We start from the raw sequence: 57,671 nt of genomic DNA on the forward strand, positions 1-57,671 counted from the left end.
GACATCGACGCCGAGGTCTTCGGGCTTCACGGTTTCCAGCGGCTTTTTCTTCGCCTTCATGATGTTCGGCAGCGTCACGTAGCGCGGCTCGTTCAGGCGCAGATCGGTCGTCACGACGGCCGGCAGCTTCAGCGACAGCGTTTCCGCGCCACCATCCACTTCGCGCGACACGGTGGCCTTGCCGTCTGCCACGACAACCTTCGAGGCGAACGTGGCCTGCGGCAGATTCGCGAGCGCAGCGAGCATCTGGCCGGTCTGGTTCGAATCGTCGTCGATGGCCTGCTTGCCGAGGATCACCAGTTGCGGCTGCTCCCTGTCGACCAGTGCCTTGAGCAGCTTCGCAACGGCCAGCGGCTGCAACTCCTCGTTCGATTCGATCAGGATCGCACGGTCAGCTCCAATCGCCAGCGCCGTGCGCAGCGTTTCCTGCGACTGCGCCACACCCGCCGACACGGCGATCACCTCGGTCGCCACGCCCGCTTCCTTCAGGCGCACCGCCTCTTCCACCGCGATTTCGTCGAACGGATTCATCGACATCTTCACGTTTGCGATGTCGACGCCCGTGCCGTCCGACTTGACCCGGACCTTCACGTTGTAGTCGACCACTCTTTTCACTGGCACCAGAATTTTCATGCACACGCTCCAAAGTTACGAATACGTCAACCCGACGAACATTATAGCGACTGCCCTCATGGCAGCCCTGTCGCGGGCGCATTAGCGGGAGGATATCGCTCCTCCGCGGCGCAACGGCAATATCGAACGATCGTTCTATTTTAATCTCTAAAAAACCCGGGAGACAACCCCGGGCTCCGACTCGCACCTCTAATTTCGCCTTGCCGTCGTCTTCTTCTTGCGAAGTTGGCGAGCGTCGGCTTACCAGGCTACCAGGCGGTAATGACCGAGCCGCCAAACTTGTTGTCGATGAACTGCTTGACTTCAGGCGAGTGATACGCGGCAACCAGCTTCGCGACCCACGGCTTGTTTCTGTCAGCCTCGCGGATCGCGATGATGTTCACGTACGGCCCCTTCGGGTCTTCGATCGCGATCGCGTCCTGCTTCGGCTTCAGGCCCGCTTCCATCGCGAAGTTGGTGTTGATCGCGGCGGCATCCACATCGCCCAGCGAACGCGGAATCTGCGCCGCGTCGAGTTCGACGATCTTCAGCTTCTTCGGATTCTCGACGATATCGAGCGGCGTCGCCTTCAGGCCCGCGTCGGCGCGCAGCTTGATGAGCCCCTGCTTCTGCAGCAGCAGAAGCGCACGGCCGCCGTTGGTCGGATCGTTCGGCACCGCGATCTTCGCGCCTGGCTGCAGTTCGGCGAGCGTCTTCAGCTTCTTCGAGTAGATGCCCATCGGGTAGGTGACGGTGTCCGCGATACGGATCAGCTTGTAGCCACGGTCCTTCACCTGCGCCTGCAGATACGGGTCGTGCTGATAGCTGTTCGCGTCGAGATCGCCGCTCGCGAGCGCCGCGTTCGGCTGCACGTAATCGGAGAATTCGACGATCTTGATGTTGAGACCGTTCTTCGCGGCGACCGTCTTCACGACGTCCATGATCTGCGCATGCGGACCGCCCGTGACACCGACCTTGATCGTGTCTTCGGCGTGCGCCGCGTTCATGGCGAACAGCGAGACCGCGCCGAGCGCGGCAGCCAGCTTGAGAATGAAGCGACGTTGCATGATGGACCCTCTCCGACTCTTCTAGCGGGTTATAACCCCGGTGGGTTTATTTGTGGCTCAGACGACGCACGAGCCAATCGCCAAACGACTGCACCAGTTGCACGAACACGATCAGGATCAGCACGACTGCGAGCATCACTTCGGGCAGGAAGCGCTGATAACCGTAGCGGATGCCGAGGTCGCCGAGACCGCCGCCGCCGATCGCACCGGCCATCGCCGAATAGCCGACCAGCGACACGAACGTGATCGTGAGCCCCGCGACCACGCCCGGCAGCGACTCGGGCAACAGCACCTTGAAGACGATCTGGCGGGTGGTCGCGCCCATCGCCTGGGCGGCCTCGATGAGCCCGCGGTCGACCTCGCGCAGCGCCGTCTCGACCAGCCGCGCGATGAACGGCACGGCGGAGATCGTCAGCGGCACGATGGCGGCCGCCGTGCCGATCGACGAACCGACGACGAGCCGCGTGAACGGAATCACCGCGACGAGCAGGATGATGAACGGTGTCGAGCGCACCGCATTGACGAGCACGCCCATCACGCGATTGAGGGCGACGTTTTCGAGCACGCCCTGACGGTCGGTCAGATACAGCAGCACGCCGAGCGGCACGCCGACCACGGCACCGATCAGTCCGGAAATGCCCACCATGACGAGCGTTTCCCAGAACGACTGGACGAACATATCGAACATTTCACTCAACATGCGAAAGCTCCTCGACCACCACACCCTGTTCGCGCAGATACGTGAGCGCCTGCGCCACCTTCGTTGGCTCGCCGCCCGCGAGCACCGCGAGCGAACCGAACGCCTGCCCCTGGATCTCGTCGATCTGGCCGTGCAGGATGTTGAAGTCGAGTTCGTAGCGGCGGATCGTCTCCGAGAGAATCGGCTGATCGACACCCGAGCCCGTGAACGCGAGGCGCAGCAGATGGCCGCTGCCGGTCTTCAGACGCTGCGCGACGCGCGCCTTCATGGCGGGCGGTAGTTCCTGCGCGATCACGTCGCCGATCAGCGCGCGCGTGACTTCGTGGCGCGGCTGCAGGAACACGTCGATCACCTTGCCCTCTTCGACGACACGGCCCGCGTCGAGCACCGCGACGCGGTCGCAGACCTGCTTGATTACGTCCATCTGGTGCGTGATCAGCACGATCGTGAGGTTCAGTTCGCGGTTGATACGCTTGAGCAGATCGAGAATCGCGCGCGTCGTTTCGGGGTCGAGCGCGGACGTCGCTTCGTCGGAAAGCAGCACCTTCGGCTTGCTCGCGAGCGCGCGCGCGATCCCGACGCGCTGCTTCTGGCCGCCGCTGATCTGCGCCGGATAGCGGTCCTTCTGCGCCGACAGGCCGACGAGGTCGAGCAGCGGCAGCACGTTGGCCTCGATTTCGTCGCGCTTCATGCCGGCCAGTTCGAGCGGCAGCGCGACGTTCTCGTACACCGTGCGCGAGGACAGCAGATTGAAGTGCTGGAAGATCATGCCGATCTCGCGGCGCGCCTCGCGCAACTGCGCGGCGGGCAGCGTCGTCAGATCGCGGCCGTTGACGACGATGTTGCCTTCCGACGGCCGCGTCAGCAGGTTGATCGTGCGCACGAGCGTGCTCTTGCCGGCGCCGCTGCGGCCGATAATGCCGAACACCTCGCCGGCCGGAATCGTCAGATTGACGTTGTGCAGCGCCTCGACCCAGCCCCGGGGCCCGGCAAACCGCTGCGAAATATTGCGTATTTCAATCATGGAAAACGAAACGGCGACGACTGCCGGCGAGCATGGTGCTCCCGGCAAGCGGCCGCCGTTGCTTTTATTGGGATTTGAGGCCGCCATTCTACCGCAGCGGCGACATACTCTTTAATAATCAATTCCGATCTTTTCATAACCTGAAAGCATTAGAGGGACGTACAGTGCGCGAAGCTCGCGTGCCCCGTGCCGCAGCGACTATGATCGGGCGACATCCAACCAGGACACGCCGCAGCCATGCCGACACCCCCGAGCCACACCGTGCGCGCCAGCGCGGGCAACCTCGCTGGCAACGCCAGCAGCGACGCGCCGCCGCGCGCGTCGGTGACGACCGCCGACGGCGTGCAGTTGCCGCTCTATCGCTGGCAGCCCGCCGGCCCCACGCGCGCGACGGTCGCGCTGCTGCATGGTCTCGCCGAGCACGCCGGCCGCTACGCCGCGCTGGCCGGCCGGCTCAACGGCGCGGGCATCGAGCTCGTCGCGATCGATCTGCGTGGCCACGGCCATGCGCCCGGCAAGCGCGCCTACGTGAAGCGCTTCGACGACTATCTGCTCGACGCGCAGGCGCTCGTCGACGCCGCCGCGCAAAGCTGCGCACCGCTGTTCCTGATGGGGCACAGCATGGGCGGCGCAATCGCCGCGCTCCATGCGATCGAACGGCTTGCCGCAAGCGGCCGTCGCTTGAGCGGCCTGATCCTGTCGAGTCCCGCGCTGGCGCCGGGCCGCGACGTGCCGCGCTGGATGCTCGCGGCGAGCCAGATAATCAGCCGCCTCTACCCGGGCTTCCCGGCGATGAAGATCGACCCCGCGCTGCTCTCGCGTCTACAGCCGGTGGTGAACGCCAATCGCAACGATCCGCTCGTGCATCACGACGCGATTCCGGCACGCACGGGTGCCGAGCTGCTGCTCGCGATGGCGCGCATCGAACGCGGCCGCGCGAATCTGTGCATGCCGCTGCTCGTCTATCACGGCACCGCGGACAAACTGACCGAGCCCGACGGCAGTCGCGCCTTCGGCGAGCACGCGGGCTCGCCGGATAAAACGCTTACGCTGTACGAAGGCAGCTATCACGAGACGATGAACGATCTCGACCGCGATCGGGTGATCGGCGCGTTGATCGAGTGGATCGAGATGCGGGCGGTGGGGCGAAGCTGAGCGATGCGGGGTGCGACGGTGACCTCTGGGCGACCTCGAATTGACGGCTGCGCCCAGCGACGGTTGATGAACAGAACCACAGCGCTTGCGACCGTCTACCGCTTCCAGTCCGGCGCGCGCTTGTCGATAAACGCCTGCACGCCTTCGAGCGCCGAGTCGTCCATCATGTTGCAGGCCATCGTCTGGCCGGCAAGTTGGTAGGCAGCCTCGATACCCATTTCGAGCTGCCGGTAGAACAGCCCCTTGCCCGCGCTGACCGCTTCGACCGGCTTCGCGCAGATGCTCGCGGCGAGCCGCGCGAGTTCGTCGTCGAGCATGTCGGCCGGGACCGCGCGATTGACGAGGCCCTGCTGCTGCGCCTGCGCGGCGTCGATGAAATCGCCGGTGAGCAGCATTTCGAGCGCCGCCTTGCGCGACAGGTTGCGCGACAGCGGCACCGACGGCGTCGCGCAGAACAGCCCGAGATTCACGCCCGAGACGGCGAAGCGCGCGGTATCGACGGCGACCGCGAGATCGCACATCGCGACGAGCTGGCAACCGGCCGCGGTCGCGATGCCGTGCACGCGCGCGATCACCGGCTGCGGCATGCGCTGGATCGTCATCATCAGCTTCGTGCAGCGCGCGAAAAGCCGCTGGTAATACTCAAGCGACGGCGCCGCGCGCATCTCCTTCAGATCGTGTCCCGCGCAAAACGCCCGCCCGGCCCCGGCGATCACGACAACGCGCGCGTCCGTCTTCGAGATCGCGCTCAAGCTCTGCTGCAGTTCGTCGAGCAATGCTTCGGATAGCGCATTGAACGCGGCGGGCCGGTTCATCGTCACGCGCACGACACCGCGCACGCGATACGCGTCGTGTTCGATCTCGACCAGTGAGACCTTGCCGCTGTCGGCGGGACTGGCGTTCATGGCTCGCTCCTCGCTGCCGGACGTTGTGGCGATATCAGATCCCGGCCAGCGCCCGCACGTGCGCGACCACGCTGCGCCCGAGCGCCGACAGGTTGTAGCCGCCCTCGAGACAGCTGACGATGCGCCCGCGCGCATAGCGCCGCGCGATCTCGCGCATCTGCTCGGTGATCCATGCGTAATCGTCCTCGACGAGCCCCATGTTGCCGAGGTCGTCTTCGCGATGCGCATCGAAGCCGGCCGAGATGAACAGCATCTCCGGCTTGAATTCGTGCAGGCGCGGCAGCCACAGCATGTCGACCGCCTCGCGCACGGCCATGCCGTTCGAGCGCGCCGGCATCGGCACGTTGCACATGTTGGACGCCTGGTTGTCGGCGCCCGTGAACGGATAGAACGGATGCTGGAAGATGCTGCACATCAGCACGCGCGGGTCGCCCGAGAACGCGGCCTCGGTGCCGTTGCCGTGGTGCACGTCGAAGTCGACGATCGCGACGCGCGCGAGGCCATGCACTTCGAGTGCATGACGCGCCGCGATCGCGACGTTGTTGAAGAAGCAGAAGCCCATCGCGCGCGCCGGCTCCGCGTGGTGGCCGGGTGGCCGCACGCTGCAGAACGCGTTGTCGTAACGGCCTTCGAGCACCGCGTCGGTGGCGGCGACCGCCGCGCCCGCGGCGCGCAACGCGGCTTGCCAGGTGTGCGGATTCATCGTCGTGTCGGGATCGATTTCGGCGATGCCCTCGGCCGGCGAGCGGCTGCGGATGTAGTCGACATGCGCCTGCGTATGCACGCGCAGCAGCGCGGTTTCGTCGGCGAGCGGCGCCGGCTCGCGCTCGATCAGCGTGTCGATGCGGCTCGCGATCAGTTGATCCTCGATCGCCTGCAGGCGCGCGGGACATTCGGGATGCCACCGCCCCATGTCGTGCAGCAGACAGTCGGCGTGGGAATAAAAGGCTGTTGCCATGGTTCTCTTGTGCGTCTCTTCTACGCGCGGCGCATGCGATGCGCGCGGCGTGTCTCCGTCGAGCGGCGCGCCCCGGCGCGCCAACATGCATCAAGTTACCACAGGCCGCCGCCGCGGCGTCGCCGCCTGACGGCTGTGGCACGATCGGCACGGTTTTGCGAAAGCCGTCGGGTATACTGCCCCGACCTGTTTCCCGGTGCCTCACTGTCTTCCACGCATTGCGCCCACTGCTCTCACTATGACCGTCAAGTCTGCCCTGTCCGCACGATCCACACGCAACCGGTTGCGCCTTGGCGCGCTGGCCGCCTCACTGTCCGCCGCATCGTGCATGCTCATGACAGCGAGTCCGGCGCACGCGCAAAGCGCCGCGCGCAAGGCGCCGGTGCTGGTCGCGCAGAGCCAGCCGCAGCAGCCGGTCCAGCAGGGGCAGACGTTCGAGGAAGAGATCATTCCGCAGCGTTACGCGAATAACGCGAATGTCGACGCGTTCATCAACGAGATGGTGGCGCGCTATGACTTCGACGCAGCCGCGCTGCACGCGCTCTTTGCCGGCGTCAGCTATTCGACGACCGCGGTGAAACTCGTGACGCCCTCGCCTTCGCCGTCGATCAAGAACTGGCGCGTGTATCAGGCGCGCTTCCTGGACCCGGTGCGCATCAATGCCGGCGTGCGCTTCTGGCGCGAGAACCAGGCCACCTTGCAGCGCGCCTATGAAGAGTTCGGCGTGCCGCCGGAAGTGATCGTCGGCATTATCGGCGTGGAGACGATCTACGGCCGCTACATGGGCAACTTCCGCGTGCTCGATGCCCTGACCACGCTGAGCTTCGATTACCCGAACACCGCCAATCGCGCGGATCGCCAGGCCACCTTCCGCAAGAATCTCGAAGACTATCTGGTGTGGACGCGCGACTCGCAGATCGACCCGACCACGGTGCTCGGCTCCTATACCGGCGCGATCGGCATTCCGCAATTCCTGCCGAGCAGCATCGTGCAATACGCGGTGAACTACGACGGCAACAAGGGGATCGATCTGCGTACGAGCCAGGCGGACGCGATCGGCAGCGTCGCGAATTATCTGCGGCAGAACGGCTGGGAAAGCGGCCGGCCGGTGGTGTGGCGCATCGCCTCGGATATCGGCAGCCTCGGCGTCGCGCAGGCGGCCGCCGACGGCCGGCCCGAACCGCACTGGCCGCTCGACCAGTTGCTGCGTGCCGGGCTCGTGCTGAACGAGCCGAACGTCGATATCGCCCAGGAAGCCGGCACGCCGGTGACGGTGGTCGATCTGCCGTCGCCGGGACGCGGCACCGAGTTCATGCTCGGCCTGAAGAACTTCTATGTGCTGACGCGTTACAACCGCAGTTTCTTCTATGCGCTCGCGGTGTATCAGCTGGGCCAGCGGGTCAAGGCACAGATGCAGGCGCTCGATGCGGTCAATGCAGCGAAAGCGGCCAATGCGGTTGATACGGTCAATGGCACGGCATCGCAAGGAGCACAGGGAGCGCAAGCGCCGGCCAGTTCGCCGAACCCCGCTTCGCAATAAATGCCGCGACGAGGCGCCATGTGCGCTTCGCTTCGAACGACATCAAAAAGCGCCGGCTCGACCGGCGCTTTTTCTTGACACCTACGACTCGCGAGACTCGCTCGGCTCGCGCACTCAGGCCGGAAACACGCCCGTGGACAGATAGCGGTCGCCGCGATCGCAGACGATGAACACGATCGTCGCGTTCTCGACCTGGCGCGCGACACGCAGCGCGACTTCACATGCACCGCCCGACGAAATGCCGGCGAAGATGCCTTCGACCGACGCCAGGCGGCGTGCCATCGCTTCGGCTGCGGACTGGCTCACGTTCTCGACGCGATCCACGCGGCTGCGGTCGAAAATTTTCGGCAGATAGGCTTCCGGCCATTTGCGGATGCCGGGAATACGCGAACCTTCCTCGGGCTGCGCCCCGATGATTTCAATCTGCTGATTCTGTGTTTTCAGATACGTCGACACGCCCATGATCGTGCCGGTCGTTCCCATCGACGACACGAAGTGCGTGATGCGCCCTTCGGTGTCGCGCCAGATTTCCGGGCCCGTGCCTTCGACGTGCGCCGCCGGATTGTCCGGGTTCGCGAACTGGTCGAGGATGATGCCCTTGCCTTCGCGCTGCATCTGCTCGGCGAGATCGCGCGCGTATTCCATGCCGCCCGTGACCGGCGTCAGAATGATCTGCGCGCCATACGCGGCCATGCTCTGACGGCGCTCGACCGACAGGTCTTCCGGCATGATCAGCACCATCTTGTAGCCGCGGATCGCCGCAGCCATCGCCAGCGCAATGCCGGTGTTGCCGCTTGTCGATTCGATCAGCGTGTCGCCCGGCTTGATGCGGCCGCGCGCTTCCGCCTTCTTGATCATCGACAACGCCGGACGGTCCTTCACCGATCCAGCCGGATTGTTGCCCTCGAGCTTGGCGAGAATCACGTTGTTGCGGCTGCGGATCTCGTCGTCGGGGAGCCGGACCAGTTGCACGAGCGGCGTGTTGCCGATCGTGTCTTCAATCGTTTTGTATGCCATATCGGGTTCTGAGGCGAGCGATGCGCGAAAGTTTGTATTCAGTCCGTTGATTTTAAACCACCCTCTGCGACGCTGCCGTGCGCCCCTTCTGCCCGCATGGATGCCCGCACCGGCAAGGCCCAAAGCCCGCGGCCGGGGAGCCGCGGGAGCCCGTCATGGAAATGACAGCTGAAGGCGTGTCCATTTACGCCACTCACGCCACTCGCGATGGAGCAACGACAGCAGAACAAACTGAAAGCGGCCGCGGACCGCGCGTGCGCACGAAGCAGGCGAGCCGGATGCCCGCGGTGGTACGAAACCACACGAAACTGCACGAGCTTGCACACACGCGGCCCGCGCGCTTACTTCTTCACCGCCACGGCAGTGCCGTCTTTAGCCGTGACGGCCGGAACGGCCGTGCCCTTGGCCGGAGCCGCCGCCGCAACCTGCGCGCCAGCAGCCGCGCCAGCCGGACCGACAGCGAGACCCTCCGCCTGCAGGCGCTCGATGGTATGCCCGCCCATGCCCTTGACGCGCTTGCCGAGATCGGCCGGGTCCTTGAACGGGCCATGAGCGGTACGCTCGTCGAGAATGGCTTTCGCCTTCGCGGGACCGATGCCCTTGATGCCGCGCAGCGCATCCTCGTTAGCCGTGTTGACGTCGACCGTCGCATACGCGTGGCCGAAAGCGGCGAGCATGGCCGCGGTAACCAGAACTTTTCGAAACATATTGGAATCTCCCTGTTGCCACTGACCGGCGACCATCACCGGTCAGGAGATTCCAGTTTAAAGAGGTATCCGAATTATTTACACCTGGCCGAATAGCCAACGTACGTAGCGATCGACACCTTCCTGCACGCTCAGAAACGGCGCGTCGTAGCCGGCCGCGCGCAGCTTCGACTGGTCGGCCTGGGTGAAGCACTGGTACTTGCCGCGCAGCGCGTCGGGGAACGGCACGTATTCGATAAGCCCGCGCTGTACCTGCTCCGCGAGCGACAGCGCCGGCTCGTTATTCAGCGCGCGCAGCGTGTTGACCACGGTGCTCGCGATGTCGTTGAACGGTTGCGCGCGGCCGGTGCCGAGATTGAAGATGCCCGATTTTTCGGGATGATCGAAGAAGAACAGGTTGACCTTCACGACGTCTTCGACCGAGATGAAATCGCGCGTCTGCTCGCCGGCAGCATAGCCGTTGTATTCGCCGAACAGCTTGACCTTGCCCTCGGCGCGAAACTGGTTGAAGTTGTGGAACGCGACCGACGCCATGCGCGCCTTGTGCGTTTCGCGCGGCCCGTACACGTTGAAGTAGCGGAAGCCGGCGATCTGGCTCTTCGCGGTGGGCAGCACGCGGCGGATCACCTGGTCGAACAGGAACTTCGAATAGCCGTACACGTTGAGCGGCTGCTCGACCTCGCGCTCCTCGACGAAGCGGCTCGAACCGCCATACGTCGCCGCCGACGAAGCGTACAGGAACTGGATGTTCTGCGCGAGGCAAACGTCGAGCACGTCGCGGCTATAACGATAGTTGTTGTCCATCATGTAGCGGCCGTCGGTTTCCATCGTGTCCGAGCAGGCGCCTTCGTGGAAGATCGCGCGCACCTTGCCGAAGTCGCCGCGCGCAAAGCGCTCGACGAATTCGGTCTTGTCGAGATAGTCGTCGATTTCGCAGTCGACCAGATTGCGGAACTTGTCCGCGCGCGTCAGATTGTCGACGGCGATGATGCGTTGTTCGCCGCGCTCGTTGAGCGCCTTCACGAGATTGCTGCCGATAAAACCGGCCGCGCCGGTGACGATGACGGTCATGATGATCCTGCGGTAGTTGAGCCTGCAGTAATGAGCCTGCGGTAATGAGCTTCGCTCGGTCGCCTGCGCGAGCCCTGCGCGTCCGCCTGGACGGCAGGGCCCGGCAAGCTGCGTCAGGAAAAGAGTTCGTCGTAGTCGACGGTGGCGGTGCCGAGTTTGCCGACCACGATGCCGGCCGCGCGATTCGCGAGCCCGACCGCTTCGACAAGCGAAAGCCCCGCGCCGAGCATCGCGGCGAGCGTCGCGATCACGGTGTCGCCCGCGCCCGACACATCATACACTTCGCGTGCAACGGCCGACGCATGCAGGATGCCGTCGTCGGCGAACAGCGTCATGCCCTCTTCCGAGCGCGTCAGCAACAGCGCCTTGAATTCGAGTTCGGCACGCAGCTTCGTCACGCGCGCGAGCAGATCCTCTTCGGACTTCCACTGACCGACCACCTCGCGCAACTCGGCGCGATTCGGCGTGATCAGCGTGGCACCGCGATAGCGTTCCCAGTCGTCGCCCTTCGGATCGACGAGCACCGGCTTGGCCGCCGCGTGCGCCTTCGCGATCATCTGCGTGACGTGCGTGAGACCGCCCTTCGCGTAATCGGACATCAGGATCACGTCGTGCGCCGGCAGCAGTTCGTCGAAGCGCGCGAGCCCCGCGAGCAGCACTTCGTGCGCCGGCGAATTTTCGAAGTCGACGCGCAGCAGTTGCTGCTGACGCGACAGCACGCGCAGCTTGATCGTCGTGAGCAAATCCGGATCGCGTTCGAGATGCGGCGTCACGCCGCTTTCGTCGAGCAGCTGCACGATGCGCTCGCCGGGCTCGTCATGGCCGACCACGCACAGGAGACCCGCCTGCGCGCCGAGCGCCACTGCGTTGCGCGCGACGTTCGCCGCGCCGCCAAGACGGTCTTCCTGACGCTGCACGTGCACGACCGGCACCGGCGCTTCCGGCGAAATGCGGTTCACGTCGCCGAACCAGTAGCGGTCGAGCATCACGTCGCCGACCACGAGCACGCGCGCCGCGCCCAGTTGCGCGCGCGGCACGACCGTCAACGGCATGGCCTGCCTGGACGCGGAAGCCGCGGGTAGGGTCTCAGGCATCGCCCGGAAGTTCAGAGGGTTGGGCATAGGGGCGTCCAATGGCGTGATAGTCGATGCCGAGTTCGGTCATCGCGTCCGGCTCGTAGAGATTGCGGCCATCGAAAATCAGCGGCGTCTTCAGTACCGATTTCAGATGCACGAAGTCCGGACTCTTAAACTCCTTCCATTCGGTCACGATCACGAGCGCGTCGGCGCCCGTCAGCGTTTCGTCCTGGGTGCTCGCGAAGCTCAGACGCGCGAGCTGCTCGGGTGCATCGTGCAGGTCCATGGCGAACACGCGGCGCGCTTCCGTGACCGCGACCGGATCGTACGCGCGCACCTGGGCGCCGCGCGCGAGCAACTCGCCGATCACGCGGCGGCTCGGCGCCTCGCGCATGTCGTCGGTATTCGGCTTGAATGCGAGCCCCCATACCGCGAACGTGCGGCCGCTCAGATCGTCGCCGAGCTTCGCCGCGATCTTGTTCACGAGCACGTCCTTCTGCTGGTAGTTCACTTCCTCGACCGCTTCGAGAATGCGCAGGTTGTGGCCGCTTTCGCTTGCGGTGCGGATCAGTGCCTGCACGTCCTTCGGGAAGCACGAGCCGCCGTAGCCGCAGCCCGCATACAGGAAGTGATAGCCGATGCGCGGATCGGAGCCGATGCCGCGGCGTACCGACTCGATGTCGGCGCCGACTTTATCCGCGAGATTCGACATCTCGTTCATGAACGAGATGCGCGTCGCGAGCATCGCATTGGCCGCGTACTTAGTGAATTCGGCCGAGCGCACGTCCATGTACAGCGTGCGTTCGTGGTTGCGATTGAACGGCGCGTAAAGGCGCTTCATCATTTCGCGCGCGCGCTGGCCGGCTTCGTCTTCGTCGATGCCGATCACGATGCGATCGGGGCGCATGAAATCGTCGACGGCAGCGCCTTCCTTCAGGAACTCGGGATTCGACACCACCGAGAAACGATGCTGCCTGCTATCCGCGAGGCCGCGTTTCGCGAGCTCTTCCTCGATCACTGCGCGCACGCGCTGCGCCGTGCCGACCGGCACCGTCGATTTGTCGACGATCACCTTGAAGCCGTTCATCGTGCGGCCGATATTGCGCGCCGCCTCGAGCACGTATTGCAGATCGGCCGAGCCGTCCTCGTCGGGCGGCGTGCCGACCGCGATGAACTGCACGTCGCCGTGCGCGACGCTCGCCGCGACGTCGGTCGAAAACGTGATGCGTCCGGCCGCGCGCGTACGGGCAATCATCTCCTGCAGGCCCGGCTCGTGAATCGGCACGCCACCTTTGTTGAGGATGCCGATCTTGCGCGGATCGACGTCGAGACAGAAGACGTCGTTGCCGATCTCGGCGAGACACGCTCCGGTGACGAGGCCCACATAGCCAGTGCCGATAATGGTGATTTTCATACGTTTTCCGGTAGAGGGGTCCGGTGATGAGTGCCGGTCATGAGGCCGGCGGCGATGAATTCGTGGTGAAGCCCGCGCCGCTCGAACGGCGGCGGCTGGCATACGCGCAACGCGGTGGCCGCCGCGCCTGCCGGTCCGAGCGGCGCGGCGTCAGTTCGGCGCGGCAATCGGCTCGACACGGCGTGGCGCATAGGTTTCCCAACCGCTGCAGCCCGGGCATTGCCAATAGAAAAGCCGCGCCCTGAAACCGCAATTCTGGCACGTATAACGTGGCAGATTTTTGGTGCGCTGGCGGATCAGCGTGCGCATCAGCTCCAGTTCGCTGCGACGCGGTTCTTCCGCGACCGCCTGCTGCGCCTCGAGCAAACGCGTCATGCCGGCCAGATTCGGCGACTTCTGCATTTGCGAGCGCGCGAGCGCATGCGCCGCCTCGGCGCCGCGCAGCGACGCGACGTGCTGATAGGCGACGTCGAGCAGATCGTTGTTCGGATGCTGGTCCACCCAGCTCGTGAGCAGATCGGCGCCTTCCTGCGCACGGCCGAGCGCTTCGTAGGCCTTCATGATTTTTTCGGCGACGAGCGGCAAATATGCGGAGTTCTGCTCCTCGACGCGCCGCCATTGCCGGACCGCCGCTTCGGGCTCGCCGCCGGCCGCGTCGACGTCGCCGAACAGGATCGTCGCGCGCACGTTGGTCGGGTTCGCCTTCAGCGCAAAGCCAAGCTGGCGGCGCGCTTCGTCCGGCTTCTTCTGCTGCAAGGCTTCCTGCGCGAGCTCGCAATGGAACTGCGCGATTTCCTTATCGAGCGACGGCGCGCCCATCGTTTCGAGATGGCGCGCGGTGTCGATCGACTTGATCCAGTCCTTCTCGATTTCGTAGATCGTGAGCAGCGCGCGTTGCGCGCCCAAAGCGTAATCGCCGGCCTGCAGCGAGCGGAAGGTTTCTTCCGCACGATCGAGCAGGCCCGCTTTCAGGAAGTCCTGACCCAGTTCGTAGAGCGCGTGATCGCGTTCGCTGACGGGCAGGTCCGCGCGGCTCAACAGGTTCTGATGCACGCGAATCGCGCGATCCGTTTCGCCGCGGCGGCGAAACAGGTTACCGAGCGCGAAATGCAGTTCGACCGTTTCGGGGTCGAGCTTGACGACCTCGATGAACGCGTCGATTGCCTGGTCAGGCTGCTCGTTGAGCAGGAAGTTCAGGCCGCGAAAATACGAGCGCGGCAGGTTCGCGCTTTCGGACAGCAGCGTCTTGAGGTCGTAGCGCGCCGCCACCCAGCCGAATGCGAATGCGACGGGTATGACAAGCAGCCACCAGAAGTCTAGATCCATGCGATTGATGCAAATGTGCGGGCAAGCGGAAACGAAAAGCCGCGCTCAACGCGCGCGGCACGGGGAAATTCAGATCAACGGCGGCAGCGGCGGCTGTTCGACGACCGGCGGCGTTTCGCGCGCCACACGCAGCTCGCGCTTGAGACGGCCATTTTCCATGCGCAAGCGCACGACGGCCGGCATCGCCGACACAAGCCCCGCGAGCAAACCGACCACGAAAAACGCGAGGCCAATCAGGATCAGGGGCGCCGACCAGGCATAGCCGGCGAGGAAATTCAGCGTAGCGGGTTGCGTATTGGACAGTGCCAGCACCAGCAGCAGCACGAACACCAGCACGCGGATCAGCCAGACGATAAATTTCATGAGTAAGTCTCTTGACGGCAGTTGCGGGGTGACGCCGGCTTGATGACGCGTCGCGCCACGGTGTTGCCCGCGCCGAAGTGACCCGTATTGTAATTGAAGCCCTCGCGGCTGGGCAGCAGGTGGTGGCGCAGAGGCTTGCCGGGGGCTGGTCTCTGGTTGCCGCGAGCGGAAATGCGGGCGCACATAGGAACGGCAAGCGCCGCCTGGTTTGTGACCTGCGCCTGCGTAGGTATCACCGCACCAGCCACACAGTACAGACGAAAAAAAAGCGCCCGAAGGCGCTTTTCCTGGTCTTTTGCCGACTGGCTTTGGCCGCTGACGCTAGCTATGCCACGCTGCACGACGCACAGCGAAGCATTTACAGGTCGTCATCCGGCTCTTCGGCCTTCAACGGCTCGCCCGCGCGGCGATCCACCCGCTCGCGCAACTCCTTGCCCGGCTTGAAGTGCGGTACGTACTTCTCAGGTACCAGCACCTTCTCGCCCGACTTCGGATTGCGTCCGACGCGGGAAGGACGGCGGTTGAGGCCGAAGCTGCCGAAGCCGCGAATTTCGATGCGATGGCCGTTGGCAAGCGCCTCCGACATCGCATCGAGCATCGTCTTCACCGCGAAATCCGCATCTTTGAGAACAAGCTGCGGAAATCGCGTAGCCAGCTGGGCGACCAATTCCGATTTGGTCATACTGCAGCAGACCTCTCAGGCTTACTGGTTCTGGCCGTCGAGCTTGGCCTTCAGCAGCGCGCCGAGGTTCGTCGTGCCGGTAGCGGCTGCGCTCGAATCCGAAGCAGCGAGACCACGGATGGCTTCCTGTTGCTCGGCCGAATCCTTCGCCTTGATCGACAGGTTGATGCCACGCGACTTGCGATCGATGTTGATGATCATCGCGTTGACCTTGTCGCCTTCCTTCAGCACGTTGCGAGCGTCTTCCACGCGGTCTTGCGCGATTTCCGAAGCGCGCAGGTAGCCTTCGACTTCACCCGAGAGCTGAACCACGGCACCCTTCGCGTCCACGGTCTTGACCGTGCCATCGACGATCGAACCCTTGTCGTTCATTGCAACGTAGTTGCTGAACGGGTCGCCTTCGAGCTGCTTGATGCCCAGCGAAATGCGTTCCTTCTCGACGTCGATGCCGAGAACGATCGCTTCCACTTCGTCGCCCTTCTTGTACTTGCGGACGGCTTCTTCGCCGGTTTCGCTCCACGACAGGTCCGACAGGTGAACCAGACCGTCGATACCGCCCGGCAGACCGATGAAGACGCCGAAGTCGGTAATCGACTTGATCGCGCCTTGCAGCTTGTCGCCCTTCTTGAAGTTGCGGCTGAAGTCGTCCCACGGGTTCGGCTTGCACTGCTTCATGCCGAGGCTGATACGGCGGCGGTCTTCGTCGATTTCGAGAACCATGACTTCGACTTCGTCGCCCAGCTGGACAACCTTCGACGGCGCAACGTTCTTGTTGGTCCAGTCCATTTCCGACACGTGGACGAGGCCTTCGATGCCCGATTCCACTTCGACGAATGCGCCGTAGTCGGTGATGTTGGTGACCTTGCCGAACAGGCGCGTACCCGACGGGTAACGGCGCGAGATGCCTTCCCACGGATCGTCGCCCAGTTGCTTGATACCGAGCGAAACGCGGTTCTTTTCCTGATCGAACTTGAGGATCTTCGCGGTGACTTCCTGGCCAACCGACAGCACTTCGCTCGGGTGACGCACGCGACGCCATGCGATGTCGGTGATGTGCAGCAGGCCGTCGATACCGCCGAGGTCGACGAACGCACCGTAGTCGGTGATGTTCTTGACCACGCCTTCGACGATCGCGCCTTCCTTCAGCGTTTCGAGCAGCTTCGCGCGCTCTTCGCCTTGCGTTGCCTCGATGACAGCGCGGCGCGACAGCACGACGTTGTTACGCTTGCGGTCGAGCTTGATGACGCGGAATTCGAGGGTCTTGCCTTCGTACGGGGTCGTGTCCTTGACCGGACGTGTATCGACCAGCGAACCCGGCAGGAACGCGCGGATGCCGTTGACCATGACAGTCATGCCGCCCTTGACCTTGCCCGTGATCGTGCCGGTCACGAGCTCGTTGTTGTCGAGCGCTTTTTCCAGCGACAGCCACGAAGCGAGACGCTTCGCCTTGTCGCGCGACAGGATCGTGTCGCCATAGCCGTTTTCCAGCGCGTCGATCGCGACGGAAACGAAGTCGCCCGCCTGCACTTCTACCTCGCCCGCGTCGTTCAGAAACTCTTCGAGCGGGATGTAGGCTTCGGACTTCAGACCAGCATTCACGACCACGAAGTTGTGGTCGACACGCACGACTTCGGCGGAGATCACTTCGCCAGCGCGCATGTCCTGCTTGGTCAGCGACTCTTCGAACAGAGCCGCAAAAGATTCGGTATTCGGGGTAGAGGTTTGCAGGTCGGACATAAAAATCAGAATTTGCATGGTTTTCGCAGCGCCTGACTCACCGGACGGTCAGCAACTTCGGCAAAAACGCGAATACCACGCGGGGTTAAAGGGTTAAAAACAACGCTTCGCGACCATCGCGAAGCACCTACCAACAACGGAACTGTTGCGCCGCCGCTGCGTTACTGTTTCGAGTCACGCATGCGGGACTAGCGCTTCATACCATTGCACCACCTGCTCGACCGCCTGGTCGACCGACAATGCGGAGGTATCAAGCAGCTTTGCATCCGCCGCGGGCTTGAGCGGCGCGGCTGCGCGCTGACTGTCACGCTCGTCGCGCTCACGCAAATCCCGGAGCAAGTCATCTATATTAGCAGAAAATCCTTTTTGGATCAATTGCTTATGCCGGCGCGCCGCGCGCGCTTCCACGCTCGCGGTCATGAACACTTTCAGCACCGCATCCTGGAAGATCACGGTGCCCATGTCGCGACCGTCGGCAACAAGCCCCGGCTCCTTGCGAAACGCCCGCTGACGCGCCACCAGCGCGGCTCGCACGGGCACGTGCACGGCGATCGCCGAGGCCCGGCTGCCCACGTCCTCGGCGCGGATTTCGTTCGACACGTCGACGCCGTCGAGCTGCGCGAGCCCCTCGCGAAACGTGATGTGAAGGTCGTCGATCAGCGTCACGAGCGCGTCGACGTCGTTTTCGGCAACGCCGTAGCGCAGGCTCGCGAGCGCCGCGAGCCGGTAGAGCGCGCCGCTGTCGAGCAGGTGAAAGCCGAGGTTCGCGGCGACCAGCGCGGCCACGGTGCCTTTGCCGGAGGCACTCGGGCCGTCGATCGTAATGACGGGCGTCTGGTGAAAGGGACGGGTCGGTTTCATCGAAAAAGTCGCACGTCAGTCGGTTCGCAAGCGAATCCGGGTTGAATCAGGGTTGGGCGAGCGCGGCGAAGCGCTCGAAATAATCGGGGAACGTCTTGCCGACGCACTTCGGGTCGTTGATGCGGACCGGCACGCCGCCCAGGCTCACGAGCGAGAAGCACATCGCCATGCGATGGTCGTCGTAGGTGTCGATCGCGGCGTTCGGAATCAGCTTTTCGGGCGGCGTGACGACAAGGAAATCCTCGCCCTCCTGCACCTTCGCGCCGACCTTGCGCAGTTCGGTCGCCATCGCGGCGATGCGGTCGGTCTCCTTCACGCGCCAGCTCGCGATGTTGCGCAGCGTGGTCGTGCCGTCCGCGAACAGCGCGGCGACGGCGATCGTCATCGCGGCATCGGGAATCAGGTTGAAGTCCATGTCGATCGGGTCGAGCTTGCCGTGGTCATTGCCGACGCCGCGCACTTCGATCCAGTCCTCGCCCATCTGCAGGTTCGCACCCATCCGGATCAGCGCATCGGCAAAGCCGACATCGCCCTGGATGCTCGCGCGGCCGACGCCCTCCACTTTCAGCGGGCCGCCGCCGAGCGCGCCCGCCGCAAGGAAATACGACGCCGACGACGCATCGCCCTCCACCATGATCCGGCCCGGCGACTGATAGCGCTGCCCCGCCGGCACGACGAACTGGTGCCAGCCGTGCCGCTCGACCTTGATGCCGAAGCGCTCCATCAGCTTGATCGTGATCTCGATGTACGGCTTCGAGATCAGTTCGCCCTCCACCTGCACGGTGGTGACGCCGCTCGCGGTACGCAGGAGCGGCAGCGTCAGCAGCAGCGAGGTCAGGAACTGGCTCGACACGTCGCCGCGCACGCGGATCGGCGCCTCGGCGGAAATCTGCGCGGGACGAATCCGCAGCGGCGGATAGCCTTCGTTCTGCTCGTAGTCGATCTGCGCGCCGATCTGCCGCAAGCCGTCGACGAGATCGCCGATCGGCCGCTCGTGCATGCGCGGCACGCCGTGGATCCGGTAGTCGCCGCCGTTCACGGCGAGCGCCGCGGTCAGCGGACGCACCGCCGTGCCCGCGTTGCCGAGGAACAGGTCGGCCGTGCGCGCGGTGAACGCGCCGCGCGTGCCGGTGACGACGCAGGTGTCGCCGTCGCGCTTCAGACGCACGCCGAGCTTTTCGAGCGCGTCGAGCATCACGCGGGTGTCGTCGGAATCGAGCAGGTTCGTGATCGTCGTGTCGCCCTCGGCGAGCGCCGCGAGCAGTAGCACACGGTTCGAGATGCTCTTCGAGCCGGGCAGACGAACCGTGCCGGACGCACGGGAAAAAGGTCCGAGATCGAGGAATTCCATGATGAGTCCAGTTTCCGGTTATTTCGACGCGTCGCTGCCGGCCACGCCGGTTGCGCGCTGTTCCTGCCATTGACTGCGCGCGACGCGCGAGCGCGCGAACACGGCTTCGAGCGCGGCGCCGTCGCCGGCTTCGATCGCCGTGCGCAGGCGCGCGAGCACCGCGGTGTAAGCGTCGAGTTCGTCGAGCAACGCGGCCCGATTGGCGACGCACACGTCGCGCCACATTTCCGGGCTCGACGCGGCGATGCGTGTGAAGTCGCGAAAGCCGCCCGCCGCGAACGAGAACTTCAACGCGGCATCGGGCGAATTGAGAATCTGCTCGACGAGCGCGAACGACAGCACGTGCGGCAGATGGCTGACCGACGCGAACACGCGGTCATGCTGCTCGGGCAGCATGTCCCGCACGAGCGCGCCGGTTGCGCGCCACATCGCCGCGACCCGCTCGACCGCCTGCGGCGCATTCTCCGGCAGCGGACACAGCACGACGTTGCGATTCACGTACAGATCGGGCAAGGCGGCGTCGACGCCGCTCGACTCGCGCCCGGCAATCGGATGGCCCGGCACGAACTGGCCGATCCGCGCGCCGAGCGCCGCGCGCGCCGCGGCCACCACGTCGGACTTGGTGCTGCCCGCGTCGGTAACGATCGTGTTTGCATCGAGATACGGCGCGATGCGCTCGAGCAACGGCTGCGTCTGGGCGACCGGCGCCGCGAGCAGCACGAAATCCGCGCCGGCGAGCGCGGCGCGCAACGCGGCATCGTCGTCGAGCGACGCGGCGTCATCGATCACACCGAGCGCCAAGGCGCGCTCGCTCGACGCGGACGTCCGTCCCACGCCGATCACCGTGCGCGCCCCATCGGCCTCGCCGCGTTCGCGCAAAGCGCGCGCGAGCGATCCGCCGATCAGGCCGACACCGAAAATCACCAGCTTGTCAAAAGAAAACGCGGCCACGTCGGTCACACAGTCGGTTACACAATAAGCACGCCAGCCTCGCTGGGCGGGCGCGCGGTTCAAGAAGGATCAGCGCTGATTCACGCCAAAGGCGCGGCAAGCTCCGCAAGCGCCTTTTCGAGCGCCGCGACAAACGCGTCGTTTTCCTCGGGCAGCCCGATCGTAATACGCAGCCATTGCGGCAAACCGTAGTTGGCGACCGGCCGCACGATCACGGCCTGTTTCAGCAGCGAGAGGTTCACACGGGCGCCCGCCGAATCGTCGTTGCCGACGCGCACGAGCACGAAATTGCCCGCGGACGGCACGTATTCGAGGCCGAGCCGGTCGAACGCCTCGGTCAAACGACGATAGCCTTGCGCATTCAGCGCCGCGCTCTTTTCGAGAAACTCGCTGTCGTTCAGTGCGGCGATGGCCGCGGCCTGCGCGAGCGTATTCACGTTGAACGGCTGACGCAGACGGTTCAGCAGATCGGTCAATTCAGGCTGCGCGATCGCAAAGCCGATGCGCAAACCGGCGAGCCCGAACGCCTTCGAGAACGTGCGCGACACGAGCAGGTTCGGGTAGCGGCGCACCCAGTCGATCGAATCGTAGCGCTTGTCCGCCGGCAGATATTCGGTGTACGCCTCGTCGAGCACGACGACCACATGGCGCGGCACCTTGTCGAGAAACGCCGCGAGCGTCGGGCCGTCGACGAACGTGCCGGTCGGATTGTTCGGATTGGCGACGAAGACAAGCCGGGTGTCGTCGTCGATCGCGGCGAGCATCGCGTCGAGATCGTGACCATGACGCACCGCCGGCACAGCGATCGCGCGCGCGCCGACGCCCTGCGCCGCAAGCGCATAGACCATGAACGAATACTGCGAGAACACGACCGCCTGGCCTTTCTCGACGAACGCATGAGCGGCGAGTTCGAGAATGTCGTTGCTGCCGTTGCCGAGCGTGATCCACTCGGCCGGCACGCCGTAGCGCGCGGCGAGTGCCGCCTTCAGCTCGAAGCCGTTCGAATCCGGATAACGGCCAAGATCGGCGATCGCCTGCGCCATCGCGCGCTGCGCCGAGGCAGGCATGCCGAGCGGATTTTCATTCGACGCCAGCTTCACGATGCTCGCCTCTTCAAGATCGAACTCGCGGGCCACTTCCGAAATCGGCTTGCCGGCGATGTACGGCGCGATCGCGCGCACGTAGGAAGGGCCGAAAGACGCTGTCATGAAAAATCTCCGAACGACGATGATGGGTGAAACACGCGTAAATCTGCCGTCCGAACACCCGGAGCAGGCCGCCGTGCAACGCACTGCGCGTCGCACGGATTCCGCTGCCCGCCCTAGCGGGCGCGCGGATACGAGCCGAGTATCTTCAGGAACGCGGCCTTCTCGCCGAGTCCGGCCAGCGCGGCGGCCACGGCCGCATCGTCGCGATGACCCTCGATGTCGATGTAGAAGTAATACTCCCACGTGCCGACGCGCGCCGGACGCGACTCGAAACGCGTCATCGACACGCCGTGGCGCGAGAGCGGCTCGAGCAGCTTGACCATCGCGCCCGGCTCGTTGGGAACCGACACGATCAGCGAGGTCTGGTCGTGGCCGCTCGGGCCGGTCGGCTGCTTGCCGATCATGACGAAGCGCGTGCGGTTGTGCGGGTCGTCCTGAATCAGCGCGTTGGTGACCTGCAGGCCGTAGTGGATCGCGGCGCGGTCGCCGGCGACGGCGGCAACGCTCGAATCTTCGGCCGCCATGCGCGCGGCTTCCGCATTGCTCGACACCGCCTCGCGCTTCAGATGCGGCGCGTTCGTCGATAGCCAGCGCTGGCACTGCGCGAGCGCCTGCGCATGCGCGCATACGCGCGTCACACCGGCGAGACCGTTTTGCGTGAGCAGGTTGTGATGGATCGGCAACGCGAGTTCGCCGCCGATAATCAACTGCGTCTGCAGCAACAGATCGAGCGTGCGCGACACCGCGCCTTCGGTCGAATTCTCGACCGGCACGACGCCGAAGTCGGCGGCGTCCGCCTCGACCGCGCGGAACACTTCGTCGATCGACGGACACGGCAGCCCTTCGATCGATTGACCGAAGTACTCGTGCATCGCCTGTTCGCTATAGGTGCCGACCGGCCCGAGGTAGGCCGCCTTGAGCGTCTTTTCGAGCGCGCGGCTCGCCGCCATGATCTCGCGCCAGATCGCGCCGATATGCTCGTCCTTGAGCGGTCCCGCGCTCATCTCCTGCAAGCGCGCGATCACCTGCAATTCGCGCTCGGGGCGGAACACCGGCGCGTTGAAATGCTTCTTGACCTCGCCCACCTCGAGCGCGACCGACGCGCGCTGGTTCAGGAGCGCGATCAGTTGCGCGTCGAGCGCGTCGATACGATCGCGCAGAGGTTTGAGTCGTGTATTGAGTTCGTCGTCCATGCGTGAAAAATGGCTCTGCCGGGTAACTGCTGGAAAAGATGCGCGCGCCTGCCGGTCAATACGGCTCAGGTGCTGCGCTGTTCGAATTCCTTCATGTATTCGACAAGCGACTTGACGCCTTCGAGCGGGACGGCGTTATAAATCGACGCCCGCATGCCGCCGACGGACTTGTGGCCCTTTAGCTGCACCAATCCCCGCGCTTTCGCGCCGGTCAGGAAATCTTCGTTGCGCGACTCGTCGACGAGGAAGAACGGTACGTTCATCCGCGAACGCGAGCCACGTTCGACCTTGTTCAGATAGAAGCGGCTCGAATCGATCGCGTCGTACAGCAGCTTCGACTTTTCGAGATTACGCGCTTCCATCGCCGCCAGGCCGCCCTGCTTTTTCAACCACTTGAACACGAGCCCGGCGATATAGATCGCGTAGGTGGGCGGCGTGTTGTACATCGAATTGTTTTCGGCAACGGTCTTCCATTCGAACGCCGACGGACAGATCGGCATCGCGCGATCGAGCATGTCCTCGCGTACGATCACGACCGTGACACCGGCCATGCCGATATTCTTCTGCGCGCCGCCGAACAGTACGCCGTATTTGGCGATGTCCATCGGGCGCGACAGGATATGCGACGACGCGTCCGCAACGAGCGGAATCTCGCCTAGATCGGGAATCTCAAACGTCTCGACGCCGTGAATCGTCTCGTTCGTGCACAGATGCACGTAGGCCGGATCGTCCGACAATTGCCATTCCGAGTGCGCCGGCGCGCGCGTAAAGCCGCTCGCGGTCTGACCGGTCGCGGCCAGATGCACGGTGCCGTATTTCTGCGCTTCCTTGAACGACTTCTGCGACCACGAGCCAGTCACGACGAAGTCGGCGCGCGGCTTCGTGCCGAGCAGATTCATCGGCACGATGGCGTTTTCGCCGAGCCCGCCGCCCTGCAGGAACAGGATGCGATGACTGGCCGGCACCTGCAGCAATTCGCGCAGATCGGTCAACGCTTCCTCGTGGATCGACATGAACTCCTTGCCGCGATGGCTCATTTCCATCACGCTCATGCCGCTGCCGTGCCAGTTGAGCATCTCGTCGGCTGCCTGGCGCAGCACTTCTTCGGGCATGGCCGCCGGGCCGGCGGAGAAATTAAAGACGCGCATGTGGAGTCCTAGAAGCGGGCGCGAAAAAACGGAATCGCGCGGGAAATCGGCGAAAAGACCTGCGAAATGGTTCGCCGAAAAAGAAAATGGCCGTCTGCGCCAGTGCGCAAACGGCCATTATCGCATTGTCGCCGCCAACCCGCCACGCCGCGTGGCCCGGCGGCTGCGCCCTCCCGGGCATTGACCCGACGGACGCGGCGGCAGGCTGCGCACTCAGCGCAGCCGTGCGAGCGGAATTTACTTGGCGGCCGGCTTGACCGAAGCGACTTCCTTGTCGGCTTGAGCGCGCGTTGCCTTGATCGATTCCGGCATGTACTTCTGCATCAGACCGTTCACGACGTCGCGACCAACCTGATCCTGCACCTGGATGAACTTGCGGCCAGTCGGGCTCTTGTAGAACGTGGTCAGGTCCTTGATTTCCGACGTGCTGTAGTACTTCGCGTACGCGTCGTACTGAGCCTGCATTGCGTCCTGACGGAAGGCGTCCGTTGCGAACACCTGACCTGCGCCGTCGACCAGCTTCGGCACTGCGTTCTGCTGCAGCGACGGAACGGCAGCCTGCTTCTGCTTGTCCGTCAGCGTCTTGTTTTCGCTCAGCGCGTCCGACAGGATGGCCGGCACGAGCTGCTTGGCCTGCATCTGCGCGCTGTTGCCGATTGCACCGACCAGCTTCTGCGCGTCGATGGCGTCGAGCAGGTCCTTGATGGCAGCCTGCTTGGCCGGATCAACCGGTGCTGCGGCAGCAGCCGGTGCCGCCGGCGCCTGGTTCTGCAGCGCTTGAGCCATGGCGAAGGTCGGTACGAGGGCAGCCAGCAACATCAGTTGTTTGAATCGTTTTTGCATCATTACTCCCTAAGAGAAATTAACTTGAACCGCGCGCCTCGCTGGAAGCGCGTATCGGCCCGATACGCGAGGATTCGCAGCGTAGCTTCAACTTATTAACCGGGGCTGAAACCACCGGCACGGATCAGACCGCGCCGCCTTCGTCGTTGTCGCCTTCAGCGGGGCTTTCGGAATCGCTCTCCGCCTCGCCTTCAGCCTCAGCCACCTGTTGCAGACCGGACAGCTTGGTCCCTTCGTCAAGGCTGATGAGTGTAACACCTTGGGTTGCGCGCCCCATTTCGCGGATTTCCGAGACACGCGTGCGGATCAGCACGCCCGTCGTCGTGATCAGCATGATCTGCGCCTCCGGGTCCACCAGCGTCGCGGCGACGACCTTGCCGTTACGCTCCGACGTCTGGATCGCGATCATGCCCTTCGTGCCGCGGCCGTGACGCGTGTACTCGGTGATCGAAGTGCGCTTGCCAAAACCGTTTTCGGTCGCGGTCAGCACCGACTGCTGCTCGTCGCCGGCCACCAGCAGCGCGATCACGCTCTGCCCGTCTTCGAGCTGCATGCCGCGCACGCCGCGCGCTTCACGGCCCATCGGACGCACGTCGTTTTCGTCGAAGCGCACCGCCTTGCCCGAATCCGAGAACAGCATCACGTCGTGCTGGCCGTCCGTAATGGCCGCGCCGATCAGGTAGTCGCCCTCATCGAGACCGACCGCAATAATACCCTTGCGCAGCGGGCGGCTGAATGCTTCGAGCGGAGTCTTTTTTACCGTTCCTAACGCGGTGGCCATGAACACGAATTTGTCGGCCGAAAACTCCTTGACCGGCAGCACGACCGTGATCTTTTCACCTTCCTGCAACGGGAACATGTTGACGATCGGGCGGCCGCGCGAATTGCGCGAGCCCTGCGGCACTTCGTAGACCTTGACCCAGTACACGCGGCCGCGGTTCGAGAAGCACAGAATGTGGTCGTGCGTATTGGCGATGAAGAGCGTGTCGATCCAGTCGTCTTCCTTCATCGAGGTGGCCTGTTTGCCGCGACCACCGCGCTTCTGGGCCCGATATTCGGACAACGGCTGCGATTTCACGTAACCCGCGTGCGACATGGTCACGACCATTTCCTGCGGCGTGATCAGGTCTTCGGTATTCAGTTCGGTCGCGTTCAGCTCGATCTTCGAGCGGCGCGCATCGCCGAATTCGGCCTTGATCGACGTGAGTTCCTCGACGATGATCGCCGAAATGCGCTCCGGGCGCGCCAGGATGTCGAGCAGGTCGGCGATCTGCGCCATGACGTCGCGGTACTCGCCGATGATCTTGTCCTGCTCGAGACCGGTCAGGCGCTGCAGACGCATCTGCAGGATTTCCTGCGCCTGGGTGTCGGACAGACGGTAGAGACCGTCGGCCTGCATGCCGAACGACGGGTTCAGCCCTTCCGGACGGTAAGCCTCGCGGCCACCCGCCGTGGCGTTGTCAGCCTCGGCGCGCGACAGCATGTCGCGCACGAGCGACGAATCCCACGCGCGCGACATCAGTTCCTGCTTGGCGATAGGCGGCGTGGGCGCGGCCTTGATGAGCGCGATGAATTCGTCGATGTTCGCGAGCGCAACCGCGAGACCTTCGAGCACGTGGCCGCGTTCGCGCGCCTTGCGCAGTTCGAAGACCGTGCGCCGCGTCAGCACTTCCCGGCGATGCGACAGGAAGCACGTCAGCATTTCCTTCAGATTCAGCAGCTTAGGCTGGCCGTCGACGAGCGCGACCATGTTCATGCCGAAGGTGTCCTGAAGTTGGGTCGCCTTGTACAGATTGTTCAGCACGACCTCGGGCACTTCGCCGCGCTTCAACTCGATCACGACGCGCATGCCGCTCTTGTCGGATTCGTCGCGGATGTCGGAAATGCCTTCGAGCTTCTTCTCGTTGACGAGCTCGGCGATACGCTCGAGCAGCGAACGCTTGTTCACCTGATACGGCAGCTCGTCGACGATGATCGCCATGCGCTGGCCGCGGTCGATTTCCTCGAAGTGCGTGAGCGCGCGCATGACCACGCGGCCGCGCCCCGTGCGATAGCCGTCGCGCACGCCTGCCACGCCATAGATGATGCCGGCGGTCGGGAAGTCGGGCGCGGGGATGATCTCGATCAGCTCGTCGATCGTCGCTTCGGGGTTTTTCAGCAGATGCTGACAGGCGTCGACGACCTCGTTGAGGTTGTGCGGCGGGATGTTGGTTGCCATGCCGACCGCGATGCCCGACGAACCGTTGATCAGCAGGTTCGGGATGCGCGCGGGCAGGATGGCCGGTTCGTTTTCGCTGCCGTCGTAGTTCGGCACGAAGTCGACCGTTTCCTTGTCGATGTCGGCCAGCAGTTCGTGGCCGATCTTCGCCATGCGGATTTCGGTGTAGCGCATGGCCGCAGCGTTGTCGCCGTCGACCGAACCGAAGTTGCCCTGGCCGTCGACCAGCATGTAGCGCAGCGAGAAGTCCTGCGCCATGCGAACGATGGTGTCGTAGACAGCCGTGTCGCCGTGCGGATGGTATTTACCGATGACATCGCCGACGATACGCGCCGACTTCTTGTACGCCCGGTTCCAGTCGTTGTTCAGTTCGTGCATCGCGTACAGCACGCGCCGGTGCACCGGCTTCAGGCCATCGCGGACATCGGGAAGCGCTCGCCCTACGATCACGCTCATCGCGTAATCGAGATACGAACGGCGCATTTCCTCCTCTAGGGAGATTGGCAGAGTCTCTTTGGCGAATTGATCCATTATCCGTATCTTTTACGTGCGAAGGCGACGGGTTCGCAGCACCTTCGCGTAAGCATTGCAGGCGCAACGCATCACGCGATTCTAACATGCCGGGCATCCGCCTCCGGCGATGGTACGTATACATATTAGAGGGCATGCGAAAACACCATTCCGGCCTGCCACTTTCTGTCACGATCAGGCTCGATTCCTGCATGAGGCGATTCGCCGCTGAGCCAGGCCTGGCGTACCCGCGCGGCGAATATCTTTGTTGCGCATGCACCACAATTGAAGAGGGATTTGATGGGGGGCGGATTTTTTTTTCGTAGGAGGGGAACGATATGGCAAAATGCCAACGCACAAAGAGTCAGACGCTGCTCGAAGTCTACACAGACGTTTTTTGTTCTGCACCAATGTTATACTTCGAGCAATGTATGACTTGTCTTCGTCAACAGGCTCGCAGTAAACCTGCGGTAATCTCAATTTCGAGAGGAGAAATATGAATAAACTTTCAAAGCTCGCGTTCATTGCAGCTACCGCGGTTATGGCTGCATCCGCCATGGCACAGTCGGTGCCGGCGTCGCGACAAGCCACGAACGACAACTGGGTGAATGGCACCGGCGAATACGTGTGGATGAACGGCACGAACGAGCTTTGCTGGCGCGATGCATTCTGGACGCCGGCAACGGCTAACGCCAAGTGCGACGGCGCTCTGGTTGCTCAAGCTCCGACCCCGCCGGCACCGGTCGCTCCGGTCGCTCCGATCACCAGCCAGAAGATTACGTACCAAGCCGACGCTCTGTTCGACTTCGACAAGGCAATCCTGAAGCCGGCTGGCAAGGAACGTCTGAGCGAACTGGCAGCGAAGATTCAAGGCATCAACCTCGAAGTCGTGGTCGCTACGGGTCACACCGACCGTATCGGTTCGGACGCATACAACGACCGTCTGTCGATGCGCCGTGCTCAAGCTGTGAAGGCATTCCTGGTCAGCAAGGGCATCGAATCCAACCGTATCTACACGGAAGGCAAGGGTCGCCGCAACCCGGTCACGACCGGCTGCAACCAGAAGAACCGCAAGCAACTCATCGCCTGCCTCGCACCGGACCGTCGCGTGGAAGTCGAAGTTGTCGGTACGCCGAAGCAGTAAGCTGCGACTTACCGCAGTATCGAAAGCCCCGCTCTGGCGGGGCTTTTTTTATGCCCGCGCGCCTCATCGAGCCGGCACTTTTGCCGCCCCGTCTCTCGCCCTATATACTCGGGGTTTATCCTCGAGCGCTCGCTCACCGCTCTCATCGAGGCAGCTTTCGCCATGACCAACGCCGATCCCCACGAACTACAGAAATTCAGCGACCTCGCGCATCGGTGGTGGGACCCGAATGCCGAATTCAAGCCGTTGCACGAACTCAACCCGATTCGCCTCGGCTGGATCGACGCTCACGCGCATCTGGCTGGCAAAAAAGTGCTGGATATCGGTTGCGGCGGCGGCATTCTGTCGGAATCGATGGCGAGTCTCGGCGCTCATGTGAAGGGCATCGACCTGTCGACGCAGGCACTCGGCGTCGCAGATCTGCATAGCCTTGAAAGCGGTGTAACAGTCGATTACGAAGAAATCGCCGCCGAAGCACTCGCTGCCCGCGAACCGGCCACCTACGACGTGGTCACCTGCATGGAAATGCTCGAACACGTGCCCGAGCCGGCCGCAATCGTCGACGCCTGCAAGAAACTCGTGAAGCCGGGCGGCTGGGTGTTCTTCTCCACCTTGAACCGCAACGTGAAGTCGTACCTGTTCGCGGTGATCGGCGCCGAATACATCGCGCGGATGCTGCCCAAGGGCACGCACGACTACGCGCGCTTCATCCGTCCATCGGAACTCGCGGGCTTCGTGCGCGCCGCCGGCCTGCACACGACCGACATCAAGGGCATCGTCTATAACCCGCTCAGCAAGCATTTCGTGCTGTCGGCCGACACGAGCGTCAACTACATGCTCGCCTGCCGCCTCGACACCTGAACGCCCGAGCGTCCCGACCCGCTTTGACCCGCCGCCTCCGATCGAACAATGAGCGACCCGACTCCCCTACCCCAGCGCGAAGACAATGACGACGCACTCGGTCTTTGCCAGGCCGTGCTTTTCGACCTCGACGGCACGCTAGCCGACACGGCACCCGATCTCGCGGCGGCCGTCAACAAGATGCGCCACGATCGCGGACTCGACATGGTCCCGCTCGAAAAGCTGCGTCCACTCGCGTCCGCGGGTGCGCGTGGGCTGATCGGCGGCGCGTTCGGTATTGGACCGGACCATCACGAATTCACCTCGATGCGCGAGGAATTCCTCGCCAACTACGAAGCGGATCTGTGCATCGAGACCACGCTCTTTCCGGGCATCGCCGAAGTGCTCGACGAACTCGACGCACGCGGCGTGCGCTGGGGCATCGTCACGAACAAGGTCGCGCGGCTCACCGAGCCGCTGGTCGCGCAACTCGGCCTCGAGGAACGGGCGGGCTGCGTGGTGAGCGGCGACACCACCCCGCATCCGAAGCCGCACCCCGCGCCCTTGCTGCATGCCGCGCGCGAACTGGACATGGCGCCGGAGCGCATCGTCTATGTCGGCGACGACCTTCGCGACGTGCAGGCGGGCTTTGCCGCCGGCATGAAAACCGTCGCCGCGGCATACGGCTATTGCGGCAACGATATCCCGCCGACGCAATGGCACGCGCAGCACGTGGTCAGATCGCCGGCCGAGTTGCAGAAGCTGCTGCGCGAAATCAGCTGATTACGTGACGCCAATTCGCCAGCATCGCAGCCGTATCACGCCGATCCGACACACTTGCTGACACTGTTGCGCTGCATCCGCATTGGCGCGCCGTCAACCGGAAGTACGCGGAAACACGACGCGGCCGTCGATCTATTGTAAAATCTCCACTTGGCTCATAGATTCAGAGCAACGAACCGCGGGGGCGACCTGGTTTCGACAGGGGTTGCGAAGCGGCTAGGGCATGTCGAGGACCCGTCACCTCGTTAATCAATGGGAAAAACGTAACTGCAAACGACGATACGTTCGCACTGGCAGCCTAAGGGCCGCCGTCCTCTGCCTAGTTCACTGACGGGCTAGTGTCGCAAGACCGGTAGCAATACCGACAGAGGTCATATACGTCAGTTAAGCCTTGGCGGCGTCACGACGTCCGGGTCGAAAATCTAGTGAATCGCCGTAGCGCAGCGTGTTCGTCCGCGTCGCTCCGGTTAAATCAAAAGACAGAACTAAACATGTAGAACTGGTCGTAGAGGACTTCTGGACGCGGGTTCGATTCCCGCCGCCTCCACCAAACATTGATTGAACACAAAACCCCGTAAGCCGCAAAAGCTTACGGGGTTTTTGTCTTTTCCGGCTCAACCATCGAGCCCGTCACCCGGGCGACAACTGCCCCCGAGCGAATTGGCACCACGCCTACTCCGCTCCCAAAGTCTACGCACCACCATACATGCGCTCACAGAGCCCAATGCTCGCCCCGAGCTTGCGCGAAAGATCGAACGCTGCGCGTAGCTGCACACCCTTGAACTCTCCCAACTCATGGGCCGCCTCGAGCCTCGATGCCGGCCCGGACAGCGTAAGCGCGGCCACGCACTTGTCTTCCGCACCGAAAACCGGTGTGGCGAAGGCGGCCGTATGCTGGTCGCGCGCGCCGGAAGTGAAAAGCGGAATGTCCGGCGTGGCATCGAAAATCGGCTCGCCCAATGCCCAGAACCGCAGGACGCATCCAATCGCCGTATCGTCGAGCGGCAGAGAGGTTCCGGGAAGCCGCGTCTCGCGCAAACCCTCCGCCGGCTCCGCCCTGAACAGGCAAAGACGCTGGGAATTCCCGAGAACGTAGTACGATGCGCTTTCCTTCGTTGCGGCGGCCAGTGCGTGCAGAATCGGCTCGACCACCGACGACAGATGGAAGGATTGCTCGTAGAGCTTCCCGAGATACAGCACCCTCGGACCCAACGAATACATCCCCGCCTCCGAGCGTATGACGTAGTTCGTCCGCTCCAGCGAATTCATCAGGCGATACACCGTCGTCTTGTGCATGCCCGACGCCTGCGCGAGCGCGGCGAGCGACAGCGATTCCGCGCCAGGCTTGAAGCAATCGAGCAGCGCCAGCGCCTTTTCAACTGACTGAACCCCTTCGTTTCCCATCGCAATCCTCGAATTGGTCGATCGGAGAATTGTACATCGTACAACATCGTTTTATACCGTAAAAGGGTAAACACCAGTGGATACCGATTAATCGCGCGGCTAAAGTAGTTTCATTAAGTACAACACAGTTGTACATTGTACAACTCAATACATGAGGCTACTCCCATGAGCGCAATTTCCAACGCAACTCCCGCCATCGTTCGCGACTTCGAACGCGTTTCACCTGAACTCGTCGAGGCCGCGTCCCGTTTTCAGTCTGCCATCCTTGCCGACGTCGCCGGCCGCCGCGGCACCCTGCACGGCCGCGTCAAGCCCCTGTCGCCGAACATGAAGGTCGCGGGCCCGGCCGTGACCGTCGAAGTCCGCCAGGGCGACAACCTCGCCATCCATGCCGCGCTCGCCATCGCCAAACCCGGCGACGTGATCGTCGTCGATGGCAAGGGCGATCAGAGCTGCGCGCTCATCGGCGAAATCATGGCGACCCAGGCGCACGCAAGCGGCTTCGCCGGCTTCGTGATCGATGCGGCGGTGCGCGACTCGCACGAACTCGCGAACGGCGCGTTCCCGGTCTTCTCGGCCGGCCTGAATCCGTGCGGCCCGACCAAGGGCGTCGCGGGCCGCGTGAATCATCCGATCGCCGTTGCCGGTGCCGCCGTCAAACCGGGCGACCTCATCGTGGGCGACGCCGACGGCGTCGTCGTGATTGCGCGCGAAGAAGTCGAGCAGATTCTCGTGCTCGCGCAGAAGAAGCTCGACGCGGAAACGGCGCGTATCGCCGCGATCCGCAACGGCGAGGCGCTGCGGCCGGCCTGGGTGGAAAAGGAATTGCGCGCGGCCGGCATGCTGGCCGAAGGCGAGGCGCTGTAATGCAAACGGCCAACCAGAAACCTGTCGTGCTCGTCACGGCGGCGGATCTCGCGCCGCAAGCGCTCGCGTTGCTCGACCGCTTCGAGGTGGTCTTCGCGGGCAAGCAGCCGACCGAGGACGACATCGTCACGCTGTGCGCACAGTACAAGCCGGTCGCGATCATCGTCCGGTATGGCAAGGTCAACGCGCGCATCATGGATGCCAGCGAAAACCTGCGGGTCATTTCCAAGCACGGCAGCGGCATCGACGTGATCGATCAGGACGCCGCGGCGCAACGCGGCATCGCCGTTCGCGCTGCCGCCGGCGCAAACGCGGCCGCGGTGGCCGAGCATGCCTGGGCGCTGATTCTCGCGTGCGCCAAGTCCGTGACCCAGCTCGATGGGCGCATGCGTGCCGGACATTGGGACAAAGCGACGCATAAGTCGGTCGAGCTCAACGGCCGAACCCTCGGTCTCGTGGGTCTCGGCGCGATCGGCCGGCGGGTCGCCGCTGCGGCCCAGGCCTTCGACATGCAGGTGATCGCGTTCGATCCCTATACGAAGGAAGCCCCCGCCGGCGTAAAGCTCGTCACGCTCGACGAGCTTTACGCATCGGCCGACGTGGTCTCGCTGCACTGTCCGCTGACGGCCGAAAACCGCCAGATGATCGATCGCGAAACGCTCGTCAGGCTCAAGCCGGGCGTCATTCTCGTCAATACCGCACGCGGCGGACTCATCGACGAGCCCGCACTCGTCGACGCCCTCGCCAGCGGCCAGGTGCGCGCGGCAGGTCTCGACAGCTTCGACGTCGAACCGATGGCGCATCCCCACCCGCTCCAGCGCGTGACCAACGTGATCCTGTCGCCGCATATCGGCGGCGTGAGCGACGCGGCCTACGTGAACATGGGCAAGGGTGCGGCGGCGAATGTGCTCGCAGCGATCGAAGAGCACGCCCAACGCCTCGTGTGATCGGCGCCAGAGTCAGAGGTTGATATGTATTTGCTCAAGTCCCCGGAAGTCCGCGAAGCGGAAGTCTTCACCCGCATGCCGGAGCGTTTTCGCAAGCCCGGCGTGCAGACCGAATGGGCGCGCGCCAATCGCGGCGGTCAGTCGACCGATTCGTTTCTCGAAGGCCCGGTCTGGAGTCCTACGGGTCATCTCTACGTGACCGACATTCCGCATGGCCGCATCTTCCGCATTGCCGGCGACGGCGAGTGGGAACTGATCGCCGAATACGACGGCGAGCCCAACGGCATGAAGCGGCTCGACGACGCCCACCTGCTCATCACCGACTATCGCAACGGGCTGATGCGGCTGGACATCGAGCGCGGCACAGTGTCGCCTTATCTCGAGCGCCGCAATACCGAGCGCTTCCGGGGCGTCAACGATCTGACCTTCGACTCGGCCGGCAATCTGTACTTCACGGATCAGGGGCAGACAGGTCTGCACGATCCGACCGGGCGCGTCTACCGTCTTTCGCCGCAGGGCAAGCTCGATATGCTGCTCGGCAATTGCCCGAGCCCCAACGGCCTCGTGCTCTCGCCCGACGAAAAGGTGCTCTACGTCGCGATGACACGCGGCAATTGCGTGTGGCGCGTCCCGCTTCAGGCGGACGGATCGGTCAGCAAGGTCGGGCAGTTCTTTACCTCGTATGGCCCGAGCGGCCCGGACGGACTCACCATCGATACGGCGGGACGCCTGTTCGTCGCCAATCCCGGTCTTGGCCGTGCGTGGGTCCTCAATCACCTGGCGGAACCCGAAGTTGTCCTGACCAGTCCGGCAGGCGCATCGCTCACCAATCTTTGCTTTGGCGGGCCCGACATGAAGACGCTCTTCATGACTGAATCCGTCTCGGGAACCGTCCTGCGAGCCGACATGGATATCGCCGGCCCGCTTCCTCAGCAGGCCAGGCACACTCACTAGCCGGCATCCAGGCGGATCGCTGCCGCGACCCGCCCGTCCGATCAGAACACGTTGCGCCCGGCGAGGCGCAATGGAGGAGCGCACATGCAAGTTTCCCGAACCTTGAGCGCGAACAGCGCGCCGCCCGACAACCCCATGCCCGGGCATCCGGCAATGCACCCGGAGCACTATGCCGCCAGCGAGCGCACGCTGGCCAAGGCCTATCGCCGGATATTGCCGTTCATTTTCGCGTGCTACGTGGTCAGTTATCTCGACCGCACCAACGTCGGATTCGCAGCACTGACGATGAACCGCGAGCTCGGCCTCACCGCCCAGGAATTCGGCCTGGGCGCCGGGCTCTTTTTCATCGGCTATTTCCTGTTCGAAATCCCGAGCAATCTGATCATGCAGAAGGTCGGCGCGCGCGTCTGGATCGCCCGGATCATGATTACGTGGGGCCTGATTTCGATGGCGACGGCTTTCGTCACGGGGCCGAAGAGCTTTGCCGCCGCCCGCTTCCTGCTCGGTCTCGCGGAAGCCGGCTTCACGCCCGGCATCTATCTGTATTTCACGCACTGGTTCCCCGGCAGATGGCGCGCGAAGATCACGGCGGCCTTCCTCGTCGGCATTCCGGTCGCGAACATGATCGGCTCGCCGATCTCCGGGGCGTTGCTGCAACTGGGCGGCCTGCACGGGCTGCGCAGCTGGCAATGGCTTCTGCTCGCGGAAGGCTTGCCGGCCATCCTGCTCGGCATCGTGTGTCTCTTCGTGCTGGCCGACCGTCCGGAGAAAGCGCGCTGGCTGAGCGAGGAAGACAAGCAGCTCCTCGCGCAACGCCTCGCGCTCGAACAGCAGGGCATCGCCAGAAAACATGGCGCCAGGCTGCGCGACGCCATGACGAACTGGCGAGTCTTCGTGCTGGCGTTCGTCAACTTCTGCGGGATTGTCGGCTCGATCGGCGTCGGCTTGTGGATGCCGCAAATCATCAAGCAATTCGGTGTCAGCCATGCGGTCGTCGGCTGGCTCGCGGCGATTCCCTACGCGCTCGGCGCCGTGCTCATGCTGGTGTGGGCGAGAGTCGCCAACCGCGCGTCGAACCGCGTGCCCTACGTGGCGGGCGCGCTGCTCCTCGCCGCGGCGTCGCTCGCCGTCAGCACGGTGCTCGACGTCCCGACGCTCAAGCTGATGGCGCTGTGCCTGACGGTCAGCGGCATCCTCGCCTTCCAGGCAACCTACTGGGCGATCCCTTCCGGATTTCTCACGGGCCGCGCCGCGGCAGGCGGCCTCGCGCTGATCGTCTCGGTCGGCAACCTCGGCGGCTTTGTCGGGCCGTCGATGATCGGCGGCATCAAGGAGTTCTCCGGCAGCTTCACCGCGCCTTTGCTCGCGGTGGCGTGCGTGATGCTGGTCGGCGCCCTGACGATCGCGTGGCTGGGAGACCCCGGCGCGGACGCCGGCGAAGCCTCGCGCACCTGACACCGTTGCCTCACCCATAACTTCAATAAACCTAAACGACTTTCCGGAGACATCATGCCGTACAAAAAGGCCGTCACGACCTTCGCCACCCAGCCTCCCGTTCCGTTGCGCGCCGCCGCTGCACTGGCCGCGCTCGCGCTCACTCCTCTCGCGGCGCATGCGCAAAGCAGCGTGACGCTTTATGGCATCGTCGATGTCGGTGTGGAGCACATCAACAACACGCCGACGGGCGGCGCAGTGACCCGCGAGGTCTCGGGCAATCTCTCGGGTTCGCGCTGGGGTTTGAAGGGCGTCGAGGATCTCGGCGGCGGGATGCAGGCGATCTTCACCCTCGAAAACGGCTTCAACCTCAACGACGGCACGCTCGCGCAATCGACCAAGGGGCTGGGCGCCAATGCGGCCACCACCTCGCGCCTTTTCGGCCGCCAGGCCTGGGTCGGCCTCGCGTACGGCAATCAGAAGCTGACCTTCGGCCGGCAGAACTCGGTCTTCTACGATCAGGCGGTCGTGTTCGATCCGATGGGCGCGTCGTCGCGCTATTCGACCTTGCCGGTCGACTACGCAGCCGCGGGGCGCATCGACAACGCCGCGAAATACGTCGGCGCGTTCGGGCCCGTAACCGTTGCGGCCATGTACAGCACGCGCTATGACACGGGATACGGCAGCGAAGTGCCGGGCGCCCAACTGACCGGCCGCTACTTCGGCGGCTCGCTTACTTACGCGCGCGGCCCGCTCGCGGCGAGCGTGTCCTACGAACAGCGCAACAGCAACACCGTCGCCACGAACACCGCCACGGAGCGCCGCGCGGTCGCGGCGGCAACGTATGCCATCGGCAGCCTGAAGGCATTCGCCGGCTATCGCTATCTGCAGGCGTCGAACGCGTTCCTGCCTGCCAATCCGATCGCGCTCGCGAACGGTGCGCAGTCGAGCGCCGCCAATCTGTACTGGGCCGGCGCGCTCTATAACTTCACGCCGGTTTTCTCCGTCACCGCGTCGGCCTACTACCAGGACGTCCATTCGACGAGCGCCGATCCCTGGATGGCGGTGCTCAGCGCCGACTACCTGCTCTCGAAAAGCACCGACCTCTACGCGACCGCCGGCTTCGCACGCAACAAGGGCAACTCCGCGCTCGGCGTGAACGGCTACGGCACCGTCGCGGCGGGCTACGACCAGACCGGCTTCGTGGTCGGCATGCGCAAGAAGTTCTAGGCGGCGAGGCCATGCAGATCGTCCACGCCCCTCACCTGCCCATCCGGGAAAACTGGCTCGCGCGGCGGCGCGAGGAAGTGTTGCAGCCGGATCTCGCCATCGTCGACGCGCACCATCACCTGTGGGACCGGCAGACGGGCCGCTACCTCGCCGACGAATTGCGGCAGGACACGGGCGGCGGCCATCGCATCGTCTCGACGGTCTACGTGCAGTGCCGCTCCATGATGCGAAGCCACGGCCCCGACGCCATGAAGCCCGTCGGCGAAGTCGAATTCGCCAACGGCGTCGCCGCGATGTTCGCCAGCGGTGCCTATGGCGCTTCGCGTTGCTGCGAGGCCATTGTCGGCGGCGCGGACCTCGCGCTCGGTCACGCCGTCGCACCGGTGCTCGAAAAGATGCTCGACGTCTCGGGCGGGCGGCTGCGCGGCATTCGCAATCCGCTCGCATGGCATGACAGCGAGGCGGTGCGGTCGAGCCCGGTCGTGCCGCCGCCCGATCTCATGCAGCGCCGGTCGTTTATCGACGGTGTGCAAACGCTCGCGACATACGGCCTCAGTCTCGACGCCTGGGTCTATCACACCCAGCTCGATGCGCTCTACGACCTCGCCGTGCAAGCGCCGAACGTGACGATCGTGATCGATCACTTCGGCGGTCCGCTCGGCATCGGGCCTTACATCGGCGAGCAGGCGGAAGTGCGACGCGCCTGGACGGCCGCACTGCGGCGCCTCGCGCATCTGCCGAACACGCGCATGAAACTCGGCGGCGCCGGCCTGACCGTATTCGGTTTCGACTTCGCGGCGGCCGAACTCCCGCCGTCGTCCACCGACCTCGCGGCCGCGTGGGCGCCGATGTTCGAGACCTGCGTCGAGCTTTTCGGCGCGCAACGCTGCATGTTCGAAAGCAATTTCCCGGTCGACAAGGGGATGTTCGGCTACACAGTGCTCTGGAACGCCTTCAAGCGCCTGGCAGGCAGTGCGTCGCCTGACGAGCGTGCCGCGCTGTTCAGCGGAACCGCCGCGTCGACCTACGGGTTGGACCTATCAGGAGACAAGACATGAAACCGGAAACGGCGACGGTAGCGACCGCGGCAAGCGGCGCCAGCACGCACGCGAAGGGGTACCGCGACATCTCGCGCGCGGAATGGCGCTCGCTGTCACTGGCGGGTCTGGGCTGGACCTTCGAGAGCTACGACTCCTTTCTCCTGTCGCTGCTGTTGCCCACGCTGGCCTTGCAGTTCGGCCTGAGCAAAGCGCAGCTCGGCCTCTTCACGAGCATCACCGCCGCCGGGCAGATCGTCGGCGGCATTCTCTTCGGCTATGTGTCGGATCGCCTCGGCCGCGTGCGTACGGCCTTGCTGTGCATCGGCATTTATTCACTGTTCTCAGGACTGCTTGCGTTTGCGCCGAACGAGCACTGGTTCGCCGTCTCGCGATTCTGCGGCGCGTTGGGCATGGGCGGCATGTGGACGGCCGGCGCCGCGCTCGTCGCCGAAACCTGGCATGCGAGCCGGCGCGGCAAAGGCGGCGCGCTCATGCAGATGGGGCTGCCCGTGGGCGCGATCATCGCCATCAGCGTGGCGGGCATCGTGAGCATGGCTAACGGCGGACTCGCCGGCAACGGCTGGCGCCTGCTGTTTCTGATCGGCGCGCTGCCGTTCTTCATTCTCTTCTGGGTCGCGCGCAAGACGCCCGAATCGCCGATCTGGCTCGAACGCAAACAGGCCGCGCGGCACGACAAGGCGCATCCGTCCGCCGCTGCCACGCAGCTCAACGTGCGGGGCTTGCTGACCGCGTTCACGTTCATCTTCTTCCTGCAATACCTGTACTGGGGCGTTTTCACGTGGACACCCACGTTCCTCGTGACGGTGAAGCACCTCGACTTCGTGCACAGCCTCAAGTTCGTTCTCGCGTTGCAGTTCGGCGCCATCTCGGGCTTCCTGCTGTTCTCGGCCTTCGTCGACAGGATCGGCCGGCGGCCCATGTTCATCGCTTATCTGCTCGTGGGCGCGGCAGCCGTGGGCGTCTATATCTTCTCCGCGAATCCGTTGCTGCTGATGGCCGCGATCTTTCTTACCGGATTCGGCGTGAACGGCATCTTCGCGGGCGCGGGCCCCTTTCTCGCCGAGATCATCGGCGACACGGCCTCGCGCGGCTTTCTCATGGGCCTCGCCTATAACGGCGGACGGCTCGGCGGCTTTATCGCGCCACTCGTCATCGGTGCGCTGGCTTCGAGCGCCGGCGGCTTCGTGCTGGGTCTCGCGACCACGATCGTCGCGTTCGTCGCGGCGGCGATCGTCGTGTTCTTCGCGCCGGAAACGCGCGGCAAGGCGCTCGCATGAACACGACCACACGGCAGCCCAGCTTCTACGACCGGCTGTTTCCGGCGCTCGCCGAACCGGCTTTGCGCCGCTACGCGTGCGGCCAGGTCGTTTCGGTGCTCGGCAGCTGGACCCAGAACATCACGCTGAACCTGCTCGTGTACCACCTGTCGGGCATGGCATCGGTGCTGGCGCTGCTGAATTTTCTGCTGTACGGGCCGCAACTCGTGGTCGCGCCGCTGGCGGGATCGCGCATTCACTCGGCCAACGCGCGGCGCACGACGCTCTGCGTGCTCGGCACGTCGATGCTGCTCACGATGAGCCTGCTCACGCTCTGGCTGCTGGGGCTGCTCGGCGTCAAGCTGATCCTGCTGCATGCGCTTGCCATCGGTATGTCGAGCGCCGTGGAAACGCCCTCCCGCCAGATGCTGCTGGTGACGAGCCTGCTCGATCAGCGACTCACGTCCAATGCGGTTGCCATGAACACGATGGTCTACAACGTGGGGCGCATGGTCGGCCCGAGCATCGCCGGCTTCGTCTATCCGGCGTTCGGGCCCGGCGCCGCATTTGGCGTGTATGCGTGCGCGCTGGCCGTGATGGCACTGTGCGTGCGTTCGATGAAAACCACCGGCGCGCCGCGCGCGGCACGCGCGGATAGCGGCCTGAGAGACGCGGTGGGCTACGTGATGTCGGACGCGTTTTCGGCGCGCTACCTGCCGATCCTCGCCTGCATCGGACTCTTCGCCGCAAGCTACCAGACGCTGGTTCCGCTGCTGGCCGACCGCGCCTATCACAACGCCGCGCACTATACGGGCCTCTTCTTCGCCGCGGCCGGCAGCGGATCGCTCAGCGCGGCGATGCTGCTTTCGTCGGCCTGGGGGCCGCGCGCCTCGGCACGGCTGCTCGCGCTCGCGCCGTGGAGCGCCATCGCGGCACTGCTCGTGCTCGCCTCGACGAACGACATCGGCCTGTCGATCCCGGCGTTCTACGCGCTCGGATTCAGCCTGACCTTTTCGGCGACCTCGACCAACGCGACGATCCAGCAGCGCTGCCCGGAGCAGGTGCGCGGCGGCCTCGTGGGCATGTATGGCATGGCCTACAACGGCACGATGCCGTTCGGCTATCTGCTCGCGGGAACGGCCGCCGAAGCGCTCGGCGTGCGCAATACGTTCAGCGTCATGGCGTTCGTCCTCGCAAGCTGCGTCGTCGCGATCCACGTTTTACATCACATCCGACTGCGCCGCTCCGGCGCACAATAACGCCAGGAGACTCACTCATGCAATTCAACGGCAGCGCCGCTGCATCCGCGCTCGAGCAGCAGACCCTTCGCAAGGTCGTCTGGCGGCTCGTGCCCTTCCTCATGCTCTGCTACCTGCTCGCGTTCATCGACCGCGGCAACGTCGGCATGGCGTCCCTGCAGATGAATCACGACCTCGGACTTTCACCGCGCGTTTTCGGGTTCGGCAGCAGTCTCTTCTTCGTCTCGTACTTCTTCTTCGAAGTGCCGAGCAACATGGCGCTGCAACGCTACGGCGCGCGTATCTGGATTGCCCGCATCATGATTACGTGGGGACTCGTTTCAGCGGCCACCGCGCTGGTGCGCACGCCGACCGGTTTCTACGTGCTGCGCTTTCTGCTCGGCGCGGCCGAGGCCGGTTTCTTCCCCGGCGTGCTGCTTTACCTGTCCTACTGGGTTCCTGCGAAGTATCGCGCCCGCATCGTCGCCACCTTCATGGTGGCGATTCCCGCCGCGAGCTTCATCGGCTCGCCGATCTCGGCGGCCCTGCTGCAACTCGACGGCTTCGCGGGGCTGCGCGGCTGGCAATGGCTCTTCATCCTCGAAGGCATTCCGACCGTGCTGCTCGGCCTGGTCTGCCTCGTGCTGCTGACCAACAAGCCGGACGAAGCGCGCTGGCTGTCGGCCGGCGAGCGCGAGTGGCTGACCGGCGCCATCGCGAGCGAAGCGCGCGCTCCCAGCAAAGTCCCGCCGATGCCGCTCGCGAAACTGTTTCGCAATCGCTATGTGCTGTGTCTCGCGCTCGTCGATGTGTGCGCCTCCGGCGCGGGCAGCACGCTTTCCGTGTGGCAGCCTCAATTGCTGAAGTCGTATGGCTTGACGGTCATGCAGACCGGTCTGCTCAACTCGGTGCCCTACGCGCTGTCGTCCGTTCTCATGGTGTACTGGGGACGACGCTCGGACCGGCTGCAGGAACGGCGCTGGCATACGGTGATTCCGATGCTGCTCATCGGCCTCGGCCTGTTCGGCACGTCGCTGAGCGGTTCGCTTTTGCCCACCCTGACGATGCTGTGCGCGGTGCTGGTCGGCGCCTATGCCTTCAAGGGGCCGTTCTGGGCGCTCGCCTCCAGCATGCTGTCCAACAGCACGGCCGCGGCGGGACTCGCGACCATCAACGCGATCGCCAATCTGCTCGGCGGCGGCCTGATGGTGAACGTCTACGGCTGGGTCAAGGAAGCCACGGGCAGCTACGCGCTCGCGCTGATGCCGCTTGGCCTGCTGACGCTCGTGAGTGTGGCGACGCTCCTGCTGCTGAGCCGCCCGGGCCCCGATCAACGCGTGCCGAATAAAGTCGAGGTGGTTTGACATGCCCGATATCAAACGCCGCCAATTCCTCGGCATGCTCGGTGCGGGCAGCCTCGCCGCCGCACTGCCCCGTCTCGGCGAGTGCGCCGGGATCTGGTCCAGCGGCACCGAGCGGCCATCGTTCAAGCTTCCTGAAGGTACGGTGGACTGCCATATGCACATCTACGACGACCGCTTTCCGAGCGCGCCGGGCACCACGCTGCGGCCGCCCAATGCGACCGTCGGGCAATACCGGCAGATCCAGCAGCGCCTCGGCATGCGCCGCAATGTCGTGGTGACGCCGTCGACCTACGGCACCGACAACCGCTGCCTGCTGGACGCGCTGAAGCAGTTCGGCGCCGACGCGCGCGGCGTGGCGGTCGTGGATACGTCCGTCACCGACGCCGGGCTTGCGCAGATGAACGAGGCGGGCGTTCGCGCCATACGCTTCAATCTCAGCTATCCGGGCGCCACGACCGTCGAGATGCTCGCGCCGCTTGCGGCCCGTATCGCGCCACTCGGCTGGCACATCCAGCTGGTCGTGCAGGGCGCGAAGCTGCCGGCGCTGGAGAAGCACCTGCTCGCGTTGCCGTGCCCTCTCGTGCTCGATCACATCGCGCATGTTCCGCAGCCGGACGGCCTCGGCTCGGATGCCATGAAGAGCGCGCGCAAACTGGTCGAGCGCGGCAATACCTGGGTGACGCTCTCGGGCCCGTACGTCGATACGAAAAGCGGCGCGCCCGAGTATGCCGACGTCGCGCCGGTGGCGAAGGCGTTCATCGCGATGGCGCCCGAGCGCATGCTGTGGGGCACCGACTGGCCGCATCCCACGGAAAAAACCACCAAGCCCGACGATGCGGGATTGGTGGATGTGATCGCGTCGTGGATCGGCCGGAGCGATTGGCAGCGGATGATCTTCGCGTCCAATCCGGAGAAGTTATACGGGTTTCCTCAGATCGCCCGTTGAGGGCGTTTGCCGCGCGAGGGATGGTGTCGCGTTTTTTCACGTTTTGTCACGACAAGGCCGGCGGTGGAGCCGCCCTCTCTCTCCGGCCGCGGCATAGCTCTTACGAAACCTCGCGCACATAAGGCCGCACGTCGACGATCACGACTTCCTTGCACGTCAGCCGGATATCAAGACCGACATTCGGCATGAGGTCCAGCCGGATCAATGCTCCCGGTGCTTGCGCGAGCGTCATCTCCATGATCGTGGCTTCCTCGAGCATGGCGTTCACGTCGATCCCGGAAGTCCGCACGTCCAGACAGTCGAGCACGACCACCTGATCGGGACGTCCGTCTACGGCCGGCGCGCCATAGCGGTTGTGCAGCACTTCGAGCCGCACATCCACTAGTTCGCGCGTACGCGCACCGGGTAGCAGGCGACCGTCTCCGTCCTCCCGTGTTTGCCGTTCCCGTCGCATGCAAAACGAACGAACCGCCGAATCATGAAAGGACGGATAGCCGCCGAGAGCCCTTGCCAGCGTTTCGCCATGGGTTGCCAGTTCCCATCCTCATGTTTTTTGCGGGTGACTCTTTGGCGGACTATTCATCGCGTGCCCCTTATTCAAGATTGATTGGCGACAGGGGCAGGCTGGATCGTGCCCCACGCGCGGAATATTCTCCCGCTCCCACCCGTTCATCCCGTACGCGCGCGCCGGTGAAGCCGGTGAATCGCGCCGGCGGATCGCAAATCGGCATCCGCTGCCTATACTCGAACCTGGCGAAGTCCAACGCAGATGTCCAGCGCGTTAGCAAAACGCGTTGCCAGAAACGCAGTGCCCGCAACACGCGGTCAAACCGCACCGTCCGACCATCCAACACGTCGTCAACACAGGAGCCCGCATCATGCGCAAGTCCATCCTCGTCCTGGCCCCACTCGCCTTCGTTGCGCTGCAACAGAGCGCCCTCGCCGATCCGCCCAAGGTAGACGGCGGCCGCTTCGTCACCGCGGACGGCATGTCGCTCTACACCTTCGACAAGGACACCACCCCAGGCGTGAGCGCCTGCACCGGCGGCTGCATGAGTTACTGGCCCGCGGCGACGGCAGCCCCGACCGACAAGCCCGCGGGCGACCTGACGCTGATCCCGACCGCGGACGGCAAGCAGCAGTGGGCGTACAAGGGTCATCCGCTCTATCGCTATTCGTCCGACAAGCAGGCGGGGGATACGAAGGGCGACGGTTTCAAGGACGTGTGGCACATCGCCAAGCCTTGAACCGACACACGCGGAAACACTTCGGTCGCAAGGCATATCGGCCGTAGGCTGTCACAAATCGCCCACGCAGAATCGCGCGGGGAAGCAGGCCCACAAAGCACAACGCCGGCGCAAAGCCGGCGTTGTCGTTGCCTCGGGCACTGTCAGACGTTCGACGTTATCAGACGTCGACCGAAGCCCGGCACACCCCTCTTACTGGTCCTGAGGACACTGCAGATTGCAGCCGTTCGGATCGCCCATGTCGCCACGCTTGCGCGCCGCCGTGGGTTTGCCATGCTGATACTTGCTCGACGGCGCGGACGCCGCGAACGGCATCTGCGGATGTTCGTTGATACGGAACTCGTCCTGCAGGATGCCGCCCGGCACGCCGGGCGAATTCTGCGCGAAAGCAACGGAAACGGTGGCGCAAAGCACACCCGCCGCGGCGACCGCGGCACATGCGTGAAGAAGAGCTTTCATAGTGTTCGGCGCGGCGTGGCGCGTGGTTAAAGCGGATGCGAAGCCAAGAGAGTAGCTGAAACGAACGCACTTCGCAGCGGCCTACGCAGCTTAACGATTACAACCGCTTACGCCATCGCCCGGGCAGCGCCGATTCCACCGTCCATCCCAGCGCACTTTCCAGCGCACTTTCCAGCGCGCTTGCCACCCCACTTGCCATCGCGTTTTCCACCGCTCAAACCGCCTCGCCGAGCCCTTCCGCCAGATCCACGAGCCTGCCGCAGTCGCGCGGATCGTAGCCGTCGAGCTGCTCGACGCGATGGCGAAACGCGCTGCCGCGCAGCAGTTCGATCACCGAGGCGAGCGGCGCGCGCGTCAGATGCGCGCGGTCGCACGCGAAGTAATAGTCTTCGTCGACGACCGGAATGAAGTCGAGCCCGAAGTGATGCGCGGCCGGCTCCACGCCGAAGCCGACGTCCGCCATGCCGCTCGCGACGAAGGCCGCGATCGCCGAATGCGTGAGTTCGGTGGACGCGTAGCCGTTGACCCGGTCCGGATCCACGCCGATCCGGCGCAGCGCGAGATCGAGCAGCATGCGCGTGCCGGAACCCGGCTGCCGGTTGACGAAGCGGATGTCGTCGCGCGCGAGATCGCCGAGGCCGCCGATCCGCTTCGGGTTGCCCTTGCCGATGAACAGCCCCTGCTTGCGCCGCGTCAGATGCACGAGCACATGGCGCTGCGGATCGAGCCAGCGCCGGTAGGTATCGGCGCACACCGCGCGGAATTCGCCGAGCGGCAGGTGAAAACCCGCCAGATCGCATTCGCCGCGCGCGAGCGCGCTGACCGCGTCCGCGCTGTCGCGATATTTAATCTCGACCGGCAGATCGTGCGCGACGAGCGCCGTCACCAGTGCGGCCACCGCGTAACCGTGCGAGGCGTGGATGCGCACGTCGTCGGCGGGCGGCGCGAGCCAGCGGTTCAGATCGCTCGCCACCTCGCTCGCGAGCGCCTGCAGATTGCCGTCGAGCCGCTCGCCGCATAGCCGCTGCGCGCGCAGCACCGCCTGGCCCAGTTCGGAGAGCACCGAGCCGCGCCCGCGCTCTTTCTCGATCAGCGCGCCGCCCAGACGCTCCTCGATGCCGCGCAGCAAACCCCACGCATGCCGGTAGGACAAACCCTTAAGCGCCGCGGCCTGGGCAATGCTGCCCGATTCGTCGACGAGCGCGAGCAGCGGCACCAGCTCCGACAGGCTGGCCTCGCGGCCGTCCGCGCCCTTCACCACCAGTTCGACCTGGCATTCGATCCTGACCATATATGTGTATCTCTTTCCTATTGCGTGCGCCCGTCGGCCCGCCTATCGTTCGGCTATACCATATCGAATAAGCGAAGCATACGTGCACGTATTATGAATAACAAGTGCATATATCGCTTTGGAGGAGCCCCCTTTTGGAAGATTCTCTCGCCACGGCGCCGGAGCAACTCGTGCAACGTCACGCACAGCCTGGCCGCACGCTCATCACGATCCTGCACGCGATCCAGGACGAAGTCGGCTATGTGCCGCCCGCCACGGTCGAGCCGCTCGCCCGCGCGCTGAGCCTGTCGCGCGCGGAAGTGCACGGCGTCATCACCTACTACCACCATTTCCGCACCACGCCGGCCGCGCCCGTCACTGTGCAGCTGTGCCGCGCCGAAGCGTGCCGCAGCATGGGCACCGAAGCGCTCGCGCGGCACATCGAGGCGCACACCGGCTGCCGCTTCGACGCCGGCCATCAGGACGGCGCCACCGTGGAACTGGAATCGGCGTACTGCCTCGGCCAATGCGCGCTGTCGCCGGCGCTGATGCTCAACGGCACGCTGCACGCGCGCATGTCGCCGCAGAAATTCGACGCGCTGTTCGCCGCGGCCCGCACATGCGTGGGAGTGCCAGCATGACACGCCTCTACGTTCCCCGCGATTCGTCGGCGCTCGCGCTCGGCGCCGATGCCGTTGTCGAAGCCATCGCGAGCGAAGCCGCGCGCCGCGGCATTCAGATCGAACTGATCCGCAACGGTTCGCGCGGCTTGCTGTGGCTCGAACCGCTCGTCGAAGTCGCCACGCCTGAAGGCCGCGTCGGCTATGCGAACGTCGAAGCGGCCGACGTCGCCGCGCTGTTCGACGCGGGCTTCGTCGACGGCGGCGAACACGCGCGACGCGTCGGCGTGGTCGACGAGATGCCGTATCTGAAGAAGCAGCAGCGCCTGACCTTTGCGCGCATCGGCATCACCGATCCGCTGTCGATCGACGACTATGTCGCCCACGGCGGCCTCGACGGCTTGCGCGCGGCGCTGCAAACCGACGGCGACGCCGCCTGCGAAGCGCTGATCGAATCGGGCCTGCGCGGCCGCGGCGGCGCGGCGTTCCCGGCCGGCATCAAATGGCGCACGGTGCGCGGCGCGAAGGCGGCGCAGAAGTACGTCGTCTGCAATGCCGACGAGGGCGACTCGGGCACCTTCTCCGATCGCCTCGTGATGGAAAGCGATCCGTACATGCTGATCGAAGGCATGCTCATCGCGGGCGTCGTGACCGGTGCGAGCGTCGGCTACATCTATGTGCGCAGCGAATACCCGCACTCGATCGCGACGCTCGAAACGGCCATCGGCCGGGCGCGCGCCGCCGGCTGGCTCGGCGACAGCGTGCTCGGCTCGAACGCGCATCGTTTCGAGCTATTCGTCGCGAAAGGCGCGGGCTCGTACGTGTGCGGCGAGGAAACCGCCTTGCTCGAATCGCTCGAAGGCAAGCGCGGCATCGTGCGCGCGAAGCCGCCGGTGCCGGCGCTTGCCGGTCTCTACGGCCAGCCCACCGTGATCAACAACGTGATCACGCTCGCCACGGTACCGATCATCTTCGCGCGCGGCGCGGCGTTCTACAAAGACTTCGGCATGGGCCGCTCGCGCGGCACGCTGCCGTTCCAGCTGGCCGGCAACATCAAGCGCGGCGGCCTCGTCGAACTCGCGTTCGGCGTGACCCTGCGAGAACTGCTGAACGATTACGGCGGCGGCACCGCCAGCGGCCGGCCGGCGCGCGCGGTGCAGGTCGGCGGTCCGCTCGGCACCTATCTGCCCGAGAGCCAGTGGGACATCCCGATGGACTACGAAGCGTACGCGGCGGTCGGCGCGGTGATCGGCCACGGCGGTCTCGTCGTGCATGACGACACCTCGAACCTCGCCGAACTCGCGCAATACGCGATGCACTTCTGCGCGCTCGAATCGTGCGGCAAATGCACGCCGTGCCGGATCGGCTCGACGCGCGGCGTCGAGGTGATCGCGCGGATTCGCAACGGCGATACGTCGACGCGCCAGGTGCAACTGCTGCGCGATCTGTGCGACACGATGGTGTCCGGTTCGCTGTGCGCGATGGGCGGCATGACGCCGTATCCGGTGCTGTCCGCGCTCGATCATTTCCCCGCAGATTTCGGTCTCGCCGCCGATGCCGCTGCCGGCCACGCCACTCAAGCGGCCGCGGCCTGACCCAGGAGCCCCATCATGTCCGATCAGCTCAACTCTTCCACCGGCGGCTGCGGCTCAGGCAACTGCGCGTGCAAGTCGCAGGCCATGGCGCGCGCTGCCAACCCGTTCTCCGACGACACCGACTACGGCACGCCCGCCCGTCACGCGGACGTCGACGTCACGCTCGAAATCGACGGCCAGGCGGTGACGGTGCCCGCCGGCACCTCGGTGATGCGCGCGGCGGTCGAAGCCGGCGTCAACGTACCGAAGCTCTGCGCGACCGATTCGCTCGAACCGTTCGGCTCGTGCCGTCTGTGCCTCGTCGAAATCGAAGGACGGCGCGGCTATCCGGCCTCGTGCACGACGCCGGTCGAAGCCGGCATGAAGGTGCGCACGCAGACCGACCGTCTGCAATCGCTGCGCCGCAACGTGATGGAGCTGTACATCTCCGACCATCCGCTCGACTGCCTGACCTGCCCCGCCAACGGCGACTGCGAACTGCAGGACATGGCGGGCGTGACGGGCCTGCGCGAGGTGCGCTACGGCTTCGACGGCGCGAATCACCTGCAGGACAGGAAGGACGAATCGAATCCGTACTTCACCTACGACCCGTCGAAGTGCATCGTCTGCAATCGCTGCGTGCGCGCCTGCGAGGAAACCCAGGGCACGTTCGCGCTGACAATCGCCGGCCGCGGTTTCGAATCGCGCGTCGCCGCCAGCGAGAACCAGCCGTTCATGGAATCGGAGTGCGTGTCGTGCGGCGCCTGCGTCGCCGCCTGCCCGACCGCGACCTTGCAGGAAAAGACCGTCGTGATGCTCGGCCAGCCCGAGCACTCGGTCGTGACCACCTGTGCGTATTGCGGCGTCGGCTGCTCGTTCAAGGCCGAGATGAAGGGCAACCAGGTCGTACGGATGGTGCCGCACAAGAACGGCCAGGCCAACGAAGGCCATGCCTGCGTGAAGGGCCGCTTCGCATGGGGCTACGCGACGCACAAGGACCGCATCAAGAGGCCGATGATCCGCGCGAAGATCACCGACCCGTGGCGCGAAGTCAGTTGGGAAGAAGCGATCTCGTATGCGGCCTCGGAATTCCGCCGCATCCAGGCGAAGCACGGGCGCGATTCGATCGGCGGCATCACGTCGTCGCGCTGCACCAACGAAGAGACTTACCTCGTGCAGAAGCTCGTGCGCGCCGCGTTCGGCAACAATAACGTGGACACCTGCGCGCGCGTCTGCCATTCGCCGACCGGCTATGGCCTGAAGACCACGCTCGGCGAATCGGCAGGAACGCAGACCTTCGCCTCGATCGATAAGGCCGACGTCATCATGGTGATCGGCGCGAATCCGACCGACGGCCACCCGGTGTTCGGCTCGCGCCTGAAGCGGCGCGTGCGCGCGGGCGCGAAGCTGATCGTCGTCGATCCGCGCAGGATCGACATCGTCGATACGCCGCACGTGAAGGCCTCGCATCATCTGCAATTGCGGCCCGGCACCAATGTCGCGATCGTCAATGCGCTCGCGCATGTGATCGTCACCGAAGGTCTGCTCAACGAAGCGTTTGTCGCCGAGCGCTGCGAAACGCGCGCGTTCGAGCAATGGCGCGCGTTCGTCGCGCTGCCGGAGAACTCGCCCGAAGCGACCGAGGCCGCGACCGGCGTGCCCGCGCAGCAGGTGCGCGAAGCCGCGCGCGTCTACGCGACCGGCGGCAATGCCGCGATCTACTACGGCCTCGGCGTCACCGAACACGCGCAAGGCTCGACGACGGTGATCGGCATCGCGAACCTCGCGATGGCAACCGGCAATGTCGGCCGCGAAGGTGTCGGCGTGAATCCGCTGCGCGGCCAGAACAACGTGCAGGGCTCGTGCGACATGGGCTCGTTCCCGCACGAGCTGCCGGGCTATCGCCATATCGGCGACACGGTCACGCGTTCGCTGTTCGAAGACGCCTGGCACGTCACGCTGCAACCGGAACCGGGCCTGCGCATTCCGAACATGTTCGACGCCGCGCTGCACGGCAGCTTCATGGGCCTCTACTGCCAGGGCGAGGACATCGTCCAGTCGGACCCGAACACGCATCATGTGGCGGCGGCGTTGTCGTCGATGGAATGCATCGTCGTGCAGGATATCTTCCTGAACGAGACCGCCAAATACGCGCACGTGCTGCTGCCCGGCTCGTCGTTCCTCGAAAAGGACGGCACGTTCACCAATGCCGAGCGCCGCATCTCGCGCGTGCGCAAGGTGATGCCGCCGCTCGGCGGCTATGCGGACTGGGAAGTCACGCTGCTGCTCTCGCGCGCGCTCGGCTACGAGATGGACTACGCGCATCCGTCCGAGATCATGGACGAAATCGCGCGGCTCACGCCGACCTTCCACGGCGTGTCGTACCGCAAGCTCGACGAAATGGGCAGCATCCAGTGGCCGTGCAACGAAGAAGCGCCCGACGGCACGCCGACCATGCACGTCGACACCTTCGTGCGCGGCAAGGGCAAGTTCGTGATCACCAAGTTCATCGCATCGCCTGAAAAAGTCACGCGCCGGTATCCGCTGCTGCTGACGACGGGCCGCATCCTCTCGCAGTACAACGTCGGCGCGCAGACGCGCCGCACCGAGAACTCGCTGTGGCATGACGAAGACCGGCTCGAACTGCATCCGCACGACGCGGAAGAACGCGGTATCAGGACCGGCGACTGGGTCGGCATCGAATCGCGCGCGGGGCAGACCGTGCTGCGCGCGAAGGTCACGGAGCGGATGCAGCCGGGCGTCGTCTATACGACGTTCCACTTCCCCGAATCGGGCGCGAACGTCATCACCACCGACAGCTCCGACTGGGCCACCAACTGCCCCGAGTACAAGGTGACCGCGGTACAGGTGATGCCGGTCGAGCAGCCGTCGCAATGGCAGAAGGACTACTCGCGCTTCAATAGCGAGCAGCTCGAACTGCTCAAGCAGCGCGAGCCGGCCAAGGCGCCCGCCGCCGTCACCTCGGGCAAGTGAGGCGAGCCATGGACAATCGGAATCTGATCGACATGGCGAACCGGATCGGCGATTTCTTCGAATCGATGCCCGATCACGAGGAGGCGCTGAGCGGCGTCGCCGACCATATCCATCGTTTCTGGGAGCCGCGCATGCGGCGCGCGCTGCTCACGACGCTCGACGAAGCGCCGGATACGTATGACATCGCGCTGTCGGACTTCACGCGCGAGGCGATCGTCAGGTATCGCGAGAAGCTGACGCCGGCGCAAACACCGGCAGCAGTTTAGGTCCAGGTCCAGTCCCGGAGCGCTTTCGCATGAGCCGCGCGCGCAACGAGGTTGCGCGTGCTGGCATGCGCATGCGAGACCGGGATCGACGTTCAACTCAACGAGTGTCAGGCCTCACAGCGCCACCTGCTCCCGCATCTCCCCCGCCGCCGTGAACCACGCTTCGCAGTGCCTCAACAGGCCGTGCAGGTCCGAACCGGTACGCCCGCGCGCGCCGATATAGCCATCGGGCCGCACCAGATAGAACGACGGCCGCGTGCGGCCATACGATTCGGCGAGCGCGGGCGCGCCGTCGCCGCTCGTATCGGTGATGCGCCAGATTCGCACCGCGCCCGGCAGCAGGCGCTCGACTTCGGCCGCGAGCTTCTCCACCTCGGGGTCGGCCGGCGGCGCATGCTTCGCGGCGGGATCGAGCGGCGTGCCGTCGACCGGCAGCGGCGGCACCAGCAGAAACAGCGAGAAAAACGCCGGATCGTGCAGATCGAAGAGGCAGCCGACCCCGGGCGCGCGCCCGAGCGGACCATCGACCACATGCACGAGCGCATCGGGCGCGCGTTCGCCCGCACGCGGGCCGCCGTCGAGCACGCGTTCGAGCGTGAGCGGACTGCGCCGGTACTGGACCGACAGTTCGCTGATCGTCGCGCGCGCGGCATCGCGCAGCGGACCGAGCGCGGCCAGCACCGGCATCACGCGCTCGCGCAACAGCTTCAGCGGACCGTGACCGGCTTCGGCCATCTGCGTGATGAAGCCGGTCTGCCGCAGCACGTCGCGCCCGATCGGATGCCGTTCGAGGTGGTACGTATCGAGCAGCCGGTCGGGCGCGGCGCCGCGAATCACTCGCGCGAGTTTCCAGCCGAGGTTCAGCGCTTCCTGGATGCCGGTGTTCATGCCCTGCGCGGCGGCCGGGCTGTGCACATGCGCGGCGTCGCCGGCCAGAAAGATGCGGCCCACGCGCAGGCGATCCACCATGCGGCTATTCACGTGGAAATACGAGGACCACGCGAGATCCGAGACGTCGACACGCTCGCGCACGCGCCGCGCGATCAGCGTCTTGCATTGTTCGAGCGACGGCGGCGGCAGATTCAGCGGCGGGCCCGGCGGCGGCTCGCTGGGCGCCACCGGCACGACGGCGGCACCCGGCAGCCCGGCCGCGTGATCGGCAATCAGACGATGGCGGCCGTGGCCCATCGGAAACAGCGCGACGAGGCCTTCACCGGACGCGAAGATATGGAACTGGTCGTCGGGCCAGTCGGTTTCGGCGCGCAGATCGGCGAGCAGAAACGTCTGCCCGAAGGTCTTGCCCTCGAAGCTCAGGGCGAGCCGGTGGCGAATCAGACTATGCGCGCCGTCGGCCGCGATCAGGTGCGACGGACGCAGCGTTTCGGTGTGGCCGTCCGCGCGGCGCAGCGTCGCCTGAATGCTCGCCGAGCCCTGCATGAACGAGGTCAGTTCGGTGCCGCGCTCGACCGTCACGCCGAGCGTCGCCAGATGCTCGGTGAGCAGCCGCTCGGTCACGGACTGATCGAGAAACAGCAGATACGGATAGCGCGTGTGCAGCGGATCGAAATCGAGCTGCGCAAGCCGCATGCCGTTCGAGAACAGATTGGCGACGCGCGCGCGATGGCCGAGTTCGAGAAACGGTTCGATCAGCCGATGCTGTTCGAGCAGTTCGAGCGTGCGCGCCTGAATGCCGATCGCGCGCGAATGCGGATTCGGCTGCGCCGCCTTGTCGATCAGACGCACGGGGATATGGGCGCGCGCGAGACTCATCGCTGCGGCAAGTCCAGTGGGACCGGCCCCGACGATCAGCACCGGCGACGCGTCGTAGGCGACAGCGTCCATGCGGAACTCCGGAGGCAACAATGCGTTCTAGTGTACGCCGCCGACAAGCCGCGCACGGGTGCGCTGCATCATTCGCGTGGCGGCACATGCGTCACGCGCGGGCGCGGCGCCTGTCGCTCGTCGGGATGCGCCCGTGCGATGGGTCCGGGAGATAGGTCCACAAGAGATGTCCACAACCGGCGCAAATCGGAGTCCGCCCGCGCAAGTATGGGAAAATGCGCCCTCGTCCGCTCCGAATGCCCTCCCCCGTCATGCAACCCGTTTTTGACCGCGCGTTCGCGGCGCATCGTGACGGCCGCCTCGACGAAGCCGAACGCGGCTATCGCGCTACGCTCGACCACGACCCCAGCCACGTCGACGCACTGCACCTGCTCGGCGTGCTGCGCCATCAGCAAGGCCAGCATGAGGAAGCCGCCGCGCTCGTGCGGCGCGCGGTGAATCTGCGTCCCGGCGACGCCGCGCTGCAACTGAACCTCGGCAATGCATTGAGGGCGCTCGGCCAGGTCGACGCCGCGATCGAGCAGTTCCGCAACGCGCTCACGCTCGCGCCGACGTTCCCGATGGCGCACTACAACCTCGGCAACGCGTATGCGTCGGTGGGCCGTCACGAAGACGCCGCCGACGCGTTCAGCCGCTCGCTGCGCCTGCAACCGGACGACGCGTCCTCGCACAACAATCTCGGCAACGCACTGCACGCGCTCGGGCGTCATGCAGAGGCGATCACGTCGTTCCGGCGCACGCTGGAGCTGCGCCCCGATCACGCGGGCGCGCTGAACAACCTCGGCATGTCGCTGAACGCGCTCGACCGGCCGGCCGAAGCCGTGCCCTGCTTCGAGGCCGCGCTCGCCACCGAGCCGCGCTTCGTCGCCGCGCACTTCAATCTCGCCAATACACTCGACGCCACCGGTCGCCATGCCGAGGCGGTCGCCTCGTTCGAGGCGGCGCTGCGCCTGCAGCCGAATCTGCCGCCCGCGATCTACGGCATGGGCAATGCGCTCGCGGCGCTCGGCCGGGCCGCCGAGGCGCAGCCGTACCTGGAACGCTCGGTCGGTCTCGATCCGCAATTCGCGCTCGCATGGCTCGCGCTCGGCACCGTGCACCAGGCGCTCGGCGCACAGGCCGCCGCCGTGCGCGCATTCGATCAGGCGTTGCGTCTGCGCCCCGATCTCGCGGCCGCGCATATGAACCGCTCGCTGGCCTGGCTCGCGATGCGCGATTTCGCGCGCGGGCTGCCCGAATACGAATGGCGGCTGCAAACGGTCGCGCAGCCGGTTATCGAAACCTTGCCGCGCTGGCATGGCGAGCCGATCGAGGACCGCGTGCTGCTGGTCCATGCGGAACAGGGTTTCGGCGACACGCTGCAATTCGTGCGCTTCGTGCCGCTGGTCGCGCAGCGCGCCGCGCGCGTCGTGCTCGAAGTGCAGCCGTCGTTGCTGCCGCTCCTCGCGCCCGCCGCGCGAACGTGGCGCGTGACGCTGATCGCGCGCGGCCAGCCGCGCCCGGCCGCCGATCTGCAGATTCCGCTCTTGAGCCTGCCGTTCGCGCTCGGCACGAACTACAACACGATTCCGGGCCGCACGCCGTATCTGAGCGTGCCGCCCGCGTATGGCCGCAAATGGCGCGGCTCGCTCGGCGGCCAGGCGAAACGCAAGATCGGGCTCGCGTGGTCGGGACGCATTCAGCGCAACGAAACGCGTTCGATGCCGCTTGCCGCGCTCGAACCGCTGTTCGCACTCGACGGCATCGACTGGATCGTGCTGCAACCCGACCTGAACGATGCCGAACGCGCGACGCTCGACGCGCATCCGCGCGCGGCCTCGATTCATCGCTTCGACAAACGTATCGGCGACTTCGCCGATACCGCCGCGATCATCGAGCGGCTCGATGCGGTCGTGTCGATCGACACGTCGATCGCGCACCTGGCCGGCGCGCTGCGCAAGCCGCTCTGGCTGATGCTGCCGTTCGCCGCCGACTGGCGCTGGTTCGAAGACGACACGCGCAGCCCGTGGTATGCGGGCGCGACACTCGTGCGTCAGCCGCGGCCCGGCGCATGGGATGAAGTGGCCGACGCGGTGGCGAAGGCTTTGCGCAACAGTTAACGGCGAGCGCGCGGCGTCGTGGGAACGCGGAAATACGGGAACGCAGGAGCACGCGTCGCAACCACCCTACGCCGTCGCACACTCTCGCGCCTCGCCACGCGCCGCCCAACAAAAAGCCCCGCATACGCGGGGCTTTTTGTTTTCAGACGATCAGCCGAACCCGTCAGGCCGCCCGATACTGATTGCGCGATTCCGGCGTGCGATACAGGAACAGCGTCGCGAGCAGACCGCAGATCGCCGCCACGCCGAGCACCAGACCCGGCGCCGCCTTGTTGCTCGTCACGTGGATCACCAGCGTGGCAATGGCCGGCGTAAAGCCGCCGATCGTGGTGGCGAGGCTGTAGGCGAGCGAGAAGCCGGCGGTGCGCACTTCGACCGGCATCACCTCGGTCAACGCCACGACCATCGCGCCGTTGTAGCAGCCGTACAGGAACGACAGCCACAACTGCACGAGCAGGAGACGCACGAATGACGGATCGGCAACGAGCCATTGCAGCGCCGGATACGCAGTGAGAATCGTCAGGGCCGTGAACACGAGCAGCACCGGACGGCGGCCGATACGGTCCGACAGCGCGCCCGAAAGCGGCAGCCAGATCAGGTTCGAGATACCGACGCAGACCGTGACGACGAGCGTGTCGATGGCCGAGAGCTTCAGCACTTCCCTGCCGAAGGTCGGCGTGTAGGCGGTAATCATGTAGAACGACACGGTCGTCATGATGACCATGCCCATGCCGCCGAGCACGATCGGGTAATTCGCGAGCATCGACTTCATGATCTCGCCCATGCTCGGACGATGCTTGCGCGCTGCGAACTCCTCGGTTTCCTGCAGCGAGCGGCGGATGATGAACAGGAACGGCACGATCAGGCAGCCGATCAGGAACGGTACGCGCCAGCCCCATGCGAACATCTGGTCGGCAGGCAGCAGCTTGTTGAGCAGCACGCCGATCAGCGCGGCGAACACCACCGCGACCTGCTGGCTGCCCGACTGCCACGAGCAGTAGAAGCCCTTGTTGCCCTTCGTCGCGATCTCCGAGAGATACACCGACACGCCGCCGAGCTCGACGCCGGCCGAGAAGCCTTGCAGCAGCCGCCCGAGCAGCACGAGCACCGGTGCGAGGAGCCCGAGGGTCGCGTAGCCGGGGATTGCCGCGACCGTCAGCGTGCCGAGCGCCATCAGGCTCAGCGTGAGGATCAGGCCTTTGCGGCGGCCGTGATGGTCGATGTAGGCGCCGAGCACGATCGCGCCGAGCGGACGCATCAGGAAGCCCGCACCGAACACCGACAGCGACAGCATCAGCGAGGCGAAATCGTTGCCGCTCGGGAAGTAGGTCTTGGCGATCGCCGAAGCGTAGTAGCCATAGACCATGAAGTCGTACATCTCAAGAAAGTTGCCGCTGACGACGCGGAAGACTGTCTTGACCTTGGATTCTTCGGTAGCGGAAGTAGCGTGGGTCGCAGTAGACATGACACTCTCGTGTGAGCCCGCCGTGCTGTTCGATAGTCGGCGACAGTCGCGGTCAGGCAGTTGAAACGATCCCCTGCGTTCGGCAAGCGGATGCCACGAACGATACCGGAAAAGCGCGCGCGAGGGCGCCGCATTTTGCTGTTCGCGATGCACCGCCGGTATCAGGGTAAACATCGTGATTCATGCGGGGCCCGCGCCACGTAATGTTACTGCTGAACACGCCGCCGCGAAACGCATACAGTTTGCTTACGCGACACCGGCACGCAGCGCGGTAAACTTTTCGTGCAACACCATTGAGTCGATTCTTACCCCGATGCGAACCACCCCTGCTCTTTCATTGCGTCCCGCGACCACCGAGGACGCCGCGCTCATTGCATCGATTCACAGCGCCAGCTGGCAGGCCACTTATCGCGGCCTGTTGCCCGATGCGTTCCTCGATGGCGAAGTCACGCGCGAACGCGCCGCCTACTGGGCCGCGCGTCTCGATGCGCCGGGCGGCGAGCGCCGCACCGTGCTGATCGCCGAACTCGGCGACGAGCCGACCGGCTTCGTGTGCGTCGAGCGACAGCCCGAGTCCGCGTGGGGCGTGCTGCTCGACAACCTGCACGCGCTGCCCGGCTACCAGGGCATCGGCGTCGGCAAGCTGCTGATGCGCGCCGCCGAAGAATGGGCGCGCGCGCAAGGCGAGACGCAGCTGTATCTGTACGTGCTCGAAGGCAATACGCCGGCA

At 64.9% G+C, this 57,671-nt stretch carries 51 protein-coding genes and 1 other RNA gene (1 of these 52 running past the window's edge); 23 read left to right on the forward strand and 29 right to left on the reverse strand.

Translation table 11 applies throughout. The annotated features are described in order from the left end of the window. The 4 genes from F3J19_RS29330 to F3J19_RS29345 all read right to left on the reverse strand — a co-directional run. A partial coding sequence (locus F3J19_RS29330; RefSeq protein ID WP_167049475.1) for an electron transfer flavoprotein subunit beta/FixA family protein occupies positions 1-633 on the reverse strand: 633 nt, incomplete at its 3' end. A 248-nt stretch (positions 634-881) separates the two neighbouring features. Continuing rightward, a complete protein-coding gene (locus F3J19_RS29335; protein ID WP_167049477.1) occupies positions 882-1,679 on the reverse strand; it encodes a MetQ/NlpA family ABC transporter substrate-binding protein in 798 nt (265 codons plus the stop codon). A 46-nt stretch (positions 1,680-1,725) separates the two neighbouring features. Beyond that, positions 1,726-2,379: a methionine ABC transporter permease gene (locus F3J19_RS29340; protein ID WP_167049479.1), complete on the reverse strand. Its 654-nt coding sequence runs from the start codon at positions 2,377-2,379 to the stop codon at positions 1,726-1,728. Further along, positions 2,369-3,403, reverse strand: a complete 1,035-nt coding sequence (locus F3J19_RS29345; RefSeq protein WP_167049481.1) for a methionine ABC transporter ATP-binding protein — start codon at positions 3,401-3,403, stop codon at positions 2,369-2,371. The genes F3J19_RS29340 and F3J19_RS29345 overlap by 11 nt, the downstream gene beginning before the upstream one ends. 237 nt (positions 3,404-3,640) lie before the next feature. On the opposite strand from F3J19_RS29345, the gene F3J19_RS29350 reads away from it, so the two are divergent. Further along, positions 3,641-4,558: an alpha/beta hydrolase gene (locus F3J19_RS29350; RefSeq protein WP_167049483.1), complete on the forward strand. Its 918-nt coding sequence runs from the start codon at positions 3,641-3,643 to the stop codon at positions 4,556-4,558. Positions 4,559-4,653: 95 nt separating this feature from the next. Here F3J19_RS29350 and F3J19_RS29355 read toward each other — a convergent pair whose 3' ends face one another. Together F3J19_RS29355 and F3J19_RS29360 are read right to left on the reverse strand one after the other, a co-directional pair. Further along, a complete protein-coding gene (locus F3J19_RS29355; RefSeq protein ID WP_167049485.1) occupies positions 4,654-5,463 on the reverse strand; it encodes an enoyl-CoA hydratase in 810 nt (269 codons plus the stop codon). A 34-nt stretch (positions 5,464-5,497) separates the two neighbouring features. Beyond that, on the reverse strand, positions 5,498-6,421 hold the full coding sequence (locus tag F3J19_RS29360; protein WP_167049487.1) for a histone deacetylase family protein: 924 nt from the start codon (positions 6,419-6,421) through the stop codon (positions 5,498-5,500). Between the two features lie 328 nt (positions 6,422-6,749). Here F3J19_RS29360 and mltB point away from each other — a divergent pair, with 328 nt between their 5' ends. Continuing rightward, positions 6,750-7,961, forward strand: coding sequence for a lytic murein transglycosylase B (mltB, locus tag F3J19_RS29365; RefSeq protein ID WP_205193357.1), 1,212 nt, complete (start codon positions 6,750-6,752; stop codon positions 7,959-7,961). Between the two features lie 114 nt (positions 7,962-8,075). Here mltB and cysM read toward each other — a convergent pair whose 3' ends face one another. The 17 genes from cysM to gyrA all read right to left on the reverse strand — a co-directional run bounded on the left by cysM (position 8,076) and on the right by gyrA (position 27,658). Then, positions 8,076-8,978 (reverse strand): cysteine synthase CysM, encoded by a 903-nt coding sequence (gene cysM / locus F3J19_RS29370; protein WP_167049491.1) that lies wholly within the window; start codon positions 8,976-8,978, stop codon positions 8,076-8,078. Positions 8,979-9,319: 341 nt separating this feature from the next. Next, positions 9,320-9,685 (reverse strand): helix-hairpin-helix domain-containing protein, encoded by a 366-nt coding sequence (locus tag F3J19_RS29375; RefSeq protein ID WP_167049493.1) that lies wholly within the window; start codon positions 9,683-9,685, stop codon positions 9,320-9,322. A gap of 78 nt (positions 9,686-9,763) precedes the next feature. Continuing rightward, positions 9,764-10,756, reverse strand: a complete 993-nt coding sequence (gene rfaD / locus F3J19_RS29380; RefSeq protein ID WP_167049495.1) for an ADP-glyceromanno-heptose 6-epimerase — start codon at positions 10,754-10,756, stop codon at positions 9,764-9,766. A gap of 113 nt (positions 10,757-10,869) precedes the next feature. Then, positions 10,870-11,877 carry a D-glycero-beta-D-manno-heptose-7-phosphate kinase gene (rfaE1, locus tag F3J19_RS29385; protein WP_275691481.1) on the reverse strand — a complete coding sequence of 336 codons (1,008 nt, stop codon included), beginning with the start codon at positions 11,875-11,877 and terminating at the stop codon, positions 10,870-10,872. Beyond that, positions 11,843-13,246 carry a UDP-glucose/GDP-mannose dehydrogenase family protein gene (locus F3J19_RS29390; RefSeq protein WP_167049497.1) on the reverse strand — a complete coding sequence of 468 codons (1,404 nt, stop codon included), beginning with the start codon at positions 13,244-13,246 and terminating at the stop codon, positions 11,843-11,845. Before F3J19_RS29390 ends, rfaE1 begins: the two co-directional genes overlap by 35 nt. Before the next feature lie 150 nt (positions 13,247-13,396). Next, positions 13,397-14,572, reverse strand: coding sequence for a lipopolysaccharide assembly protein LapB (gene lapB, locus F3J19_RS29395; protein WP_167049499.1), 1,176 nt, complete (start codon positions 14,570-14,572; stop codon positions 13,397-13,399). Between the two features lie 69 nt (positions 14,573-14,641). After that, positions 14,642-14,935, reverse strand: coding sequence for a LapA family protein (locus F3J19_RS29400; protein WP_167049501.1), 294 nt, complete (start codon positions 14,933-14,935; stop codon positions 14,642-14,644). 358 nt (positions 14,936-15,293) lie between these two features. Next, complete coding sequence (locus F3J19_RS29405; protein WP_007180889.1) at positions 15,294-15,617, reverse strand: integration host factor subunit beta; 324 nt, start codon at positions 15,615-15,617, stop codon at positions 15,294-15,296. A 21-nt stretch (positions 15,618-15,638) separates the two neighbouring features. Further along, positions 15,639-17,372 carry a 30S ribosomal protein S1 gene (gene rpsA / locus F3J19_RS29410; protein ID WP_167049503.1) on the reverse strand — a complete coding sequence of 578 codons (1,734 nt, stop codon included), beginning with the start codon at positions 17,370-17,372 and terminating at the stop codon, positions 15,639-15,641. Between the two features lie 156 nt (positions 17,373-17,528). Then, positions 17,529-18,215 (reverse strand): (d)CMP kinase, encoded by a 687-nt coding sequence (gene cmk, locus F3J19_RS29415; RefSeq protein ID WP_167049505.1) that lies wholly within the window; start codon positions 18,213-18,215, stop codon positions 17,529-17,531. 46 nt (positions 18,216-18,261) lie between these two features. Next, positions 18,262-19,566 (reverse strand): 3-phosphoshikimate 1-carboxyvinyltransferase, encoded by a 1,305-nt coding sequence (aroA, locus tag F3J19_RS29420; RefSeq protein ID WP_167049507.1) that lies wholly within the window; start codon positions 19,564-19,566, stop codon positions 18,262-18,264. An 18-nt stretch (positions 19,567-19,584) separates the two neighbouring features. Next, the gene (locus tag F3J19_RS29425; protein WP_167049509.1) at positions 19,585-20,526 is read right to left on the reverse strand and encodes a prephenate dehydrogenase/arogenate dehydrogenase family protein; all 942 of its coding nucleotides are present in this window, start codon (positions 20,524-20,526) and stop codon (positions 19,585-19,587) included. Between the two features lie 71 nt (positions 20,527-20,597). Next, positions 20,598-21,725, reverse strand: coding sequence for a histidinol-phosphate transaminase (gene hisC, locus F3J19_RS29430; protein WP_167049511.1), 1,128 nt, complete (start codon positions 21,723-21,725; stop codon positions 20,598-20,600). Positions 21,726-21,838: 113 nt separating this feature from the next. Beyond that, a complete protein-coding gene (gene pheA / locus F3J19_RS29435; protein WP_167049513.1) occupies positions 21,839-22,918 on the reverse strand; it encodes a prephenate dehydratase in 1,080 nt (359 codons plus the stop codon). A 65-nt stretch (positions 22,919-22,983) separates the two neighbouring features. Then, positions 22,984-24,066 (reverse strand): 3-phosphoserine/phosphohydroxythreonine transaminase, encoded by a 1,083-nt coding sequence (gene serC / locus F3J19_RS29440; protein ID WP_167049515.1) that lies wholly within the window; start codon positions 24,064-24,066, stop codon positions 22,984-22,986. 237 nt (positions 24,067-24,303) lie between these two features. Then, on the reverse strand, positions 24,304-24,909 hold the full coding sequence (locus tag F3J19_RS29445) for a DUF2059 domain-containing protein (protein ID WP_167049576.1): 606 nt from the start codon (positions 24,907-24,909) through the stop codon (positions 24,304-24,306). 124 nt (positions 24,910-25,033) lie between these two features. Further along, complete coding sequence (gene gyrA, locus F3J19_RS29450; RefSeq protein WP_167049517.1) at positions 25,034-27,658, reverse strand: DNA gyrase subunit A; 2,625 nt, start codon at positions 27,656-27,658, stop codon at positions 25,034-25,036. Positions 27,659-28,133: 475 nt separating this feature from the next. On the opposite strand from gyrA, the gene ompA reads away from it, so the two are divergent. From ompA to ssrA, 4 genes are all read left to right on the forward strand, one after another. Continuing rightward, positions 28,134-28,781 carry an outer membrane protein OmpA gene (gene ompA / locus F3J19_RS29455; protein WP_167049519.1) on the forward strand — a complete coding sequence of 216 codons (648 nt, stop codon included), beginning with the start codon at positions 28,134-28,136 and terminating at the stop codon, positions 28,779-28,781. Positions 28,782-28,943: 162 nt separating this feature from the next. Continuing rightward, positions 28,944-29,642 (forward strand): bifunctional 2-polyprenyl-6-hydroxyphenol methylase/3-demethylubiquinol 3-O-methyltransferase UbiG, encoded by a 699-nt coding sequence (gene ubiG, locus F3J19_RS29460; protein WP_167049521.1) that lies wholly within the window; start codon positions 28,944-28,946, stop codon positions 29,640-29,642. 48 nt (positions 29,643-29,690) lie between these two features. Next, positions 29,691-30,404, forward strand: coding sequence for a phosphoglycolate phosphatase (gene gph / locus F3J19_RS29465; protein ID WP_167049523.1), 714 nt, complete (start codon positions 29,691-29,693; stop codon positions 30,402-30,404). 180 nt (positions 30,405-30,584) lie between these two features. After that, positions 30,585-30,954, forward strand: a transfer-messenger RNA (tmRNA) gene (gene ssrA, locus F3J19_RS29470). Between the two features lie 140 nt (positions 30,955-31,094). Here ssrA and F3J19_RS29475 read toward each other — a convergent pair. Then, on the reverse strand, positions 31,095-31,808 hold the full coding sequence (locus F3J19_RS29475; RefSeq protein ID WP_167049525.1) for an IclR family transcriptional regulator: 714 nt from the start codon (positions 31,806-31,808) through the stop codon (positions 31,095-31,097). Positions 31,809-31,973: 165 nt separating this feature from the next. Here F3J19_RS29475 and F3J19_RS29480 point away from each other — a divergent pair, with 165 nt between their 5' ends. The 10 genes from F3J19_RS29480 to F3J19_RS29525 all read left to right on the forward strand — a co-directional run bounded on the left by F3J19_RS29480 (position 31,974) and on the right by F3J19_RS29525 (position 43,105). Then, a complete protein-coding gene (locus tag F3J19_RS29480) occupies positions 31,974-32,675 on the forward strand; it encodes an RraA family protein (RefSeq protein WP_167049527.1) in 702 nt (233 codons plus the stop codon). Then, complete coding sequence (locus tag F3J19_RS29485; protein WP_167049529.1) at positions 32,675-33,622, forward strand: hydroxyacid dehydrogenase; 948 nt, start codon at positions 32,675-32,677, stop codon at positions 33,620-33,622. The genes F3J19_RS29480 and F3J19_RS29485 overlap by 1 nt, the downstream gene beginning before the upstream one ends. 24 nt (positions 33,623-33,646) lie before the next feature. Continuing rightward, positions 33,647-34,576, forward strand: coding sequence for an SMP-30/gluconolactonase/LRE family protein (locus F3J19_RS29490; protein ID WP_167049531.1), 930 nt, complete (start codon positions 33,647-33,649; stop codon positions 34,574-34,576). Positions 34,577-34,711: 135 nt separating this feature from the next. Next, a complete protein-coding gene (locus F3J19_RS29495) occupies positions 34,712-36,031 on the forward strand; it encodes an MFS transporter (protein WP_240159344.1) in 1,320 nt (439 codons plus the stop codon). Positions 36,032-36,085: 54 nt separating this feature from the next. Continuing rightward, a complete protein-coding gene (locus F3J19_RS29500; RefSeq protein ID WP_167049535.1) occupies positions 36,086-37,240 on the forward strand; it encodes a porin in 1,155 nt (384 codons plus the stop codon). Positions 37,241-37,251: 11 nt separating this feature from the next. Beyond that, positions 37,252-38,298 (forward strand): amidohydrolase family protein, encoded by a 1,047-nt coding sequence (locus F3J19_RS29505; protein ID WP_167049537.1) that lies wholly within the window; start codon positions 37,252-37,254, stop codon positions 38,296-38,298. Beyond that, entirely contained in the window at positions 38,295-39,578 is a 1,284-nt protein-coding gene (locus tag F3J19_RS29510; protein WP_167049539.1) for an MFS transporter, read from the forward strand. Before F3J19_RS29505 ends, F3J19_RS29510 begins: the two co-directional genes overlap by 4 nt. Further along, the gene (locus F3J19_RS29515; protein ID WP_167049541.1) at positions 39,575-40,816 is read left to right on the forward strand and encodes an MFS transporter; all 1,242 of its coding nucleotides are present in this window, start codon (positions 39,575-39,577) and stop codon (positions 40,814-40,816) included. Before F3J19_RS29510 ends, F3J19_RS29515 begins: the two co-directional genes overlap by 4 nt. A gap of 17 nt (positions 40,817-40,833) precedes the next feature. Continuing rightward, entirely contained in the window at positions 40,834-42,159 is a 1,326-nt protein-coding gene (locus tag F3J19_RS29520; RefSeq protein ID WP_167049543.1) for an MFS transporter, read from the forward strand. 1 nt (position 42,160) lies between these two features. Beyond that, the gene (locus F3J19_RS29525) at positions 42,161-43,105 is read left to right on the forward strand and encodes an amidohydrolase family protein (RefSeq protein WP_167049545.1); all 945 of its coding nucleotides are present in this window, start codon (positions 42,161-42,163) and stop codon (positions 43,103-43,105) included. 100 nt (positions 43,106-43,205) lie between these two features. On the opposite strand, the gene F3J19_RS32890 is transcribed toward F3J19_RS29525, so the two are convergent. Then, the gene (locus F3J19_RS32890; RefSeq protein WP_240159341.1) at positions 43,206-43,487 is read right to left on the reverse strand and encodes an immunity 50 family protein; all 282 of its coding nucleotides are present in this window, start codon (positions 43,485-43,487) and stop codon (positions 43,206-43,208) included. 496 nt (positions 43,488-43,983) lie between these two features. Here F3J19_RS32890 and F3J19_RS29535 point away from each other — a divergent pair, with 496 nt between their 5' ends. Continuing rightward, entirely contained in the window at positions 43,984-44,352 is a 369-nt protein-coding gene (locus tag F3J19_RS29535; RefSeq protein WP_167049547.1) for a hypothetical protein, read from the forward strand. Between the two features lie 192 nt (positions 44,353-44,544). Here the strand turns inward: F3J19_RS29535 and F3J19_RS29540 are convergent, their stop codons facing one another. Next, on the reverse strand, positions 44,545-44,811 hold the full coding sequence (locus tag F3J19_RS29540; protein ID WP_167049549.1) for a hypothetical protein: 267 nt from the start codon (positions 44,809-44,811) through the stop codon (positions 44,545-44,547). 214 nt (positions 44,812-45,025) lie between these two features. Further along, the gene (locus F3J19_RS29545; RefSeq protein ID WP_167049551.1) at positions 45,026-46,102 is read right to left on the reverse strand and encodes a substrate-binding domain-containing protein; all 1,077 of its coding nucleotides are present in this window, start codon (positions 46,100-46,102) and stop codon (positions 45,026-45,028) included. 134 nt (positions 46,103-46,236) lie between these two features. Here F3J19_RS29545 and F3J19_RS29550 point away from each other — a divergent pair, with 134 nt between their 5' ends. Genes F3J19_RS29550 through F3J19_RS29565 form a run of 4 tightly spaced genes read left to right on the forward strand, consistent with a single transcriptional unit; the run spans position 46,237 to position 51,535 of the window. Then, positions 46,237-46,722, forward strand: coding sequence for an NAD(P)H-dependent oxidoreductase subunit E (locus F3J19_RS29550; protein ID WP_167049553.1), 486 nt, complete (start codon positions 46,237-46,239; stop codon positions 46,720-46,722). Beyond that, complete coding sequence (locus F3J19_RS29555) at positions 46,719-48,296, forward strand: formate dehydrogenase beta subunit (protein WP_167049555.1); 1,578 nt, start codon at positions 46,719-46,721, stop codon at positions 48,294-48,296. The genes F3J19_RS29550 and F3J19_RS29555 overlap by 4 nt, the downstream gene beginning before the upstream one ends. 15 nt (positions 48,297-48,311) lie before the next feature. After that, entirely contained in the window at positions 48,312-51,269 is a 2,958-nt protein-coding gene (gene fdhF / locus F3J19_RS29560) for a formate dehydrogenase subunit alpha (protein WP_167049557.1), read from the forward strand. Between the two features lie 8 nt (positions 51,270-51,277). Next, entirely contained in the window at positions 51,278-51,535 is a 258-nt protein-coding gene (locus F3J19_RS29565; RefSeq protein ID WP_167049559.1) for a formate dehydrogenase subunit delta, read from the forward strand. 114 nt (positions 51,536-51,649) lie between these two features. On the opposite strand, the gene F3J19_RS29570 is transcribed toward F3J19_RS29565, so the two are convergent. Further along, positions 51,650-53,377 (reverse strand): FAD-dependent monooxygenase, encoded by a 1,728-nt coding sequence (locus F3J19_RS29570; RefSeq protein WP_167049561.1) that lies wholly within the window; start codon positions 53,375-53,377, stop codon positions 51,650-51,652. Between the two features lie 251 nt (positions 53,378-53,628). Here F3J19_RS29570 and F3J19_RS29575 point away from each other — a divergent pair, with 251 nt between their 5' ends. Further along, entirely contained in the window at positions 53,629-55,476 is a 1,848-nt protein-coding gene (locus F3J19_RS29575) for a tetratricopeptide repeat protein (RefSeq protein WP_167049562.1), read from the forward strand. Between the two features lie 163 nt (positions 55,477-55,639). On the opposite strand, the gene F3J19_RS29580 is transcribed toward F3J19_RS29575, so the two are convergent. After that, complete coding sequence (locus F3J19_RS29580) at positions 55,640-56,941, reverse strand: MFS transporter (RefSeq protein ID WP_167049564.1); 1,302 nt, start codon at positions 56,939-56,941, stop codon at positions 55,640-55,642. A 313-nt stretch (positions 56,942-57,254) separates the two neighbouring features. On the opposite strand from F3J19_RS29580, the gene F3J19_RS29585 reads away from it, so the two are divergent. Further along, a protein-coding gene (locus tag F3J19_RS29585; protein ID WP_167049566.1) for a GNAT family N-acetyltransferase crosses the window boundary here: on the forward strand, positions 57,255-57,671 show its 5' portion. It continues 108 nt past the right edge of the window; only the first 417 of its 525 coding nucleotides appear in the window; its start codon is at positions 57,255-57,257; its stop codon lies off the right edge, out of view.

It is taken from the genome of Burkholderia sp. Ax-1724 (assembly GCF_011752995.1).
GTDB lineage: Bacteria > Pseudomonadota > Gammaproteobacteria > Burkholderiales > Burkholderiaceae > Paraburkholderia.

Excerpts from the sequence above, each read along its gene's own strand:
- mltB (WP_205193357.1), top strand. The coding sequence starts at position 6,750 with ATGCTCATGACAGCGAGTCCGGCGCACGCGCAAAGCGCCGCGCGCAAG.
- ompA (WP_167049519.1), top strand. The coding sequence starts at position 28,134 with ATGAATAAACTTTCAAAGCTCGCGTTCATTGCAGCTACCGCGGTTATG.
- F3J19_RS29510 (WP_167049539.1), top strand. The coding sequence starts at position 38,295 with ATGAAACCGGAAACGGCGACGGTAGCGACCGCGGCAAGCGGCGCCAGC.
- rfaD (WP_167049495.1), bottom strand. The coding sequence starts at position 10,756 with ATGACCGTCATCGTCACCGGCGCGGCCGGTTTTATCGGCAGCAATCTC.
- F3J19_RS29540 (WP_167049549.1), bottom strand. The coding sequence starts at position 44,811 with ATGAAAGCTCTTCTTCACGCATGTGCCGCGGTCGCCGCGGCGGGTGTG.
- ubiG (WP_167049521.1), top strand. The coding sequence starts at position 28,944 with ATGACCAACGCCGATCCCCACGAACTACAGAAATTCAGCGACCTCGCG.
- F3J19_RS29340 (WP_167049479.1), bottom strand. The coding sequence starts at position 2,379 with ATGTTGAGTGAAATGTTCGATATGTTCGTCCAGTCGTTCTGGGAAACG.
- F3J19_RS29335 (WP_167049477.1), bottom strand. The coding sequence starts at position 1,679 with ATGCAACGTCGCTTCATTCTCAAGCTGGCTGCCGCGCTCGGCGCGGTC.
- F3J19_RS29580 (WP_167049564.1), bottom strand. The coding sequence starts at position 56,941 with ATGTCTACTGCGACCCACGCTACTTCCGCTACCGAAGAATCCAAGGTC.
- F3J19_RS29375 (WP_167049493.1), bottom strand. The coding sequence starts at position 9,685 with ATGTTTCGAAAAGTTCTGGTTACCGCGGCCATGCTCGCCGCTTTCGGC.
- F3J19_RS29485 (WP_167049529.1), top strand. The coding sequence starts at position 32,675 with ATGCAAACGGCCAACCAGAAACCTGTCGTGCTCGTCACGGCGGCGGAT.
- fdhF (WP_167049557.1), top strand. The coding sequence starts at position 48,312 with ATGTCCGATCAGCTCAACTCTTCCACCGGCGGCTGCGGCTCAGGCAAC.
- pheA (WP_167049513.1), bottom strand. The coding sequence starts at position 22,918 with ATGGACGACGAACTCAATACACGACTCAAACCTCTGCGCGATCGTATC.
- F3J19_RS29545 (WP_167049551.1), bottom strand. The coding sequence starts at position 46,102 with ATGGTCAGGATCGAATGCCAGGTCGAACTGGTGGTGAAGGGCGCGGAC.
- F3J19_RS29405 (WP_007180889.1), bottom strand. The coding sequence starts at position 15,617 with ATGACCAAATCGGAATTGGTCGCCCAGCTGGCTACGCGATTTCCGCAG.
- F3J19_RS29400 (WP_167049501.1), bottom strand. The coding sequence starts at position 14,935 with ATGAAATTTATCGTCTGGCTGATCCGCGTGCTGGTGTTCGTGCTGCTG.
- F3J19_RS29475 (WP_167049525.1), bottom strand. The coding sequence starts at position 31,808 with ATGGGAAACGAAGGGGTTCAGTCAGTTGAAAAGGCGCTGGCGCTGCTC.
- F3J19_RS29555 (WP_167049555.1), top strand. The coding sequence starts at position 46,719 with ATGACACGCCTCTACGTTCCCCGCGATTCGTCGGCGCTCGCGCTCGGC.
- F3J19_RS29360 (WP_167049487.1), bottom strand. The coding sequence starts at position 6,421 with ATGGCAACAGCCTTTTATTCCCACGCCGACTGTCTGCTGCACGACATG.
- lapB (WP_167049499.1), bottom strand. The coding sequence starts at position 14,572 with ATGGATCTAGACTTCTGGTGGCTGCTTGTCATACCCGTCGCATTCGCA.
- F3J19_RS29490 (WP_167049531.1), top strand. The coding sequence starts at position 33,647 with ATGTATTTGCTCAAGTCCCCGGAAGTCCGCGAAGCGGAAGTCTTCACC.
- F3J19_RS29495 (WP_240159344.1), top strand. The coding sequence starts at position 34,712 with ATGCCCGGGCATCCGGCAATGCACCCGGAGCACTATGCCGCCAGCGAG.
- F3J19_RS29565 (WP_167049559.1), top strand. The coding sequence starts at position 51,278 with ATGGACAATCGGAATCTGATCGACATGGCGAACCGGATCGGCGATTTC.
- F3J19_RS29525 (WP_167049545.1), top strand. The coding sequence starts at position 42,161 with ATGCCCGATATCAAACGCCGCCAATTCCTCGGCATGCTCGGTGCGGGC.
- F3J19_RS29350 (WP_167049483.1), top strand. The coding sequence starts at position 3,641 with ATGCCGACACCCCCGAGCCACACCGTGCGCGCCAGCGCGGGCAACCTC.
- F3J19_RS29390 (WP_167049497.1), bottom strand. The coding sequence starts at position 13,246 with ATGAAAATCACCATTATCGGCACTGGCTATGTGGGCCTCGTCACCGGA.
- F3J19_RS29345 (WP_167049481.1), bottom strand. The coding sequence starts at position 3,403 with ATGATTGAAATACGCAATATTTCGCAGCGGTTTGCCGGGCCCCGGGGC.
- F3J19_RS29500 (WP_167049535.1), top strand. The coding sequence starts at position 36,086 with ATGCCGTACAAAAAGGCCGTCACGACCTTCGCCACCCAGCCTCCCGTT.
- F3J19_RS29535 (WP_167049547.1), top strand. The coding sequence starts at position 43,984 with ATGCGCAAGTCCATCCTCGTCCTGGCCCCACTCGCCTTCGTTGCGCTG.
- F3J19_RS29480 (WP_167049527.1), top strand. The coding sequence starts at position 31,974 with ATGAGCGCAATTTCCAACGCAACTCCCGCCATCGTTCGCGACTTCGAA.
- F3J19_RS29575 (WP_167049562.1), top strand. The coding sequence starts at position 53,629 with ATGCAACCCGTTTTTGACCGCGCGTTCGCGGCGCATCGTGACGGCCGC.
- F3J19_RS29505 (WP_167049537.1), top strand. The coding sequence starts at position 37,252 with ATGCAGATCGTCCACGCCCCTCACCTGCCCATCCGGGAAAACTGGCTC.
- F3J19_RS29515 (WP_167049541.1), top strand. The coding sequence starts at position 39,575 with ATGAACACGACCACACGGCAGCCCAGCTTCTACGACCGGCTGTTTCCG.
- F3J19_RS29355 (WP_167049485.1), bottom strand. The coding sequence starts at position 5,463 with ATGAACGCCAGTCCCGCCGACAGCGGCAAGGTCTCACTGGTCGAGATC.
- rpsA (WP_167049503.1), bottom strand. The coding sequence starts at position 17,372 with ATGCAAATTCTGATTTTTATGTCCGACCTGCAAACCTCTACCCCGAAT.
- F3J19_RS29570 (WP_167049561.1), bottom strand. The coding sequence starts at position 53,377 with ATGGACGCTGTCGCCTACGACGCGTCGCCGGTGCTGATCGTCGGGGCC.
- F3J19_RS29520 (WP_167049543.1), top strand. The coding sequence starts at position 40,834 with ATGCAATTCAACGGCAGCGCCGCTGCATCCGCGCTCGAGCAGCAGACC.
- gph (WP_167049523.1), top strand. The coding sequence starts at position 29,691 with ATGAGCGACCCGACTCCCCTACCCCAGCGCGAAGACAATGACGACGCA.
- cmk (WP_167049505.1), bottom strand. The coding sequence starts at position 18,215 with ATGAAACCGACCCGTCCCTTTCACCAGACGCCCGTCATTACGATCGAC.
- cysM (WP_167049491.1), bottom strand. The coding sequence starts at position 8,978 with ATGGCATACAAAACGATTGAAGACACGATCGGCAACACGCCGCTCGTG.
- gyrA (WP_167049517.1), bottom strand. The coding sequence starts at position 27,658 with ATGGATCAATTCGCCAAAGAGACTCTGCCAATCTCCCTAGAGGAGGAA.
- F3J19_RS29445 (WP_167049576.1), bottom strand. The coding sequence starts at position 24,909 with ATGCAAAAACGATTCAAACAACTGATGTTGCTGGCTGCCCTCGTACCG.
- serC (WP_167049515.1), bottom strand. The coding sequence starts at position 24,066 with ATGCGCGTCTTTAATTTCTCCGCCGGCCCGGCGGCCATGCCCGAAGAA.
- rfaE1 (WP_275691481.1), bottom strand. The coding sequence starts at position 11,877 with ATGCCCAACCCTCTGAACTTCCGGGCGATGCCTGAGACCCTACCCGCG.
- hisC (WP_167049511.1), bottom strand. The coding sequence starts at position 21,725 with ATGACAGCGTCTTTCGGCCCTTCCTACGTGCGCGCGATCGCGCCGTAC.
- aroA (WP_167049507.1), bottom strand. The coding sequence starts at position 19,566 with ATGGAATTCCTCGATCTCGGACCTTTTTCCCGTGCGTCCGGCACGGTT.